Below are 55718 nucleotides of genomic sequence, written 5' to 3'. Positions count from 1 at the left end.
CGTCGTTGTACGTGGAGTCGTACGACGTGAAGAGCTGCCATGCGGCGTAGAGCCAGAGCAGCAGGGCGCAGGCCAGCAGCCCGGCTCCCCAACCCTGCAGCCGGGTGGCCCGTGCCCGGAAGTTCTGTTCGACCGCCAGGGGGTGCACGTGCGTCTCCTCGAGTTCGTCCGGGCAGAGAAAAGCCCCGGTCCCTGACGGGGGACCGGGGCTGTCGCGAGCGCTGGGCAGGCCTTGCACCTGCATTTCCCCACAGGAAGTGGGGCGTCTTTCCTTGGACGACCAACGCGAGGCCCACGGGCCGGAGTTCCGGCCGTTGGCGCAAGATCGACTGTAGCGCATGGGGCGGGCTCGGCGCACATCGCGACCGCGCCCCCCGGCGAGGGGATCGGTCACTGCACACCGTGCGGCCGGAACTGGATGCTGATGCGACCACCGGCGGCCCGGGCCGACTTGGGGATGGCATGCTCCCAAGTCCGCTGGCAGGAGCCGCCCATCACGATCAGATCGCCGTGCCCGAGCGGCCGTCGGACGATGTCGCCACCTCGGCGCGGACGGAGCAGCAGGTCGCGGGGTGCCCCCACGGAGAGGATGGCGACCATCGTGTCCTCCCGGGCGCCCCGGCCGATGCGGTCGCCGTGCCAGGCCACACTGTCGCGCCCGTCGCGGTAGTGGCACAGGCCGGCGGTCGTGAAGGCCTCGCCGAGCTCGGCGGCGTAGTGCTCGGAAAGAGCGTCGCGGGCCTCGTCGAGCACGGCGTGGGGGAGTGGCCGGCCGGCGCGGTAGAAGGCGAGCAGGCGGGGGACGTCCACGACCCGCTCGTACATCTGGCGGCGCTCGGCCTTCCACGGGACGTCCGCCGCCAGCCGTTCGAACAGGACGTCGGCGCCCCCGAGCCAGCCCGGCAGGAGGTCTATCCACGCTCCGTCACCGAGGACGGTCCGGCGTATTCCGTCCAGTGAGCCCAGGCGGACGTCGTCGCCCTGATCGAAGAGGGATCCCTGGAGCTGGTGCGTTGCCATGCGGCCAGTGTACCCATTGATTCGAACGTTCGAGCTAATTCAGCGGGAGCGTGACCCGGTGAGCAGGCGATAGATGATCAGGACGACCACGGAACCGAGGATGGCGGCGATCCAGGTCGACAGGTGGAAGAACCCGTTGATCGAGTGAACGCCGAAGATCACCTTGCCCAACCAGCCGCCGAGCAGCCCTCCCACGATGCCGATCAGCATCGTCACCAGACAGCCCCCCGGGTCCTTGCCGGGGGTGAGGGCCTTGGCGATGGCCCCTGCGATCAGACCGATCAGGATCCAGGCGATGATGCCCACGAGCATGGTCCTTTCTCTTGTGCACCTTGGTGTACGTGTCGCGGCAAGTGCTGTGCCGTCTGATACTGGGACCAATGTCCATCCGCGGACATCGCACTCGGGACCAAGGTCATCAACCATGGGACAAAGGTCATTCCTCTGCCAGCCGACCGGGTGAAGGCAGCCCGGTCGACGCCTGGTCGCCGCCCGGACGCAGCCCGGTCCACTCAGGAGATGTGAAGAGAGCGTTGCAGCCTCTCCATACCTTCGGGGTCGTGGGCATGTCAGTCAGGGGCAGGCGAGAAGAGAAGCCGCGAGGAGGACGCTGACGATGCTAGTTGTCGCTCTTTTGCTCCTGCCGGTCATGGGACTCCTGATCATCGCCATGGACCGCATCGAGGACCGTCTGAACGAGGAAGCGGGGCGGAGAACCGATCGGCGCGTACGCCACCTGCGCCTCGTCCACGGGCAAGGCCGCGCGGGACGTCATCGGGCGCCCGCCGCCGAGCGTCACGGCGACGCGGCCTGAGACCGGCCCGACGCATCACGAAGGGTGCCGCGCACGCTGCTCAGCAGCGTGCGCGGCACCCTTTTCCCGTCCATGGCCCCGCGGCGGCTAGTGCGCCGTCTTCTCGGCGAGCTTCTGGAATTCACCCAGGTCGTAGTTGGCCAGGGTGGAGTCGAGATTGGTGAGAGCGCCGAGGTGTTCGACGAAGCCCTTGGGGTCGTACTCGATCTGGAGCGTCACCCGGCTCGTGGTGTCGCCGAGCCGGTGAAACGTCACCACACCCGCGTGGTTCACCCCTTCGACGGTGCGCCAGGCGATCCGCTTCTCGGGCACCACTTCGGTGAGCTCGGCCACGAAGTTCTTCTCCGCGCCGGGCAGCTCCAACTGCCATGCGAAGCGTCGCTCGTCCATCGGCTCGACCAGCCGTACATGGCTGAGGAAGGAGGGCCAGCGGGCCACGTCGCTCCACAGCTGCCAGGCGACGGAAACCGGCGCCCGGACATCGACGGACTCGAGCAGGGACGCGGACATACGCACCTCTTTCTGAACGGAGAACGGCCACGGGAAACGCCGGGCCGGTGAGGCATGGAGCTCCGGTACCCCTCAGGGGGCGGGCCATGCGAAGGCGTCACTCGATTGCGCGGGGGTCACGCCTTCTGGGCCGATGCGGCAAGCTTCTGCAGGTCGACGGTCTCGCCGGGCGCGGGCGCCTCGGGGCTGACCGACTTGCCGTAGTCGCTGAAGGTGGCGGTGTTGGGGTCCTTGCCGCCCGTCGACGTCGAACGCAGGATGTACGGCTTGCCCTCGGTGGCCACGTACAGCGTGAGGGTCTCACCGCCGGAGGTCTTCTTCGTCAGCCGGATCGCCTCGGTTCCGTCGACGTCCGTCGTCGAACCCTTCTTCATTCCCTTGCGTTCCGACTTGTTCTTGTCCATGGAAGCCATGAGCGCGTTCTTGTCGCACAGGCTCTTCGTCGTCTGGTCGTCGGCCGGTGCCTTCACCCACTTGTCGGCAATCTTCGGCACGATCTTGTCGCCACCGGCCTGGCCCTTGAGGGCGGTCCGCCAGTACTTCTCGTCGCCCCGCAGGTAGAACGTCCCCTCGGCGTTCCGTACGTCCGCCGAGGTGCCGTCCGCCTTGATGCTGCCGTCACAGTTCTTGTTGTTGTCGACGGACAGATCGACGGTCATCGTGGAACCCGCCGACTGCTGCACGGTCCCCTTCATGTGCATCGAGTCGGCCTGCTCGGTGGCCTTGACCGCGTCGGCCGCGGTCTGGTCGGCGCTCTTGCCCGCGAAGGGTTTGTCGCCCGGTGCCGAGTCCGAGCCCGAGTCGTCGCCGCATGCCGACAGGGCCACTAACGCCGCCCCGGTGACCACGGCCGCCATCCTTCTGCTGCCCTTCACCACGTCTGCTCCTTCCCGAGGACGCACCCGCGCCCTGTGCTCTGGCCCGCGGCCGGAGGGGCCGCGGAACACCCGGTTACCCCATGGCTCGGAGAGATCACCGGAAGGTCGATCTCCACTTTCGGCGGGACGCGAGCGCCGCGCGCCCGGGGCCCGTGCGGCTTATGGTGACCGAGCGGCGTACGGAGACAGCCATGACCTCAGCCAAGAAGTCACACTTCGATCCGGAACAGCTCCTGCACCTGACCGGCATGGGCAGTTTCGACTGGGACCTGGACAGCGGTGAGCTCGGACTCGACGCCGGTGCGCTCGTGCTGCTCGACCTGCGGCCCGACGAGTTCCACGGCTCGGTGACCTCCCTGCAGGGGCGCGTGCCTCCCGAGGAGATGGTGCGGATCACCTTCGCCGTCACGGAGGCGACCACCGAGGGGGAAGACCTCTACGGCGTCTACTTCCGCGTCCGCCACCGCGACGGCTCCCTGCACCTCAGTCACGCCCGTGGACGCATCCTGCGCGACGACGCGGGCCGGGCCGTGCGCGCCGTCGGAGTCCTGCGGACGGCCGCGGACGACGGGACCCAGCTCGCCGCCACCGATCCCAGGGAGGAGCGCCGTCAGGGCATCGCCCTGATGGTCCAGGGCACCACGCAGGCCCTCTCCCGGGCCGTGACGGTCGACGACGTGGTGGCCGTGCTCTCCGGCGCGAGTGGCCTCGACCGGTTCGCCGCCGACGGCCTGGTCCTCGGTCTTGTCGAGGGGGAGAACCTGAAGATGGTCGCCCTGGTGGGCCAGACGATGCAGGCCCTCGACGAACTCAAGCTGCACAAGGTCGACGAATCGCTGCCGCTGGCCGAGGCCGTCCTGACACGGCAGCCCCGCTTCGTGGGTTCCCTGCCCGACCTCGGGCAGCGCTTCACCCGCCTCAGGCCCTACATCGAGGACATGAAGCTCGACTCGGCGGCCTTCCTGCCCCTGGTGGCGCAGGACCGAGCCATCGGCGGCCTCGCCCTCTTCTACCGCGGCCGCAAGGAATTCACCGACGCGGACCGCAACCTCTGCATCGGCCTCTCCGGCATCGTCGCCCAGTCCCTGCAGCGCGCCATGCTGTTCGACGAGGAACGGGACCTCGCCAAGAGCCTGCAGGCCACGATGCTGCCGCGCGAGGTCCCCGACGTCGCGGACTCCGAGGTCGCCGTCCGCTATCACGCCGCCTGGGGCGGGCGTGACGTCGGAGGCGACTTCTACGACGTCATCACCCTGCCCCGCGGGCGTATCGGCGTGGTCGTCGGCGACGTACAGGGACATGACACCCACGCCGCGGCCATCATGGGGCAGCTCCGCATCGCGCTGCGGGCGTTCGCGGGTGAGGGGCACGCGCCCGCGACGGTGCTCTCGCGCGCCTCCCGCTTCCTGGCCGAACTGGACACCGAGCGCTTCGCCACGTGCACCTACGCCCAGTTCGACCCCGCCACCGGCATCCTGCGCGCGGTGCGGGCCGGGCATCTGCCGCCTCTCGTGCGGCATGTCGACGGCCGCGTGGGCGTGCCACGCGTACCGGGCGGCCTTCCGCTGGGCCTCGCCACCGAGTTCGGCATGGAGGACTACCCCGAGGTGCGGCTCGACCTGGTGCCCGGCGAGACGATGGTCCTGTGCACGGACGGGCTGGTGGAGGACGCCGGCCTCGATCTCGACACCGGGATCCAGAACCTCGCCGAGGTCCTTTCCGCCGGCCCCGAGGGCGCGGAGGATCTCGCGGACCACCTCTCGCGCGCGCTGTGGAAGAGATGGGGCAGCAGTGACGACGTGGCGCTCCTGGTCCTGCGCCGGCTCCCCGACCCCGGGACGCTCCAGGAGCCGCGCATCCACCGGTACGTCCACCAGGCCGACCCGGAAGGGCTCGCCGACGCGCGTGCGGCGCTGCGGGAACACCTCGCGTCGTGGGGCCTCGGAGCGGTCGCGGACGACGTCGAGGTGGCGGCCGGTGAACTCCTCGTCAATGCCCTGGTCCACACCGACGGGGGCGCCATCCTCACCCTGGAGGTCCTCACGGGGCCGCCCCGCCGTGTCCGTCTCTGGGTGAAGGACCGCTCCAGCACCCGGCCCCACATGAGGTCTCCGGTGGAGACCGCCACCTCCGGCCGTGGCCTGCTCCTGGTGGAGGCGGTCGCCACGCGCTGGGGCATCGAGCCTCGGGGCGAGGGCAAGGCGGTCTGGTGCGAGTTCGCGGTACCGCCGGACTGAAAGCACGCAAGGGCCCGTCGGCGGCCCTCACGGGCGGCGGCCGACGGGCCGGCGTTCAGAGTGGCTCAGGCCTTGTCGATCAGGATCGATCCGGGCCGGCCAGGGTCGGTCAGGCCTTTTCCTGCATGCTGCTGCGAGCCGGGTTGGCCTGCTCGGCGGCCTTGGGGTCCTTCTCGTCTGCCTTGGCGCGGACTCCCTGCGCGATGCGCTCACCGATGGACTTGTCGATGTTGGACCAGTACTCGAAGGCCCTGGCGAGCACGGGCTCGGTCACCCCGTTGAGCAGGTGTCCCACGACGTTGTCCACGAGCCGGTCACGCGCGGCGTCGTCGAGGACCTCGCGCACCATGGTGCCCGCCTGGCCCCAGTCGTCGTCCTCGGCGTGATCGACGTATGCGGCGCGGCTGATGTCACCGTCCGCGTGCCAGCTGGGCGGGGCGTAGCGGCTGGTGTCGGCTGCCGGGCCGCCCTTGGAGTTCGGTGCGTAGACCGGGTCCTGACGCTTGTGAATGGCCATGGCCCCGTCCTTGGAGTACGTGTGGACGGGCACGATGGGAGCGTTGACCGGCAGCTGCTGGTAGTTGCCGCCGATCCGGTAGCGGTGGGAGTCGGCGTACGAGAACAGCCGCGCGAGCAGCATCCGGTCGGGGCTCGGGCCGATGCCGGGGACCAGGTTGTTCGGCTGGAACGCCGCCTGCTCGATCTCCGCGTGGTTGTCCGTGGGGTTCCGGTCGAGGGTCATCTTGCCGACCTCGATCAGCGGGTAGTCGCCGTGCGGCCACACCTTGGTCAGGTCGAACGGATTGAAGCGGTAGTCGGCCGCGTCCTCGTACGGCATGATCTGCACGTACAGCGTCCAGCTGGGGTACTCCCCGTCGCGGATGTGCTCGAAGAGATCACGGGTGTGGTAGTCCGTGTCGGCCGCGGCCATCTGGTCGGCCTCGTGCTGGGTGAAGGTCTCGATGCCCTGGTCGGTCTTGAAGTGGTACTTGACCCAGGACCGCTTGCCCTGCGCGTTGATCCACATGTACGTGTGCGAGGTGTAGCCGTTCATGTGGCGCCAGGTGCGCGGGATGCCTCGGTCACCCATCAGCCAGGTGACCTGGTGGGCCGACTCGGGGGAGAGGGTCCAGAAGTCCCACTGCATGTCGTGGTCGCGGAGGTTGTTGTCGGTCCTGCGTTTCTGGGACCGGATGAAGTGCTGGAACTTCATCGGGTCCTTCACGAAGAAGACCGGGGTGTTGTTCCCCACCATGTCGTAGTTGCCCTCGGTGGTGTAGAACTTCACCGCGAATCCGCGCGGGTCGCGCCAGGTGTCCGGGCTGCCGCGCTCTCCGGCGACGGTGGAGAACCGTGTCACCAGATCGGTCCGCGTGCCCGGCTGGAAGAGGGCGGCCTTCGTGTAGGCGCTGACGTCCTGGGTGACCTCGAAGTGGCCGAAGGCGCCGCTGCCCTTGGCGTGCGGCTGCCGCTCGGGAATCCGCTCCCGGTTGAACTGCGCCATCTGTTCGATCAGATAGGAGTCCTGCAGAAGGATCGGCCCACCGGCGCCGACGGTGAGCGAGTGCTCATCGCTTTCGACCGGCGCGCCGGCGTCATTGGTTGTCGCCTTACCTGTGACGTCGCTCATGAGGTACGAGTGCCTTTCGGTGGGTGAAGTTCTGCGCCGCGACGGCCTGGGCCCGCAGCTGCGAAGGGCTGTGTGTCGAAGGTCTGTCTCTGGCGTGGCGGATTCGGCGGCGTGCTGGCGTCGAGTCCATCTTGCGGCTTTTCTGTCGGTGTGGCCATTTGTTCGCGCCTGTGGATCTTTCACCGGACAGACTCCGAGTGCCCGTCTTGGCGCAGCCAATACGTGGCGGACGCTTCCATTTCCCGATGCGCGTCAGTGGCCGCCGGGGCTGGTGCGGTCAGCGGTGTCGGCAGGTGGGTCCGGCCGTTAGGCCGGTCGGACGACGGCGAAAGTGTCCGGATCCGCCGCCCGCCAGTCGGCGGCCCAGCTCGCGGGCGGTGCGGTGAGCAGTTCGCCGGGGGACAGCCACTCGTACAGCTCGGCGTAGGACCGGAAATCGCCGTGGTCCTCGCGGCGGCGCAGGAGATGCGGGCCGAGGCCCGCTGCGTCGCGCACGCCCATCGCGGCCATGATCTGCAGCGCGCTCTGCACGGTGGCCCGCTGGTAGCGCGTGACGCGCGCGGCCTTGTCGATGATGTCGAGGGCGCGGGCACGGCGGGGGTCCTGGGTGGTGACGCCGGTCGGACAGCGGTTGGTGTGGCAGCGCTGGGCCTGTATGCAGCCGACGGCGAACATCATCGCGCGGGCCGCGTTGGTGTAGTCGGCGCCCAGGATGAGGCACTTGACGATGTCGGAACCCGTCGCCACCTTGCCACTGGCGCCGAGGCGGATCCTGTCCCGCAGGCCCGCACCCGTCAGGGCGCTGTGCACGGTGAACAGCCCCTCCCGCAGCGGCATGCCCAGGTGGTCGGCGAACTCCAGCGGCGCCGCTCCCGTGCCGCCCTCCGCGCCGTCCACGACGATGAAGTCCGGGGTGACGCCTTCCTCGACCATGGCCTTGCACACGGCGAGGAACTGGATCCGGGAGCCGGGGCACAGCTTGAAGCCCACCGGCTTGCCGTGCGTCAGTTCCCGCATCCGGGCGAGGAATCGGACGAGTTCGCGCGGGGTCGAGAAGACGCGGTGGTACGGCGGCGAGACCACGGTCTCGCCCACGGGAACGCCCCGGACCGAGGCGATCTCGGCGTTGACCTTGCTGCCGGGCAGTACGCCGCCGATCCCCGGTTTCGCGCCCTGCGACAGCTTGAGGGACACGCAGCGCACGGAGGGGTGGGCCGCCTTCTCGGCGAACTGCCGCGGGTCGAAGTTCCCGTCACGGGTGCGGCAGCCGAAGTAGCCGGTGCCTATCTCCCAGACGAGGTCACCGCCGCGCCGCAGATGGTGGGAGGAGAGGCCGCCCTCACCCGTGTCGTGGGCGAAACCGCCGCGTGCCGCGCCCGTGTTCAGCGCCACGACGGCGTTGGAGGAGAGCGAGCCGAAGCTCATCGCCGAGACGTTGAGGAGGGCCATGTCGTACGGCTGGGTGCAGTCGGGGCCGCCGATCCGGACGCGGGGCGGCTCGTCGGGTACGGCCACCGGTGCCATGGACGGCACGAGGAACTCGTAGCCGCGGGCGTCCATGTCGCGCTCGCTGCCGAACGGTTCCTCGGCGGCGACGCCCTTGGCCCGCTCGTAGACGATGCTGCGGGTGTCGCGGTCGTAGGGCCTGCCGTCGTAGTTGCGTTCCACGAAGTACTGCTGCAGCTCCGGGCGCAGCGTTTCCAGGAGGAACCGGAGATGGCCGAGCACGGGGTAGTTGCGGAGCACGGAGTGCCGCCTCTGCACCAGGTCGTACACACCGGTCAGTGCCACACACAGGAGAGGCACCGCGGCCGACCACCACCAGGGGGATGCCAGGAGGGCGAGCAGCACACCGCCCGCTGCGCAGACCATCAGCAGGCCCACTGTCACGAAACGCGTCATGCACGCCGTGTGACCGGATCTCAGCTGGTCACACGTTCCTCCGCGCGTTCGTCCACATCTTCCTCCGCACCTTCCTCGTGATCCAAGAAGGCCGCCATGGCCGCCACGAAGCGCCCGGCGTCGTCGAGCCAGGGATAGTGCCCGGCGGCCGGCTGCACCACGGAACTCGCGTCGCGGAACAGCGCCGCGAACTCGGCCACGGCCCGCGGGGGGCTGTTCATGTCGAACTCCCCCGTGAGCAGCAGCACCGGCAGCTCACAGCCCGCGAGCCCCGCACGCGTGGCTTCCTCCTCGAAGGCGCCCTCTGCCGCGAACCAGGCGACGGCTTCCTTGTTGTCCGGCTGACTTGTGGCGCAGTGGTGCTGGGCGGCGGCGTCCCACCTGCCGTAGAAGAAGGGGCTGATGGCATCCCAGTCGGTGCCGGTCCCCTCGGTGATCGCTTCCAGCGCGGCGAAGGCCGGGGCGAACCACGGCTCGTCCTTCCGCGACAGTGCGAGCTCCCGTCGCATCGCACCCGGAACGGCGATGCCGACGGCTCGCGTGCCGGGGCCGATCAGGGCGAGCTTGCGGACGTTCTGGGGGTGGCGGGCCACGTACTGCGCGGCGACGTTCGCGCCGCCTGAGTGGCCGAGCAGGTCCATCCTGTGGAGCCCGAGGTGGCGGCGGAGGGCCTCGACATCGTTGACGAGGCGGTCACAGCGGTAGGAGGAGGGGTCTTCGGGGATCGCGGACCGTCCGGTGCCGCGGCTGTCCATGACGATGAGTCGCCGGTGGGCGGACAGGCCGCCGAGATCGCCGAGGTAGCGGGAGTCCGCGGGGCCGCCGGGGATGCACACGAGGGGGATGCCGTGCTGGTGTACGCCTTCGTTCGCGTCTTCGTCTTGGTGTACGGCGTCTCCGTGTACGGCGTCTTCGTGTACGCGGTAGGCGAGCTGGGTTCCGTCAGGTGCGGAGTAGGTGGGCATGGGCGGATCCTGGCACTCATAACCGGGTTATACAACCCGGTTATGCCGAAGCTTGTGCCGAGCTGTATAACCGAGCCATGGCAAGTGGAGAGGACACGCAAGCAGACTTCCGTGAGGGTTCCGGGGTGCTGAGCGAGGGGCAGGCAGAGCGGATGCTCGCCGGCATGAACGAGGTCATTCGCGCGGGCGAGGAGATGCGGAAGCTTCGCGCCGAGATGATCAAGCTGTTCGTCGATCTCGGCTGGACACAGGACAAGATCGCGGAGTTGGCGGACATGAGCCAGCCCGCTGTGTCCAAGCAGGTGGCGAAACGCAAGGCGGGCGACCGGCCGCCGACGATGGAGCTCCACCTCGACCAGCGGGACCCGCCGTGGCTCGAAGGGCGCCTGTGTGGTCTTGCCGAGGTGGTCTCGGAGACCCTGGGCGATGCCGCCCACTGCACACGTCAGGTGACCGCCCTCGGTCGCGGGAGGAAACGCTTCACGCCCCAGAGCGTCGACGAGCTGCGGCGGCTCCTCGAAGAGGACCTGAGGGAGCATCGGGCACAACTGCCGGGCGCCCACCGGGATACGTACGACGAGATCGCTCGCCGGCTCGACGTCCCCGCGGACGTCACCGCCACGGGATCGGCCTCCGTGCGCCGGACTCTCGCCCATGCGATCCAGCGCGATCAGCTCGGCAATTGACCCCTCCTTTCGACCCTGAATTGCACTCTGCCGAAGGTCTTTCAGCTCCATAGAGTGGTGATCACAACGACGCGGGGAGCGTCGCAGAACCGAAGGGGACACCACCATGAACAGCAAGAACGCCGACTCCACCGCCGACTTCGCCGCCGTCCTCACCCGGGCGGCCGAGGCCGAGACCAGCGCCGATCCGAGCAGCGTCATGACCCTGCTTGCCGACACGGACGGACCGGGCGGCGGGTTCACCACCTATCGCTCCACGTTCACCGAAGGGGCCGTCGGCGCGCCCGCGCACTTCCACACCAAGGCCACGGAGCTCTTCTTCGTGATCAGCGGCTCCCTCCGGGTCCTGGTGGGCGAAGAGATCACCGTCCTGCGGGCAGGTGACTTCCTCGCCGTGCCTCCGCACACCCCGCACGCCTTCGCCGCGGCCCCGGGCTGCGAGGCGGACGTCCTCTTCGTCTTCACCCCCGGCATGGCCCGCTTCGACTACCTGCGCCTGCTCGGCAGCGTGATGCGCGGCGAGACCGACCCGAAGAAGATCGCGGAATCCTCGGAGCGCTACGACAACCACTACGTGGACAGCCCCGTTTGGCGCGAGGCACTCGCCGCCAAGTGAAGGCGCACCCACCTCCGCGGGAAAAGGGTTTCGTGGCGGAAGCCAGGACCGGGCATGATCCCACCGTGCATGAGGACGGTAATCCCCGCGGCTACGGGCGATACACGCTGACGGAGACGGAGCACGACCGCGCCTGGGGCGTGTGCGCCACTGTGGACGGCCTCTTCGGGGAGCCCCGGCGCGGGACGTACGAACTGTTCGGCTGGAGCCCCGCGGGCGTCGGGGCGCAGGGCTGGGTCGGCGGCAGGGTGTGGCTGGTGCCCGAGGACCGGACACTCGATCCCTGGCTGCTCGAGGACGCGAAAAGCCTGGGGCAACCGCACGGTACGGACAGTCTCGTACTGACGGGCCTGGACGACTACGAGGGCCCGCCCGAGGGATATCGAGGCTCCGTCCGCATGCACGACGGGTCCCGATGGCTGGGTTCCTGCCGTGAGTTCGCCCTGGTTCTGCCACCCGAGCGAGCGGCGCCCCCACTCTTCCTGCGGGGGCTCGCGCAGAGCGAGCAACTGCGGGCGGCACTGACGAAGGGCACCAGGCGGGCGCTGGCCCTGGAAGAAGCAGCCCTGCACATACATGACGACCAGGGCGAGTTGCTCACCGAGCGATCACTGTGGGCCGAAGTCAGATCCTGGCGCGCCTCCTCCTGCGGTCCGGACCTGATCGACCTGGAACTCGACGCGGAGCACTTCACACCCGTTCCCGAGTACGCCCGGCCCATCTGGCAGCAGTGGTACGCCGGGCCCCCGGAGTCCCCCGGCGCCTGGACCGCCCTTGATACCCGGTGCCGCGGTGCCTGGCTCGATCTGGTCCGGGAGCGGGGCTGCCGCCGCACCCACCACGCCAGGCCGACCGGTCACGCCTACGAACTGGACGGCGGGGCCATCACCGACGAACCGAGCGTCTACCTGGCGCTCGGCGAGGCGGTGAACGGTCCCGGCGGCTACTTCGGCGGTTGCCTCGCGGCCCTCGACGACTGCCTGCGCGGCACCTTCGGCTACACGTCCCCCGCGACGCTGCTCTGGCGAAACGCCGAGACGGCCCGCGCGCACCTGTCACGTACCCTCACACCGGACGGCCGCCCCTACGACCTGTTCGCCGCGCTTCTCGATGCTTTGGCCGAGGGCGGTATGAGGGTCACGTTGGCGTGAGCGGCAGCTGCTCCTCGGCGTGGCCTCAGTCGGAGGCAGGCGCACGCGGTGGTTGGTGCGGGAGGCTGGGGGTGTGCTGATCATGGATGCCGTGTTGGAGACCTACGAGGCCAGGGATTTCACGCTGTGGCCCGTCTCTGATCCCGCCGAGGAACGGCTTCTGCGGCTGTCCGGGGAGTTGTCCTCGCGTCAGGTCGGCACGGCCATGGCGGTTCTGAGCAGTTACAACAACAGGCCTCGTACGCGGGCGGAGCGCCGCCGTCCCGAGGACGGTGTGGGGAAGCTGAAGCGGTTGCTGGCCGCCGAGTGCGTGGTCGCGCCCGGTGGGCTGCGGGTCAGGGACACCGACAGTGGGGTCACGGTGAAGCCCGGGTGCTGCTTCGGGCTGGAGAACTGGCGGGACTGGCAAGGGCTGTTGGTGGGGGATGAGCCATGGCTCGGCCACGATCCCGGGCCGCGTGCCGAGCTTGTGGGTGCGGACATCCGACTGTGGCCTGACGCGGCCCGGCAGGAGGGGCGGCACATCGAGATTCCCCGGGAGCGGTTGCGGGAACTCCTGAACTCCGTTCAAAGCGACCTCATGGGATTCCTGAAGTCCGTTGACCGGTGGGCCTCTTGCGGCTTCGCGCCCGTCGCGGGCCCCCTGATCGTGACTCTCGACGAGGGCTTCGCCGTATCCGCTCCCCTCAGCGATTCGCCATAGACTTCGAAAACAGGTGCGAGTACCGCAGGTAACGCCGAGGTTCCTCTCTCTTCCCGAATGGAAGTCCCTCGAACTTCTTGTTTCCCGTGAGTCGGCTGTGCCAAGGTGAGCTTCCTCGCGCGCTGAGGTAATGATCAGGATCGCCTTTCGTTCGGGATTCGTGCCGCTGACCCAAAAGGTCTTCAGCCGGCCGTATTCGGGCGATCTCGCGGTTTGTTGATTCGTTTTCCCGCCCCGGTGAGCCTTAGGTATGCACCAATCAGACGCCCCATTTCGGTGGGTGTGTTTTCCGTGTGCCGTCTATCGGCTCGGAAGGAAAAGGTTCTGTGCAATCCCCTCACCCCCCACGTCCGACCCACGCCCCACATTCCGGCGTGAACACCGAAGAATCAGACATGAATCTCGCCGCCCGACTGTGCGGCCGGTCGGAGGGTGAGTCCGACCAACCCATCGCACTGCTGCTCGCACGGCACTGGCAGGCGACATACGACTACGCGGCCATCTGCCTGGCCGCTTGGTCGAGTTCGGCCTCCATGGTCGCCACGGCATCCTTCCACCAGATGCTCGAACGCATGGCGAGCGAAGAGCCGGGCGGAGCCCTGCGGCCGTACCTCCTGGTGACCGTCAGGGAGACGGTCAGGGGGTGGACCGTCGACGAGCGCATATCAGCCCTCATGCCCGAACTCCGCAAACCGACCGGCGGTCGCGGCATGCGGGCGGCGACCTCCATGACACCCGAAAAACGTCGACTCGCCGCGCGCTCCTTCTGGGCCCTTCCCGCAGACGCCCAGTGTCTGCTGTGGCACACCGCGGTAGAAGCCGAGCACATATCCATACCCGCAGGTATGTCAGGCTTGAGCGCCGACCTTGCGGCCGACGCACTCGCGCAGGCGCGTGAACAATTCAGGGCAGGCATCGTTCGCGGTCACCGCGAACTCGCGCCGACCAAGGAATGCCCCCTTTACAACCGAATCCTCGATGTCACGATTCGCCGCGGCGGCACGTTGCTCCCCGATGCACAGAACCACTTGTCGGAGTGCCGCCACTGCCGGGACGTGACTGACCAACTCGTCCATGTGGACAAGGAGTTGGGGACACTACTCGCCGAAGCGGTACTCGGCTGGGGCGCACGGCGCTACCTGGAGTCGCGCCCGGGGCGCGGAGGCGGGGTGAAGCGCGGCGCGGGAGCCCCCGCGCAGGGCGGCAGGCGCGCGGGCGGCGGCGGGCGCCATCGTCCGTCGCCACACAACCCCTTGGCCGGCGGCCCGCTCGCGCAGGCGCGCGCACACTCAAGAGCGCTGCGCACCGGAGCGGCCCTGGGCTCAGCGGCCCTGCTCGCGACCGTACTCGTCATCACCCTCTCGTCGGGCGACGGCGACAACGGCGAGGCCATGCCCCCGACAGGGATGACCGGAAGCCATGACACCGGTCCGAGCGCGGGTAACGAGACGCCGCCCACCGGGGCTCCCACGCCCACTTCAGCGGGATACCCCGACAGGTCCGACCAGGGCAGGCTCCGCAATGCCGCGGCGGATCTGTGCCTCGACATCCGGGGGAAGGCGAAGCCCGGCGCCGAGACGAAGCTGGCGAAGTGCTCGGCCGCGGCGAGCCAGCAGTGGTCGTACGACAAGAACGGACTGCTGAGCACCGTCGCCCGTCCCGACCTCTGCCTCGACTCCCACCGGGACGACGGCGTGCTCGTCCTCGGCGCATGTGTCGCACCTTCGGCCGCACACGCCGACGAGGTGCGATACGACCTGACCGTGCTGGGGGAGTTGCTGCCCCGCTGGCACGAACGGTTGGCGGTCGTGCCGGCCTCCGCGCGCAAGGGTGCGGAAGCCGTGGTCAAGGTCCGCGACGGGTCTCCGGAACAGCGATGGATGCTCGACTCGTCGTCGGCGGACCCCAAATCCCGCTCGATCAAGGGCGGGGGTGAGCCGTCCGCGAAGGGCGTGGAGGGCGTGGAGGGCGTGGAGGGTGGCGAGGGCGCGGAGGAATATGAGGGTGGCGGGGGTGGTGAGAGGCGTGAGGGCGAGAAGAAAGTGAAGGGCGTCCGGGGCGCCAAGGGCGGCGGTGACGCACCGCGGAAAGGCGCGGGCGAGGGCCGAACCTGCGCGGGACGGCCCTGCGAGCCGCCCTCGCCTCGTGAGGCCCGTGAGGCCCGTGAGCCACGCGAGGCCCATAACCCCCGTGAGCAGAGGCCGGGGCCGCCGACGGATGCCAGGGAGAGGGGGCACGGGGCGAAGGGCAGGGACAGGGAGCCCTCAACTGACTCGACCCGGCGCGGCGATGACGCGAAGCGGTACGCCGAAGCGGGTTGCTGCGCCGCCGCACCTCTGCCGGTCGGGCTGAGGCTTCCTCGGGAAAATTCTGGTGAGCGCCCTCATCTCCCTGTAGGGCGAGCCGAAATGGAGGGCGGAGTACCGGCTCGGCCTCGCTAGTCAGTTGCCGTCAGTCGGTGTCCCCAGCCGCGGGTAGGGGCGCTGGGCCAGCCAGGCCGTCGGATGCTTAGGGTCGTGCCCATGACGAGGACCACACCGCCGCGGCCGCTGGATGTCGAGGCGCTGTTTCCGGAGCTCGCCGCGTACCGGGGAACCACCACCCGACTGCACCCGAGGCCGGGGAACCCCGACGTGTCGGCCAGCTCCGTGGGCGGCCCGCTGCTGTGGCCGGCGGACGAGCCGTGGCCGGAGTGCACCGAGGCCCACCGGCACAGAAGTGGCCGACGGCCCGCGGACATCCGGCGACGGCGCAAGGTCCTGGCCGACGCATGGGCACGCGCACCCTTCTCGGGCCCCACGGCAGAGGAACGGGAGCTCCTGGACGCGCTGGACCGGCGGCACCGCATTCCCGGCATCGCCGACACCGACCCGCTGCCGTTGGTCGCGCTCGCGCAGCTGTACCGGCGTGACATTCCCGACCTGCCGGCCGGACCGGACGGCTGCGACCTGCTCCAGGTGTTCTGCTGCCCCTTCGACGCGCACGGCCCGAGCCGCTACGGCATGCTGCTCCACCTGCACTGGCGCAGATCGGAGGATGTCGGCGAGGTCCTTGCCGCGCCGCCCCAGCCGCAAGTCGTCGGCTCCGACGGATATGTGCCCGAGCCCTGCGTGCTGCATCCGGAGCAGGTCGTCACGTACCCCTTCGCGGGGCTCCTGCCCGAGGACCTGTGCGACAGGATCCTCGCCCGCGAGGAAGCACTTGACGAAGAGGCACTTGACGAAGAGGCCGAGGAGGCGTGGGAACAGGACTGCGAAGCGGACGAGATGGAACACGCCGGGAAGGAGGGTGAGGTCGAGCCGGTCGCGGAGAAGGGTGAGGGCGAGCGGTCCGCTGAGAAGGGCGAGGGCGAGCGGTCTGCCGAGAGGGGTGGCGACAAGCAGGTCTACTACCAGTACGACCTGTCCATCCCACCCGGCTGGCGCGTCGGAGGCTTCGCCTCCTGGCACACCACCGACGCTTCCCCCATGGACTGCCTGACCTGCGCCACACCCATGCGCTTGCTGCTGACCATCGCCAGCTCCGAGTGGGACGGCGGCAGCGGCAGTTGGAAACCCACGGAGGAAGCAGACCTGCCTCCGCACCCGTCAGCCGCGCCCACCGAGGTCATCGTGGGCCGCGCGGGCCAGCTCAACGTCTTCGCGTGCCCCGCCGACCCCGGCCACCCGCACCGCTGGAGCATCCAGTAGGCGCGGCAGGCGTAGCGGCGTGCGTGACGCCGATGACAGACTGCACCGATGATCGACGCTCTTCCTGATGGCTTGACGGCACGACACCTTTCCGAGGAGGACCACCCACAGGTACTCGCGGTGCTGGACGCGTGGTGGGGCGGCATGAAAGGGCCGGCGGGTGCGCTGGAGCGCTCGTTGCTCCTTCCCCGGCTGTACTTCCAGCACTTCACCACCACCAGCTTCGTGGTCGAACGGGCCGGGGAGCAGGCGGAATCAGCCGACGGGGGGCAAGCCGACGGGGGACAGGTCGACGGGGGACAGGATGACGGGGGACGGGTCGCGGCCTTCCTGGTCGGCTTCCTGTCCCAGACTCAACCCGACGCCGCCTACGTGCACTTCGTCGGCGTCGACCCGCGACTGCACGGGCAGGGCGTGGGGCGAACCCTGTACCAGGGCTTCTTCGCTCTCGCCCGGTCGCACGGCCGCCGGTACGTGCACTGCGTCACCAGCCCGCAGAACACCGCCTCGCAGGCCTTCCACGCCAGGCTCGGATTCACGGTCTCGTCCGTGAAGCCGGACTACGACGGCCCTGGACTCGACCGGGTGACGTTCACGCTCGACCTTGCCGAGCACCGGGACCACCCGGAGGCCACCGTCTGACCCTCGCCCGGCCCTCTGCGCGCGACTACTCACGCGCGGGGAATGGAGCTCAGGGGCCTCGCTCACCCATTCCGCGTTCTCGTCGAGGCCCACGACGAAGTCCACGTCCGCCCAGCCGCCCCGGAACAGGACCACGAGGAGTTCGGCGTCCGCGGGACCGATGATGTGGATGCCGACGGAGTCCGGGTCCCGCACCTCTGAACGGCTTGTCCCCAGCCGCTGCGGCCAGGCCGCCGCCTCGTCCCGCCAGGTGAGCGGCCCGACGACGAGGCCCGCAGCGGTCCACTGTTGGCGGCGGGCGCCGAACTGGGCGGCTGCCTGGTCGAGATCGATGAGTCGCTTCACCAGATGATCGTCGACCATGTGGCATGACCTCGTCCACCGCCATTCGTTCCGCGGCCAGCGGCCCGCGACGGAAGGGGGTGTTGGCGGGGAGGCGCCTGGTGGTGGTTAATGGCAGGGGTGGGTCATCTGTTGCCGTGTCTGATGCGTCTCCCGTAACTGCCGTAACTGCCGTAACTGTGCCCTACCTGCCGTGTTTGCCGTATCTGCCGTGCGAGAAACGGGAGTTGAGGTGCCTGTGGGCGCTGAGTCGTTGGGTTCGCCGGAGTCGGAGGAGCCGTCGCAGTTGTCAGGCTCAAGCGAGGTGCCCCGCTCGTCCGGGGTGCCCGATGCTTCCTCGGTCAGCGCGACGCCGCGTCCCGGTCGTCCCGGTCGGCGCTTCGTCGACCGTTGCGTCGTCGTCAGCGGAGGAGCCCACGGGATCGGCGCGGCGACGGCCCGGCGGCTGGCGGCCGAAGGGGCCGGGGTGGTGATCGCCGATGTGGACGCCGAGGAGGGCGAACGCACCGCACGGGCCATCCGCGAGAGCGGCGGACGTGCTGTCTTCGAGGCGTGTGATGTGGCGGACGAGGAGTCCTGGGCGCGGGCGGTGGCGGCCGCCCGCGCCCGCTTCGGCCCCGTTTCCGGCCTGCTCAGCAACGCCTACGCGGTGCGCGGGGGAGCGGCCGACGTGATCGGACCGGCGGACTGGAACCTGCAGTTGTCGGTCATGCTGACCGGCGCGTACCTCGGCGTCCGGGCCTGTCTGGACGACCTGCGTGCCACGCATGGCGCGGTCGTCCTCGTCTCGTCCGTGCACGCGGTCATGGGCCTGCCCGGACGTCCCGCCTACGCGGCGGCGAAGGCGGGCCTGACCGGCCTCGCGCGCCAGCTCGCGGTGGAGTACGCACCCGTCGTACGGTTCAACGCCCTTCTGCCGGGCCCCATCCTGACCCGGGCCTGGGACACGATCGGCGCGGACGACCGGGCACGCAGCATCGAGCAGACCCCCGCGGGCCGCCTTGGCCGCCCGGACGAGGTCGCGGCGAGCGCCGCGTTCCTGCTGAGCGACGAGGCGTCCTTCGTCACCGGGGCCAGTCTCGTGGTGGACGGCGGATGGAGCGTGTACAAGACGTCCGCCTGATCCCGCGGCCGTTCCGCCACCCCGCTGGCCGCCATCTGCCGTGCCGCACAAGGAGGTTCACCTGATGAAGATCACCCGTATCGAGACGTTCGCGGTGCCGCCGCGGTGGCTGCTCTGTCGCGTGGAGACCGACGAGGGAGTGGTCGGGTGGGGTGAGCCGGTGGTCGAAGGGCGCGCGGCCACCGTCCGTACTGCCGTCGGCGAGCTGGCCGAACTGCTCCTCGGCAAGGACCCTTCGGGCATCGAGGACCACTGGCAGGTGATGACGAAGGGGTCGTTCTACCGAGGCGGCCCGGTCCTGTCCAGCGCGGTGGCCGGACTCGACCAGGCGCTGTGGGACATCGCGGGCAAGCGGCTCGGCGTACCCGCGCACGTCCTTCTGGGCGGCCCGGTCCGCGAGCGGGTACGGGCCTACAGATGGGTGGGCGGTGACAGCCCCGCCCACATCACCGAGCAGGTGACGGCGCAGGTCGAGGCGGGCTTCACCGCGATGAAGATGAACGCGAGCGGGCGCATGAACCGGCTGGCCACGGTCGCCGACGTCGACGAGATCGTCAGCCGCGCCGCGGCGGCCCGCGAAGTCCTCGGTCCGCGCAGGGACTTCGCGCTGGACTTCCACGGTCGCTTCCACGCCGCGAACGCCTGCCAGTTGCTGCCGCACCTGGCCCCGCTCGCGCCGATGTTCGTCGAGGAACCGCTCCTGCCCGAATACGGTCACCTGCTGCCCGGCCTGGTCGCCTCCTCACCCGTGCCGATCGCGACCGGGGAGCGCCTGTACTCGCGGCAGGACGTGCTGCCCGCCCTCCAGGCAGGCGTCGCGGTCCTGCAGCCCGATCTGTCCCACGCGGGCGGCATCTCCGAGGTCCGCCGCATCGCCTCCCTCGCCGAGACCTTCGACACCCTCATCGCCCCGCACTGCCCGCTGGGCCCCGTGGCGCTGGCCGCCAGTCTCCAGATCGCCGTCAGTGTCCCCAACTTCCTCATCCAGGAACAGTCGATCGGCATCCACTACAACAAGGGTGCCGACGTCCTCTCCTATCTCGCCGACACCGAGGTGTTCCGCTTCGATCAGGGGCACATCCCGCGCCCGACCGGGCCGGGGCTCGGCATCGAGATCGACGAGGCGGCGGTACGGGCGGCCGACGACAGCGAGGCCGACTGGCACAACCCGGTGTGGCGCCACGAGGACGGCTCGTTCGCCGAGTGGTGAGCGAGAGGGCGGGGGAGCGCCTGGGGAGCCTGAGGACAAAAGGCAAGGGCAGCAAGGGCGGCAAGGGTGCCAAGGGCGTTGGGGGGGAGTCGAGCCGGTACTTTGGACTGCGTGGACTCAGTTCTGCACGAGGGCGACCGCATGCGCGGGTGGGAAGTCGCGTTTCCACGCCGCGCGGCCCCGCTGGACGGCGTGCTGCTCGCCGGCTTCCGTGACCGGTCGGCGGCCGGTCTGGACATGCGGGTCATCCCGCAGCCCAGCGTGACGGTCGTCATCGAACTCGGGGACGACGCCCTGGCCGTCGAGAACACCACGGGAAGCCGGGCGTTGAGGAGTCTCGCCGCCGGTCTCGTGCCAGGGGAGACCCGTGTCCGAGGGGAGCGCGTGCACTGCGTGGAGTTACGCATGACTCCGGTGAGCGCCTACTCGCTGCTCGGCGTCCCGCCCGTCGATCTGGACGGCCAGGTCTTCGGCCTCGATGAGCTGTGGGGGCGTCATGAACCGCGCCTGCGGGAGCAGTTGACGGCAGCCGGAGGGTGGGACGATCGCTTCGCGCTGATGCACGAGTTCCTGGCACGCCGCCACGCGTCGGCGCGGTCGATGGATCCGGAGGTCGTCGCGAGCTGGGAGCGGATCGTCTCCCGCCGGGGCCAGGTGCGGGTCGCCGACCTGGCGGCTTCGTGCGGGTGGAGCCGCAAGCGCCTGTGGTCGAGGTTCACCGCTCAGGTCGGTCTGACGCCCAAGCGCGCCGCGATGCTCGTCCGCTTCGACCGAGCGGTCCGTGGCCTCTCGGCGGGCCGTGACGCGGTCGAGGTCGCCGCGGCGTGCGGCTACGCCGACCAGTCGCACCTGCATCGCGACGTCCTGTCCTTCGCCGGCTGCACACCGGGTGCGCTGGGGCCGCCCGCGGACACCCGGCGGAGCGGGGAACATTCGTCCAAGACGTGACGCGCCCCCGCCGGTGAGGGTGGGGTCATGCGCAGCCACGACCCCACGGGGACGAAGCCGGACACGCCCACCCTGGTGCTGATTCACGGGTACGCCGCCCCAACAGCCAAGTGGAACCCGTTGGTTCTGCTGCTGACGCGGGCAAGAGCGCGCGGCGTCGCCGACGCGGAACCGTTGCTGACGCTCACAGGGGCAGCGCGCGCTCGTTCACCACGTGCTTCATGACGAGCGTGGAGCTCAGGCGCTGCACGCCGGGCAGGGTGGCCAGCTTGTCGTCGTAGAGCCGCTGGAAGGCGGGCAGGTCCTTGCTGACGATGCGTACGAGATAGTCGGGATCCCCGAAGAGGCGCTCGGCCTGAAGGATCTCGGGGATCTCGATGAGGGCGTGTTCGAAGGCGGAGACGGTGTCGCGGTCCTCTTGGCGCATGGTGACGAAGACCAGCGCCTCGAAGCTCAGACCCACGACGCCCGCGTCCAGGATCGCGCGGTAGCCGCGGATGGCACCGCTGCGTTCGAGTTCGCGCAGCCGGCGATGGCAGGGGGAGAGGCTCAGCCGCACGCGGGCCGCCAGTTCCGTGACCGTCAGGCGCCCGTCGTCCTGGAGCTCCGCAAGAATCTTCCTGTCCACATCGTCCATGGGGAAGATTCTGCCACTGACACCTCCTGACCTGGCAATACTTGGAAACACCTTTGGGCTCTTCGGAACTAATCTCCTCCTCGGAACCTGTTCGAGAGGGAGAAGTACGTCGTGGCCGTCAGCTCCATCACCGCCTTCTGGGCGGTCTCAGTCCTGCTCATCCTCGTGCCGGGAGCGGACTGGGCCTACGCGATCAACGCCGGGCTACGGGACCGGTCCGTGGTCCCGGCCGTGGGCGGCCTGCTGCTCGGTTACCTCGCGCTGACCGCCGTAGTCGCCGCAGGGGTGGCGGCCGTGGTGGCGAGCACGCCGTCCGTCCTCACCGCCCTGACCTTGCTGGGCGCCCTCTATCTGGTGTGGCTCGGTGTGACCACGCTGGCCCGGCCCGCCGTCGCCGGGACCGCGTCGCAGGAGGGGAACGGTGCGGCGGTCGGGGCCCGGGTCCTCAAGGGGGTGGGGATCAGCGGCCTCAACCCCAAGGCGCTCCTGCTCTTCCTGGCCCTGCTGCCGCAGTTCACCGCTCCGCACGGCAGCTGGCCGCTGGCGGCCCAGATCGGCACACTCGGCCTGGTCCACACGCTCAGCTGCGCCGCGATCTACCTGAGCGTGGGCGTACTGGCCCGCACCATCTTGCGGGCGCGCCCCGCGGCCGCGCGCGCCGTCACCCGCGTCTCGGGCGCCGCCATGATCGTGATCGGCGTGCTCCTGATCGCGGAACGCCTCGCGGCCTGAGGCGCGTGCGTCACGCGGCGCCCTGCTCGGTGTCTTCGCCCCCGTCTTCGCCCCGGTCTTCGCCCCGCCACTCGTGCGCCAGGAGGGACCAGATCTCCATGTCGTGGCGAACGCCCTTGTAAAGGGACTGCTCGCGCAGTGTGCCGTCCAGACGCATGCCCATGCGCTGGGCGACTGCCCGGCTTCGGGCGTTCCCGGCGCTGTTCCACCACTCGATGCGGTGGATGCCGCGCTCGCCGAACGCGTACGAGATCAAGTGGCGGACCGAGGCGCTGATCAGACCGTGACCCTCACCCGCGGGCTCCGCCCATACGCCGATCTCGCAGGTGCCCGCCTTGGCATCGAACTGCACGAACATCACGCCGCCGATCAGGATGCCGTCCCGCCAGATCCCGTAGATCCGTCCGGCGTCGGCGGCCTGCTTGTCCGCGTACTTCTGGAGGGTGGCGCGGGCGGATTCCAGGTCGGTGGAGCGCGAGGCCCAGGGGATCCACGGGTCGGTGTTTGCGCGGGCCCGGTCGATGTGGGCCAGGAACTCGGCGTCCTGCCAGGGCTCCAGCATGCGGAGCTCGGCATTCTCGGTCAGCGATATGGCGTACATGGCTGGTCCTATGCGGTTGTCCGGGCGGGCGCGCGCGGGCGTCGGGCCGGCGCGACCAGGTACGTAACGAACGTTGGGTATGTACTCTAGCGGCCATGACGCCGCCGGCCCGTACAGATCATGATGCCCGCAGGACCGAGGTCTCCCAGGCGGTCTGGCGGGTGCTGGCCGCCCATGGCTTCGGCGGCCTCACCTTGCGTGCCGTCGCCGCGGAGATGGGGGCCACCACCGGCTTGCTCACGCACTACTTCCCCAGCAAACGCGCGCTCCTGAGACACGCCCTGGAGGTGCTCGACCGGCACTCGGCCGACCGTCCGCGACCCGCGGCGGAGAGGGCCGGGGAGGCGTCCGGCCTGGTGATGCTGCGGGCGATGCTGCTCGACATCCTCCCGCTGGACGCCGAGAGCGCCGCGAGCAACCGCATCTGGGTGGCCTCCTGGGACGTCGCGCTCGCCGACCCGGAGCTGGCCCAGGAGCACGCCGAGCGCTACCGCCGTGCACGTGAGCGGATGGCCGGGCACATCGCGCAAGCCCAGGAGTCGGGCGAACTGCCGCCCGGCGCACGGCCCGAGGACACCGCTGCCGCGGCCCAGAGCTTCGTGCTCGGATTGGTCGTCCAGGCACTGTTCGCGCCCCGGGAGTTTCCCGCGGAGCGGCAGATCGCCATGGTGGACGCGTATTTGGCGGGGGTCGGGGGTGGCGGCCAGGGGTCGGTCGGCGGGTCCGGGTGATCGGCATGGGCATGGGCATGGGGATGGGTATGCGCCCGTGCACATGGCTCATCGAGCCGGGCCGCGTGGCCGTCCCCTTCTGACGCGATGTGCCTACGCGCTGCCAGCGGTGCTCGACGCGGACCCCGACGAGGACAGGAACACGACCACGTCGGTGTCGTGACCCGGCAGGGGCTCCGGCTCGCACCAATCCAGACGGCGGTAGAACGCGAGCGTCTCGTGCGCCTGATCCCACGTCAGCAGCCAGGCTCGCCCGCCGGGTACGGCGGCGGAAGCGGTGAGTGTGGCCAGCAACTGCCGCCCCAGACCCGTACCGCGGGCACCCGCTCGTACCCCCAACTCATCGATCTCGAAGGCTCCCACCAGCAGTTCGTCCACGCGATCGGCGCCGAGCAGTCGCGTCACCTTGCCGTAGGCGCGGTCGGCGGGGAACGGCGCCTGCGTGATCCAGCCGGTGACGAAGCCGTCCACCGCACCGTCGGGCGACAGGGAGAGGGCGGCGCGGAAACCCGGGCGTCGTGCGTCGGCCTCCAGACGCTCGCGGAACGCCTCCCCAATGGCGGCGGGGTCCCTTTGGTGCCAGGGCGGGGCGGTGAAGACCTCGACGTAGGCGGCGGTGAGGCGGTCGGCGAGGTCGAGGACATCTGGGCCGAAGAGCTGCATGGTCATCGAACGTAGTGGGTGCGGCAGGATGACCTCCCATGACGTGTGGGGGAGAAGAACTCGCGGAGTGGTTGCGCCGTGCCGGGTTGGATGTCGTGGGGGACGGTCACGACGAGAACGTGCTGCCACCTCAGTCGGCGTGGCGGTGGGTCGGTTCGGGCGAGACCCGGGCCGTTGTCGCCGTAACGGGAGACCGACCGGGCGTGGGCATCGAGGTCGACGTCGACGTGCAATGGCATCGGCTCGCCGTCGACCTCGGGTTGGTGGACGAGAACGGTGTCTTCCTGATCGCTGTCGCATCGGACCACATGTGCTGCGCGCCCCGGCGCTGGACACGGGTACGGCTCAGCGCGAATTGGAGCCTGGCGGCGGTTGCGGGGCATCCGGAGAGGAGCCCGGAATTCGTCGCGCTCTCCTTGGACGGCAACGCTCTGCTCGGGGTGATCCCCGAGGAGTCCGCTCTCCGGTTCGTCGCCATCAGCGGCGTACAAGAACGGCAGGAGTCGGCTGCCGAGGCGCAGGCCCAGGAAACGCCACACGAGCGGGCGGCGGCCTGGGTCTCGCTGCTCCGGGCGCCGGAGCCTTCGGCCGAGGTGCGGCAGGCGTGGGCGCACGGCCTTGCCCGCAACGCGGCCACCCCCGACGGTCTGCTGGGCGAACTGCTGGGACTCTCGTATCACCTGCTGTTGCGTCGGCTGCCGACTCCGGTGGTGGAGGCGGCCATCGTCCATCCGGATCCGAAAGTACGGGAGTGGCTGGCCGAGGTGCATCCGGGCCTCACGGTCGACCAGCGGACCCGCCTGATCCTCGGCGAGGAGAACCCCCGGCGCCGGTGGATCCTCACCATGATCGCGGCGGACCGGGGCGACGAGTTCGGCGACGACACCTACCAGGCGCTCGCCACCGATTCCTCCGCCCAGGTACGCGAGGAGGCAGCTCGCCTCACCGGACTTCCCGCGCGCATCCTGACGGCCTTGGCCGCCGATCCCGATCCTGCCGTACGCGCCGCCGCCTGCCGTCAGGCGTGGCCCCACCTCGACGAGTCGGCCCGCCGCAAGCTCCTGCGCGACCCCGGACGCGAGGCCCGCACCACGGCGTTGCTGTGCCACCACCTGGACAACCCCCTGACCAGGTCGGGCTACGAAGCCGACGGGCTGCCGGACCGTGCGCTGGAGAGCTGTTTGCTGGAGCGTGCCCTCGTCGAACACCTGGTCCACCACGGAGACGCGGCCCGGCGGGGCTCCTTGGCATGTAATCCGCGCCTGGACCCTGACCTTGTCGCCCTCCTCGCCCAGGATTCCGACGCGGATGTGCGCGGTGCGGTGGCGCTGCGCGCCGACCTCACCGAGGAACAACGGGCGGCCATCCCCATCACCTTCGATCCGCGCGGCCATCACCACTCGCTCCGCTGGGTCAGGGCGCTCCATCACGACCCCGCCGCCATGCGCCGCCTCGCCGCCTCCACCCATCCCCTCGTGCGCAGGAGTGTCGCCCGCGCCCGCCACCTCCCGCCCGACGTCGTCGCCACCCTGGCCGCGGACGAGGACCGTGTCGTGCGCCTCTTCCTCGCCGAATCCTGTGACGACGCGCCCGCCGACATGCTCCTGGGGGTATGGCAGTGGTGGACCGGCAGTCTGAGCACTCCCGACCGCCCGCGCGGGCACCCGAACTTCCCCCGCGGCGACTTGCTGCGCCACGCCGACGACGCGAACCCCCGTATGCGTCAACTGGCCCTGGACGACTCGGAGTCGACGCCTGAGCTGATGGAGCGGTTCAGCCGCGATCCCAGCGAGGAAGTGCGCCGCCGAGCGGCCACCGATCCCCGGTTGACGGTGGCGTCGGCCATACGGCTGCTCGACGACCCGGAGGATTCCATACGGCACGCTGCCGCCAGGCACCCGGGGCTGCCCGCACGGGTGTTGGTTCGACTGCTCGGCGACAAGGACACCGCACAGGACGCGGCCACGCACCCGGCCCTTCCCGTTGACGTCATGCGGCAGATGATCGAACGTATCCGGGGCTGAGACGGCGACGCAGTAGCAGTAGAGGACGTGTCAGCGCGCTTGGGTTCGCGAGCGCTCTTGGGTTCGTGAGCGGTGGGCCGCGACTCCGGTGAGGCCGGGTTCGATCCCGGGCTGCAGGACGAGTGTGTCGTCGTAGTCGCCGCGGTGCTCATGGCGGTAGGGGAGCGGCTCGGTGACCGCCAGCGCGCGGAGCCGCTCGCGCAGTTCGGCCGCGCGGTCGCCGTAGCCGGACTCGTCGAGGCGGTCGGCGCCGTAGACGACGTACGGCGGGAGGGCGTCCATCCCCGTGTACCAGAAGGTGCCGTGCAGTACGGGGAACAGCACCTCGTCCAGTTGCCCATGGATCCCGCGCGGCCCGAAGCCCGACTCCCGCGCGCCGACCGTGGTGATGACCATGGCACGCTTGCCCGCGAGTCCGCCGTCCCCGTAACGCAGGGTCCGCCCCGCGTGGTCCTGGAGCCCGAAGGCGAACCCCTGCACGAGCACCCGGTCGAACCAGCCCTTGAGAATGGCGGGCGGTCCGAACCACCACAGGGGGAACTGGAACACCAGCGCGTCGGCCCAGGCGATCTTCTCCTGCTCGGCGGCGATGTCGTCCGTCAGCTTGGCCGCGCCGTACGCGTGTTCCTGTGCGGCGCCGACCCGCAGTCGCCCGACCGTCTCGCGGTGGAAGTCGGCGGAGTCCACCACGGGTTTCCAGTCCATCGCGTAGAGATCGGACTCGCGGACCTCATGCCCGAGATCGCGCAGTTCCTGGATCCCTTCGGCCCGCAGGGAGCCGTTGAGGGATCGCGGTTCGGGATGTGCGAATACCCAAAGAATCTTCATGCCATCGATCCTCCGCCGCGGTCGGATGGGGGACGAGTGGCCAGATGGCCAGGGAGTGCAAGGATCTGGCCACCCGCCACCCGCCACCCGCCACCCGCCACCCGCCACCCGCCACCCGCCCCCCGCCGGCCGTGAGGTCCTGGGCTGAGCTCATCGAGTTGCGCCTCACCCTCAAGTCAAGGGTGAGGGTGAGGTGAAGTCGGGCGGCTTCAGGCGGTCGCGCGCGTGCTCTCCCGCATCGTCGTGCTCTCCCGCACCATCAGTTCGTATCCCGCGGTGAGCCGCGTCTGCGGGGCCAGTGTGCCCGCGTCGATCCTGCGGAGCAGGGCGTCCACGGCCAGTTCCGCGATGCCCCGCTTGTCGGGGGCGATGGTGGTCAGGGTCGGCACGCTGTAGCGGGACTCCTCCACGTCGTCGAAGCCGACGACGGCCAGGTCGTGCGGGACCCGCAGCCCGTGCTCGTGCGCCACCCGCAGTGCGCCGGAGGCCAGCAGGTCGTTGAAGCAGAAGACCGCGTCCGGCGGGTCGTCCAGCGTGAGCAGTGCGCGCATCGCCTCGGCTCCCGAGGCGCGGGTGAACGACCTTGTGTTCGGGGCGAGCCGGGGATCATGCGGGACGCCCGCCGCGTGCAGCGCGGTCAGGTATCCGTGCATGCGCTGGACCGTCGTCGCGTGGGACGGGCTCGAGGGCTGTCCGATGACGGCGACGCGGCGCCGGCCGAGGGACAGGAGGTGCTCGGTGGCCTCGCGCGCCGCCGCCGAGTTGTCGATCAGGACGTGGTCGGCGGGGAGCTCGTACGACTGCTCGCCCAGGAGGACGAGGGGTACGCGGCGTTGGCGGGCGGCCAGGACCTGTTCGTCGAGGCGGAGGGGGCTGAGCAGGACGCCGTCGATGAGTGGATCGCTGAGCCCGGAGGCGATCCGCAGCTCCTCGTCCGCGCTACCGCCGGTGTCCTCGATGAGCACCGTGCAGCCGCGTTTCTTCGCGGCGGCGATGACCTGAGCGGCCAGTTCGGCGAAGTACGGCGCGACGAGTTCCGGCACGGCGAGGGCGATGATGCCGCTGCGTCCGGTGCGCAAATGGCGTGCGGAGGCGTTGGGTTGGTAGTCGAGGTCGGCGATGGCACGCAGGACGCGCTCACGTGTCCGGTCGGCGACTCCGGTCTCCCCCCGGACGACGTTGGACACCGTCTTGATCGATACCCCGGCGCGCTCCGCGACGTCCTTCAGGCGGGTGCCTGCCACGGTGTTCCTCCCTCCCCTGACCTCCCCCGACAGCAGCAGCGTACGTCATGGTCCAACGTTGTAACCCGTGAGAGCCGATGTACGTCGGACGCCTACGGGAACGACTTCGTGAACAGGTAATGCGTGCCCAGGTGTTGACGTCGTATTGCCAGCTGAGTACAACGTTGTAAACGCAATGGGCAGCCACGAGATGCGGTTGCCATCGCTGCGCATTCCAACGTTGCACTCGTACCAGTCTTGTCCGCCTTGCCAGTTCCTCCTGCCAGTCCGTCTTGTTCGCCGTGGAAGGACGCATGCCCATGCGGGACCGCATACCGACCCCGTCGCCGCCCGCCCCGTCCCGCCGCCGTCTGCTGCGCGGAGGGGTCGCGCTCGGTGCGACCGGCGCCGCCGCACTCACCGTCGCGGGCTGCGGCAGCACCCTCGCGCAGGGGTTCACCGGCGGAGCGCCCTCGCCGTCGCGGCTGAACTTCTGGAACCCGTTCACCGGCGGCGACGGCGAGCGGATGCTGGCGATGCAGGACGCCTATCGGGCCGCGCACCGCTCGACGGAACTGAAATCGGCGACGTTCCTGTGGGGCAACCCGTACTACACGAAGCTCACCCTCGCCACGCTCGGCGACCGGCCACCGCAGGTCGCGGTGATCCACCTGTCGAAGTTGCCGACGCTCGCCGAGGCCGGCCTGCTCACCGAACTGCGCACCGAGGATCTGGCCCGGCACGGACTGGCCGAGGACAAGTTCGACGCACGGCCGTGGCGGAAGTCGCAGTTCGGCGGTGCCCCGCACGCCGTGCCGCTGGACACGCACCCCTTCGTGCTCTTCTTCCGCACGGACATCGCCGAGAAGGCCGGACTGCTCGACGGGCGGGGGCAGTTGGTGGATGTGGACGGGCCGGACGCGTTCATCGACGCGCTGCGTGCGGCGAAGGAGGTGACCGGCGCCTGGGGCGGTTCGATCGCCTCGGTGAAGGAGGCCTCGATGCAGTTCCGTCTCTTCTGGTCCTTCTACCGGCAGGTCGGCGGCGGGGACCTCGTCGCCGACCAGGGCAAGCGCGTGGTCATCGACACCGCCGCCGCGGCCGAGGCGCTCGCCTACATCCGCAGGCTCAGCGCGGAGAAGGTGATCCCGGCGAACACCGACGGGAAGGGCGCCATCACGCTGCTGACCACCGGCAAGGCGGGGTTCCTGATGGACGGCGTCTGGCAGGTCCTGGCGGTCCAGTCGGCCAAGGTGAAGTTCGACATGCGGCCGTTGCCGCGCGTCTTCAAGGACGCGCCCTACGCCTGCGCCGCCGACTCACACGCCCTGGTGCTGCCGAAGGCTCCCACCGAGACGGCCCAGCGCCTCGACCTCTCGCTCGGGTTCGTCGCGTCGATGCTGCACTCCAGCAAGTTGTGGTCGGAGGGCGGCCACGTCCCGGCATGGCTGCCGACACAGCGTTCCCGCGCGTACAAGGAACTCGTTCCGCAATCGCACTACGCCACGGCCGCCGACGGCGCTGTCTACGACCCGGCCGCCTGGTACGGCGGTGCGGGAAGCACCCTGCAGAACGTGGTGGGCGACGCCGTGACCTCGGTGTTCACCGGCGACACCAGCCCCACCGCGGGCGCCGCGCGGCTGCGCCGCGACTTGCGGAACCTGGCGTCGCGTCCCGCCCCGGTATGACCGGGCCCGCCCCTGCCCGCCACTCGGCTCCCCCTGCTCCACCTGCCCCTGGATCCCGTACGCCTTGACCGAAAGGCCGAACCGTGGCCACGACGACCGCTCCCACCTCGACGTCCAGCAGAGGCGACCGCTGGGCAGGACCGGGGATGCTGCTGCCCTTCGCCCTCTTCTACCTGGTGTTCCTGGTGGGGCCGCTCATCTACACCGTGGTCGCCGGATTCTTCGAGACGAGCCTGCTCAAGAGCGGACTCGGTGACTTCGCGGGCCTGTCGAACTACACGGCGGTGCTCGGCGACACGGAGTTCTGGCGGACCCTGCGCAACACACTGTGGTTCACGGTCCTGACGACCGTGCCCCTTGTGCTGCTCAGCCTGGCCCTCGCGCTGCTCGCCGACCGGTTCGTGCGCGGCCGCTGGTTCTTCCGGTTCGCGTTCTTCGCGCCGTTCGTGCTGCCGTCCGCGGTCGTCTCGCTGCTCTTCATGTTCATCTACGCCGACCAACTGGGCCTGGCCCAGGAGGTGGTGAAGTGGTTCGGCGTCGACACCCCGCCGTCCTGGCTGGGCGACCCCGACTGGGCGATGATCTCCATCGCGGCGGCCACGGTGTGGTGGACGGTCGGCTTCAACTTCGTGCTCTACCTGGCCGGACTGCAGGACGTGCCGCGCGAGGTGCACGAGGCGGCCGCCATCGACGGGGCCGGGCCCTGGCAGCGCATCCGGCACGTGGTCGTGCCGATGCTGGGCCGTACGACGACGCTGGTGACGGTGTTGCAGGTCATCGCCTCGCTGAAGGTCTTCGACCAGATCTACATGATGACCAGCGGCGGCCCCGACGGCAGCACCCGCCCCTCGTTGCAGCTCATCTACGACACCGGCTTCGTCGAGGGCCGCGTGGGCTACGCCTCGACCGTGTCGCTGCTGCTGTTCCTGGTGATCCTGTTCGTCTCCCTTGTCTGGTTCGCCCTCGTACGCCGCGCCGAGAAGGAGAGCTGACCATGACCGCGATCGCCACACGTCCCGAGACCGAACGCCGCGACACCACCGCCCCGCAGCGCCGACGCCGTGACTCGGAGCGTCTCTTCAACCGGGTGGCGCTCGGCACGCTCATCGCCCTCGCGGTGCTGTGGCTGGTGCCGCTCGCGTGGGCGCTGGCCACCTCGGTGCGCCCCGCACAGGAGGTCGTCACCAACCCCACCGCGTGGTTCACCGCGCATCCGACCCTGGACGCGTACGGAGAGATATTCGACGCGGGCAAGCTGCCCTACTGGTACGCCAACAGCTTCATCACCTCGACCCTCACCACGGTCCTCACGGTGATCATGGCGTCGCTCGCGGCGTTCGCCTTGTCGCAGACCCGGTTTCGGCTGCGCCGGGCCGCGTTCGTGCTGCTGCTCGCCGGGATCATGATTCCGGGCCAGGTCCTGATGATCCCGCAGTTCCTCGCGCTCCAGTCCGCGGGGCTCCTGAACACCTACTGGGGTGTCGTGCTGCCCCAAGTGCCCAACGTGGTGGCCGTGTTCGTCTTCAAGCAGTTCTTCGACGGGATCCCGCGGGAGCTGATCGACGCGGCGCGCGCGGACGGCGCGGGCTGGCTGCGCACCTACTGGCAGATCGTGATGCCGATCTCCCGGCCGGCCGTCTCCGCGGTCACGATCTTCGTGTTCGTGGGCGTCTGGAACAACTTCCTGTGGCCGCTGCTCGTGGTGACCGACCCCGAGATGATGACACTGCCCGTCGGACTGACCTCCGTCCAGGACGTGTTCGGTGTGCCCTACGCCCAGCTCATGGCGTCCGCCGTACTCGGCGCGATCCCGCTGCTCGCCGTCTTCGCGCTGTTCCAGCGCCGCATCGTCGAGGGCATCGCAGGCACCGGCCTGAAGTGACCCCCCACCGCCCGACCCGATCACCGCACCATAGAGAGAGGCACCCGAACATGCCGCACACCGCACGGTTCGTCATCGACCCGGAGTTCAGCGTCGGAGACGTCGACCCGCGCCTGTACGGAACCTTCGTCGAGCACATGGGACGCTGCGTCTACACCGGCATCCACGACCCCGGGCACCCCACCGCCGACGCCGACGGATTCCGCGGTGACGTCGCCGATCTTGTCCGCGAACTGGGCACGGGCCTGGTGCGCTACCCCGGTGGCAACTTCGTCTCCGGCTACCACTGGGAGGACGGCGTCGGCCCGGTCGCCGACCGCCCGCGCCGCCTCGACCTGGCCTGGCGCTCCATCGAGACCAACCGCGTCGGCACCAACGAATTCCTCGGCTGGGCAAGCCAGTTGGGCCTCGACCCGATGATGGCCGTGAACCTCGGGACGCGCGGCATCGACGCCGCCCGCGCCCTGGTCGAGTACTGCAACCACCCGGGCGGCACCGCCTGGTCGGACCTGCGCGTCAAGCACGGCGTGAGTGACCCGCACGGCGTGAAACTGTGGTGCCTGGGCAACGAGATGGACGGGCCGTGGCAGACGGGCCACAAGACGGCCACCGAGTACGGGCGGCTCGCGGCCGAGGCCGGCAAGGCGATGCGCCAGGTCGACCCGTCCATCGAACTCGTCGCGTGCGGCAGCTCCAACTCGCGGATGCCGACCTTCGGCACCTGGGAGCGCGAGGTCCTCGAGCAGACCTACGACGAGGTCGACTACCTCTCCCTGCACGCCTACTACGAGGAGTTCGACGGCGACCGCGCCAGCTTCCTCGCCTCGGGCGCGCACATGGACCAGTACATCCGCGACGTCGTGTCGACGGCCGACCACGTCCGTGCGGTGCGCGGCGCCAAGAAGCACATCAAGCTCTCCTTCGACGAGTGGAACGTCTGGTACGCCGCCCGGTTCGTCGGTGAGCGCAATCTGGAGACCGCCGAGACACCCCGCCTCATCGAGGACACGTACAGCGTGACCGACGCCGCCGTGGTCGGCTCGCTGCTCATCACGCTGTTGCGCAACGCCGACCGGGTGGCCATCGCCTGCCTGGCCCAGCTGGTCAACGTCATCGCACCCATCCGCACCGAGCCCGGCGGCGCCAGCTGGCGCCAGACCATCTTCCACCCCTTCGCCCAAGCGGCCCGCTTCGCCACCGGACGTGTGCTGCGCACCGATGCCACAGGACCGCGCATCGACACACCTCAGTACGGGGACGTGTCCGCACTCGACACCGTGGTGACGCACGACGAGGAGACCGGCGCACTCACCGTCCTGGCCGTCAACCGCGACCAGGAGCAGCCCCTGCTCCTCGAGGCCGCGCTGCGCGGGGAAGCCGCCGGGTACCGCGTCGTGGAGCACCTGGTCCTGGCCGACCAGGACCCGGACGCGGTCAACACCGAGGCGCAGCCGGACCGAGTGGTGCCACGCCCCGCGTCCGGCACGCACATCACCGCCCAGGGCGCTCTGACGGCCGAGTTGCCGCCGGTCTCCTGGAACGTCATCCGGCTCGCCCCTCGACAGGGCTGACAGCGGGCCCGGTTCGCAGTACCCACCGCCCATTTCCGCAGAGTCAGGAGAGGCCCATGTCAGCGCACCACCCCGCACGACCACGTCTCCTCCGCCCCACCGCCCTGATCCCCCTGCTGCTCGCCCTCGTGGCGGCACTGTTCGTCACGCAGACCGGGACGTCGGCCGACGCCGCGACCGGCACCCTGCTGCGCGATGGCACCGGCCTGTATCCACGCGCCGTCAGACTCGCCCACAACGGCGACGCCAACGGCCGGATCCTGGCCTCCGTGGTCACGTTCGACGGGAACAACGGGCTCGGCGCCATTCACGAGAGCACGGACGGGGGCGCTTCGTTCCGTGAGGTCGGCACGGTGCGCGACCCCGAGGCCGCGGGCGGGCAGGGTCTTTGCTGCTCGACGCTGTACGAACTCCCGCGGCGCATCGGCAAACTGCCCGCGGGGACGCTGCTGTGGGCGGCGTCGGTCGGGCAGGACGAGCCGAACCGGCGGATGGCCCTGCGGGTCTTCAAGAGCGCGGACGTGGGCCGCAGTTGGAGCTACCTCTCCACCATCGCCACGGCGTCGAACGACAAGGGGCTGTGGGAGCCGGAGTTCTCCGTCGACGCCTCCGGGCAGCTCGTGGCGCACTACTCCGACGAGACCGACACCGGGCACAGTCAGAAGCTGGTGGCCGCCCGCACCGCGAACGGGGTGACCTGGACGGGCCACCACGACACCGTCGCGAGCACCCTGGCCTCGGACCGGCCCGGCATGGCGGTGGTGCGCAAGATGGGCGACGGGACCTACTTCATGTCGTTCGAGATCTGCGCGGCCGCCGGCCAGTTCCAGTGCGTCGTGCACTACCGGACCTCGTCCGACGGCTGGAACTGGGGCTCTCCCACCTACCTGGGCATCCGCCCGGAGACCGCCGACGGCAAGTACTTCAAGCACGCGCCGAACCTGGCGTGGGCGCCGGAGGCGGGCAACCCGAAGGGCAGGCTCTTCCTCGTCGGCCAGGTCATGTACAACCGCGACGGCAGCAAGGCGGCCGCAAGCGGGCGCACCGTGTGGGTCAACAGCTCCGGTGGCGCGGGGAGTTGGCGCGAGATCCCGGCGCCGGTTGCCGTCGAGTCGACGACCGTCGACTACTGCCCCAACTACAGCTCGGCCCTGTTGCCGTCGGCCGACGGCAACAGGCTCCTTGAAATAGCCACGGACTGGTCCGGCTCGGTCTGCAAGCCGTACTTCGCCACCGGATCGGTGCCCGGCGCCTGAGTACGCAGGTGCCCCGCGTGTGCGCGATGACCACGTCGCACACGTGGGGCACCGGTCAGCCGCCACGTTGTGCTGCTACGGGGTTATCGCGTTGCCGCCGAAGGTCACGACGAGGCGCCCGTCCGTCGCGAAGGACCACTTGAGCTCCCCGGAGTGCGAGGAGCAGCGCGACCCGTTCGAGCCGGACCAGAACTGGTTCGAGCTGTCGGAGTTGCCGACGATCTTGTCGTTCGTCCCGCTTCCGCTGCGGCAGGACGTGTTGTTCCGGAACACCGAAGTGCCTCCGTCGAACGAGTAGTTGCGCTCGTCGTTGTCGATGCTGACGTTGTCCGACACCGCCATCGACCCGAGGTTCCTGTTGTACGTGAACCCGTGCTTGCCGTTGTCGTGGGCGATGTTGCGCCGGATGACGTGGTTGACCTTGATGTCCTCGCCGCCGAGCTTGTAGCCGTTGCGGTCGCCGTTGCCGGCCTGGGAGCCGTCGCTGAGCGTGCCGTTGCCGTGGGCGAGCGAATCCTCGATGGTCACCGCGCCGATGGGGCCCGTGTCGGACTTGGTGTAGAGGTCCCAGCCGTCGTCGATGTTGTTGTGGGCCACGGCGTACCGGAACACGTTCCCGGGCCCGGACGTGAGCTTCGCGGCGAAGCCGTCGGCGTCCTCCCCGTCGGAGTCGGCGTTGTCGTGCGACTCCGCGCTCAGGATGAGGTTGTTGGAGGGCCACTGGCTGCTGGGGGTGGTGGAGAGCATGCGGGAGAGCTGCAGGCCGGTGTCGCGGTTGTAGCGGGTCACCGTGCGCTCGAAGATGTTGTTGCTGCCGCCGACGAAGATGCCGTTGTCACCGGCGCGCTCGACGACGATGCCCTTGACGTGCCAGTACGACCCGTTGACCGCGAGCCCGCGGTTGGCCGTGTCCTCGCTCTGCGCCGAGAAGTTCAGGACCGGCGTCTCACCCGGGTAGGCGGCCAGCTCGGTGCGGTCGCTCGCGGTGCCGTTGTTGCCCTGCGGGATGGTGACCGTCTGCGAGTGACGGTAGGTCCCGCCGCGCAGGTAGATCGTTCCGCCGGGGGTGATGCGGGAGATGGCGGAGGTGAGCGTGGTGGGGTCCGCTTGCGTGCCGCTCGCGCCGTCGGTTCCGTTCGGTGCCACGTACAGCGCGGAGGCCGAGGGCGGGGGCGTGGTGTCGTCGCCCGCGTCGACGTCCAGGTAGTCGATGTTGGGCAGCCCCGCGGAGGTCGTGGGGTTGAGCCGGACGGTGTTGGATCCTGCCCTCACCGGCACCGTGAGCGTCTTCGTCGCCCAGGTCCCCCACGTGCCGGTGTTCTCGAACGACGCGGAGGCTGCCGCGGAACCGTTCACCGTGATGTCCGCCGGTCGTGCGGCGGTGGTTCCGTTGGCGAAGCGGACCTTCAGGGTCGCGGTGCCCGCGGCGGGGGCGTTCACGGTGAACTGCACATGAGCGCCTGCCGCGTTGGTGGCGTTGCAGAAGCCGCTGCCGGAGTAGCCGGCCCAGTCGGAGTCGACGGTGCCGGTGCAGACCGCGGGGGAGTTCTCGGCCTCGTAGAGGATGGGCGCGGCCTGTGCGGCATTGCCGGACAGCGCGACGAGCGTGCCGGCAAGTAAGCCGACGCAGGCGGTGATGGATCTTGTTCGCATCGGGGGTCTCCAGGTTGATTGGCTCGTCTGACCAGATCAAGTGAGGATGCGGCTGTTCGGCATGATGAATCGGCTGGGCTGCCGACCCTTGCATCTACCGAGGGAAAGCGCTTTCGTGGAAGCTATTGCCACGCCGTGAACACGTCAATGGTCATGTACATGATTCTTAGTCATGGACTCGAACGAATGGTGTGCGCAGGGGTACGCGAGGCGAGCGCGCGGAGAGCGTGGCCGGGTCCGCGCCGCCCGACCGGTCGATGTGCGGCCACACGGGGGAGCCGGCAGCGAGCCTTCGCTGCCCGGGCCCCGGCAGCCGCTACCGAGAGATCATGACCTACGACCCACTCGACGAGATGTTCCGGCGGATCGATCTGACGCAGGCCATGGAAGAGGAGTTCGGCATCAGCCGAGACTGGCCGCTGCGCCTGCGTGCCGCGCACGCCCAGCTCGAGCAACTGCGCAGACTGCTCGGCGACACCGACTACGGGACGTTCACGGAGAGCGCCGTCGAAGCCGTCCGACGGCGCGCGGAAAGCCCCGGCCCAAGGGACCTCCACAGCCACTACCTCGGGCGGGAGCTCCACGAGCGGGAACAGATTCTGGGAGAGGACGCCGCGCACGTCGCGTGGGGGATCGCCTGCGGGCTCACCGTCCTGCTCGACGACGAGTTGTACGAGGAGGTCATCACGACCGCGGCGGCGGCGTGCCGGACGGGCGCGGTCGCCCTGGCCGACGCCGGCACCTGAGCAGCTCGGTGCCCCCGGCCGGTCGGTCGGGGGCGCTGAGCCGGTCGGTCGAGGTCGCGTGCCGGCAGCCCCTTCGGGGGATCACCACACGGTCGCCCGACGGTCAGGTGCGGCTTGGCCGGACAATGAACGTATGACCAAGCCTGCACCCGCCCCGAACGCAGAGCAGTTCCAGACGAACGCAGAGCAGTGCCAGACCGACGCAGCGCAGTTGCACACCAACGCGGAGCCGTTCCACGCGAACGCGGAGCAGTTCGCAGCCCCCGTCCGTCCCCCCGGGCCCGGCGCCTGCCACTGTCCGTGCGATGTCCACCCCGAGTTCCCCGGCACATGCGGCGGTCGCGCCGAACCAGGCTTCAGCGGCGTCCTCAACTCGCCCACCGGCGACTCCCGCCCCGTACCGATGTGCCGCAACTGCCACGACATCCGCATGGGCCTCGCACCCCAACGCGGCTCCTCCCTGGCAGCGGTCACCGACACCTGCACCTGTCACTGTCAGGCCAACCACCCCGACCGCCCCGGCATCTGTGAAGCGGCGTCGGAGAACGGGGTGTTGATCGACGGCAGGCCGGCCTGCCCCGCGTGCGAGGACGCCGGCCGCGGTTAGTTCTCGACTCCGTGCGTCGCGCGTTCGACCCGGCGGCGCTGCAGGCGGCAGACGTGGAGGGAGGGAGCACTCGGGGTGAGTGCTCCCTCCCTCCACCGTCAGTTGCCCGCGAACGGGGCGCCCTGAGGGGCGTCAGTGGCGCGGACCCTGCTTCCGGTCACGCCAGTTCTCGCCCTTCGCGCCGCGCTCGCCCTTGGCGTCGTCGAACTCGATCTGCTCCTTGCGCACCGTGTCCGAGACCTCCTGGGTCTCGGTGACCTTCTCGGTCTCCAGGCGGACCCGCTCGACCGGCACGGACTCCTTGCTGACCACCGCTCGCTCGGCGTGCAGGGTCACCTCGGTCTGCTCCTCGCCGATGTTGGCCCGCGTGCGGTCACCCTCGCGGATGGGCTCGCGTACGACGCGAACCTCCTCGTGGGAGACGGGGACGGAGGTCTTCACGTTTTCGTCGACGACCACCTTGCGCAGTCGGGCGTGCCCGACCTCCTGCTCTTCCGTCCCGACGCGAAGCCGCTCCTCCGAGCGGATCATCTCGTCGTGCTTGCTGTCGTCGCCCGCGCCGGAGCGCGTGGCGAACTCACGCGCGCCCGCGTTGCGACCCTCGCCGGCGCCCATGCCCATCCCGGCGCCCGCACCCGCACCGGCCATGCCCGCGGCACCGGCACGGCCACCGGCCGCCGGAGCGGAGCGGGGCGTGCCCGTGGGCCGGGTGAGCCCGTAGTGGGTGTAGAGGTCCTCCTCCTGGCCCGGTTCGAGGTGCTGGTCGGCGTCCACGCGCGGAGCCTCCTTGACGGCTTCCTTGGTGGCCGTCACGTGCAGCTCGTCCTGCTGGCGGCGGGCTCCGGCGAGCGGTACGAAGCTCTGCTTCATGCCGAAGAGACCGGTCTTGACGGTCACCCACTCCGGACGCCCAGTTCGGTCGTCGAGATACACCTGCTCGACGCTGCCGATCTTCTCGCCGGTACGGTCGTAGGCCGTAAGGCCCGCGAGCCCGTCGGCGCTGGTGAAGGCCTCGCCCTGAGCCATGGGTGATCACTCCCTCGCAGCGCGCGACGGGCAGAATCGGATCTCGCCACGGACGTCGCACGCGTCCCCTCCATCCCGCGCCGGACGGGTGGGTGACGCAACCAGGAGAGTCACTGAGCGTGTGCGGACGGCTCTTCCGGGGTGCTACGGCAGGCTGTTTGCGGCGATCAGGGCGATTTTTCCCACAGTTCTGGGCATTAGCCCATGCGAGTGACCGTCGGATCGGCCCGCTTGGCCGAGGAGGGCGGCTAGGGCAGGGCTGCCCGCACCAAGACCTGCTCGGTCTCGGACGGGAAGAAGCCGGTGATCCCCTGCATCAGACGGAGCGCCGTGGTCACGCGCCGGGGGAGGGGCTGCGGCAGTGCCGCCGGAGCGAGGGCCGCCACGCACGGCTGGGTGCGGGCCCGTTCCAGTTCGCGCTGCGCGTGCTGGTCCTCACCGTTACGGATGTGGACGAGAGCACGCCGGACGCTGCCCGAAGCCTGTTCCGAGACGCTCAGGAGTGCGGTGATGCCGGAGGTGGTGGGGTCGGCCGCCGGCCGGGCCACCGCCGGCGCGGCTCCGGCGAGCGTGCACTCGCGGGCGGCCAGCCGGAGGTGGGTGCTTGCCTGGTCCAGGATCTTGACGATCGCGCACAACCGTCCCGTGTCGAACGAGGCCATGGGATGACTCCTCTTCGATGCCGCGTGGGGGAACACGTACACGAGTAGTTCGTCCTTCAGGCGTATCACCGGTACGTGCCGTGCCCGAACCCCCGCGGGGGGAGCGCACGCGGCGCGCAGGGAGGAATGCACGGGGGCGCGGCGCCTCGGATTTCCGCCCGGGGGCGCACAACGCGGCCTGCCCGGACCGCTGTGGGTTCGGCTTATCCCGCGGCAGTCCGCGCGTCGGTGCTGCCCATGGGGTAGTGCTCCCGGATGAGCCGCTTCATGTCATCGCGGACGGCCACTAGTACCGTCGTGGTGCGAGTGGTGTCCCGGATCATGCGGTCCAGGGTTTCCGGCTCCAGCCCGTACGTGAGCGCGACATCCATGCTGTCGCGATACTCCTTCACCCACTCGACGCGGCCTTCTACCGCACGATCGAAGTCGTCGAGAAGTTCTGCGCAGTAGACGCTCATCAGGCTGCGCAGCGAACGCCGCGCCGCTTGGCGGCGTTTGGCCGTGCTCCAGCGCTGCATCAGGGGTGCGGGAGGCGCCAGGACGGCGTCGATGTCGCGCTGGGCGATCTCGATGTACCCCTTCCTCAGAGGGATTCCGAGGAAGGAAGCAGGTCGGCCCGCGCCGTTCCCCGCACCGCCGACCGTCTTCATGAAGCGACGGGTGAGGTGTTCCGATTCGAGTCGCGCCAGCGCTTCGCCGGTCGTTCGCGCGGCCTCGCACCAGTCGTTCAGGATCTCGTGGAGTTCCATCAGCGCTTCGTGCATGTTCGGCCACGGCGGGGTGCTGGTAGCGCGGTCGGACACGCCCCGGAGCACGCTGCCCGCCGCTTTCGCCACAACCGTCGCTTCCGGACCTACCGCCATGAGGACATTACCTGCCTGCCTTCTCCCGGAGGTCGAGGGGCGTGTCAGCATACGGCGATCCGGGAAGATCCGTGGGGGGTTTGGCGCGATTCGTTCCGAGAGCGATTGCGCCCCGCCGACGGCTCTCGGTGCTCGCGCCCGATGGACGGACGGTGCGGATGACGGGAAGTCCGCGAAGGCCGCGCATAGGTGGCAGGTCATTTCGCGCGGCGTTCGGGGGGCATGGGCGGGTAGGCCTCAGGTACTCGAAGCGGCAGCCGGGGCGCGGGCCATTTCCACCGTGAACTGTGCTCCGGCCAGCAGCGCCAAGTTGGACACCCAGAGCCACACCAGGAAGACGACCACGCCCGCCAGTGAGCCGTAGAGCTTGCCGTAGGTGCCGAACCCCGTGGCGTACAAGGTGAACAGGCCCGAGGACAGGAGCCACAGGAGGGCTGCGAGCAGACCGCCCGGCAGGCTGCGGCGCCATCCGCGCTCCGACGGGGGCGCGTTGCGGAAGAGCACGAGGACGAGCAGGACCACCAGGCAGACCAGAGCGGGCCATTTCATGACGTTCCATGCGGTCTGCCCCGCGTCGCCGACCCCGATGCGCTGCCCGACCGCCTGGGCGAGTGAGCCGCTCACCACGAGCAGGAGCGCGCTGGCGCCCAACAGCGCGAGCAGCGCGAGGGCGGTCATCAGGACCCGGTGCGCCTTGCGCCACACGGGCCGCGTGTCCTTCACGCCGTGCATCGCGTGCAGGGCCCTGCGGAAGACGGCCGCGTAACTGGAGGCGGACCACAGGGCGCTGACCCCGCCTCCGATCACCACCGTCACGGCGGCCGCATGTGCTTCGGCCATCTCGGTCAGCGCCTCGTTCAACGCGCTGCCCGACTGCGCGGGCGCCCAGTCGGTGACCTCGGTGATGAGCTCCTGCGTGGTGTCGGGGCTGACGAGGCTGATCAGGCTGACCGTGACGAGGAGCGCGGGCAGCAGGGCGAGAATCGCGTAGTACGTCAGGGCCGCGGCCCAGTCCGAGACGTCGTCGTTCCACATCGCCACCGGGGTGCGGCGCAGCGCGGCACCCCGCCGTGCCCATGCCGAGGGGGCCCCGGCCGGTCCGGCGGGGGCGGCGAGCGCGCCGGACCCGCCCGAGATGGGGGCGTGCCCCGCACCTTCGGGCGCAGCGGAACTGTCCATGGGGTTACTCCTCGTTGTCTCCTGCGGACGGCGCACTGCGCCGTCTTCCCGGTTCGACCCCTTGGACACGTGTTGCCCGGGTCCGTCACGCGGAAGCGGGCGGAGAGCAATCTTCCCCTTCCTGTCACGCGTGACTCACGGCGGGTCCCCGCGGCCGGCCGTCGGCGGAGGTGACCGTTCGGTGACATCGCGGACAGGGCTGTGACGTGCGTGGGGGCAACGGGTGCGGGGTGTCGCGGGTCGTATGTGGTGTGGGGGCAGGCAAGCTGACCCTCTCGAAACGGGGAGTTGACGATGATGCGTGTTCGCATGAACCGAGGACTGTGTGCGCTGGGTGCCGCGGTGGCCGTGGCGGGTGTGGTGGCCGGTACGAGTCCGGCGGCCGCCGCCGGTTCGCCCCGGTTTCTGGCTCCGGCCGAACTGCCGCCGCACGCGTCGTCGGCGTGGACGGCGGGGCCGGTGACGGCGGGGCAGCCCGACCCGCTGCCGATGTGTGTGGGGGAGGCCCTGCCCTCCATCTCCGTGCACCGCGCCTACCGCACGGAGTACGACACCGGCGCCCTCCAGGTGACGGTGGTCGAGCGCAACGAGCAGCGCGCCAAGGACTTCGCGGCCCTGCTGCGCAAGAACCTCCAGGGCTGCTCGGAGAAGGTGATGAAGGAGAACCCCGACGTCACCGCGACCCAGAAGTACTACGGGAAGCTGAACATCGAGGAGGGCGCCCACGTCTACGGCGTCCACACCGAGGCCACGACGGGCTCCTCCGACATCAACATGTTCTCGGTCGGCCGTGACGGCAGCACGGTGACGGTCGTCCAGTGGGGGCAGATGGGCAACTTCGCCCACGCGCAGGTGGGCGACTTCAAGACCACGACCATCAAGGCCGTCGCGAAGCTCTACTGAGCGAACGAGGGCGAATCAGCGCCACCGACAGATGCCGTCCATCAGCTCGACCGATGGGCGGCATCGTCGTGCAACAACGCTGCCGCGCAAGCCGGTTGAGGGCCGTTGGGGGTGCATGTCACGGCCGTCACCGGCGAAGTGCGGCGCGTGCCTTTCGCCCGGCTCGGGACCCCCTACTTCCAGCCAGACTAAGGTTAGGCTAACCTGCACGCCGTGAGATCAGGTGAACGCGCAGGTAGCGCAACACGTCCGCGCGGTCACGAATTGTCCGCCGAGCACATGACGGTGTCGTACGACGGCGTCGACGTCGTGCACGACGCCGCCATCCAGCTCAGGCCCGGCGAAGTGACCGCACTCGTCGGCCCGAACGGGAGCGGCAAGTCGACACTGCTGCGCAGCGTCGCCCGCCTGCAGGGCGCCCGGCTCGGCACGCTGACCCTCGACTCCGGCACGGCCGAGGCCGCCGACGGCTTCGACCTCACCGCGCGCCAGTTCGCCCGACGCGTCGCGCTCCTGACCCAAGGACGTCCCACGCCCGGCGGTCTGACCGTCCGTGACGTCGTGGAATTCGGCCGTTACCCCTACCGGGGGCGCTGGGGTCAGGCCGACGCGGGGGGCGCGGCCGTGGTGGAGCGCGTGCTCACCATGACCGGCGTCGAAGGCCTCGCCGAGCGCGCGGTCGACCAGCTCTCCGGCGGACAGCTGCAGCGGGTCTGGCTCGCCAGCTGTCTCGCCCAGGAGACCGGCGTGCTCCTCCTCGACGAACCGACCACCTACCTCGACCTGCGCTACCAGATCGAACTCCTCGACCTCATGCGTGACCTCGCGGACGACGGCGGCATCGCCGTCGGCGTCGTCCTGCACGACCTCGACCAAGCCGCAGCCGTCGCCGACCGGATCGCTCTGCTCGACGCCGGGCGCATCGTCGCCGACGGCGCCCCCGAGGACGTCCTGCGTCCCGAGCGCCTCTCCGAGACGTACGGCATCCGCATCGAGGTCGACACAGACCCCCTCACCGGCCGCCTGCGCACCCGCGCGATAGGCCGCCACCACAGCAGAAGTGAAAGGCTCCACTCCTCATGAGACGCCCCCTCATCGCCGCGGCGGCCGCCGGCGCCGTAGCCCTCGTCCTGTCCGGTTGCGGTACCTCCGAGCCCGCCAAGACCAGCTCGGACAAGAAGGCCGAACCGATCACCGTCACCGACGCCAACGGCGCCGAGGTGAAGCTCGACGGTCCGGCCAAGAAGGTCGTCGGCACCGAGTGGAACGTCGTCGAGTCCATGGTCACGCTCGGCGTGGACCCGGTCGGCGTCGCCGACGTCAAGGGCTACAAGGCATGGGACTCCGCCGTCCCGCTCAAGAACGATCCCAAGGACATCGGCACCCGCGGTGAGCCGAGCATGGACACGCTCGCCGGTCTCACCCCGGACCTCATCGTCACCACGACCGACATGTCGGCCTCCGCGGTGAAGCAGATGAAGAAGGTCGGCCCCGTCCTCCAGGTCAAGGCCGCCGACGGCTCCGACCAGGTCGGCCAGATGATGGACACGCTCGACGTCATCGCCAAGGCCACCGGCACGACCGCCGAGGCCAAGAAGGCCAAGGAGTCGTACGAGGCGAAGGTCGCCGAAGGCAAGAAGGCGCTGAAGGAGGCCAAGCTCGACGGCTCGAAGATCGCCATGGCCGACGGCTACGCCGCCTCCAACCAGGTCTCCCTGCGCGGCTACACCAGCAACTCCCTGCTCGGCGCCGTCAACGAGGACCTCGGCCTGAAGAACGCCTGGAAGATCAAGGGCGACAAGGACTACGGGCTCGCCACCACCGACGTCGAGGGCCTCACCGAGCTCGACGACGACGTGAAGTTCGTCTACATCGGCAACAAGGGCGACGACAGCTCCGACGTGTTCACCGACGAGCTCGCCGACAACTCCGTCTGGAAGTCGCTGCCGTTCGTCAAGGACGACGAGGTCCACCGCCTGCCCGACGGCATCTGGATGTTCGGCGGCCCCCAGGCGATGGAGGCGTACATCGACGCCCTCATCGACAGCCTGAAGAAGTAGGAGACCGTGGCCGTCACCGCAACGCCCTCAGCCACGCCCGAGCGCGCCGTCGGGTCGTCCCCGACGGGCGCGGTCGCGGTGACGGCCGGTCTGGTTCTTCTGGTCGCCGTTCTCGCCGTCATCGACATCACGCAAGGCACCGCATCCGTCGGCCCCGGCCAGGTGTGGAAGGCTTTCACCGGCCAGGCCGAGCAGGGCGACTCCTCCGTCGTCATCGCCTCACGCATGCCGCGCATGGTCGCCGGGATACTCATCGGCGTCGCGCTCGGCGCGGCGGGCGCCACCCTGCAGGCCGTCACCCGCAATGTGCTCGCCGCCCCGGACACCCTCGCCGTCAACACCGGCGCGTACCTCGCGGTGACCATCCTGGTCGCCAGCGGCGCCACGGCTCCGCTGCTCGCCTCATCGGGAGTGGCGTTCCTCGGCGGGCTCGCGGCGGCCGCCGTCGTTCTCGTGGTGTCGGGACGGGGGGCCGGAACCGTTCGTCTCGTCCTGGCGGGCAGCGCGCTCGCCCTCGGACTCAACGCCATCACCGAGGCGTTGCTCCTGCTCTTCCCCGAACGGACCGAGGGCCTCTACCAATGGGGCCAGGGGAGCATCAGCCAGAACGGCTTCGACGGCGTCGTCCAGATGGCGCCCGTCATCGTGGCCGCACTCGCCGGACTCCTGCTGATCGCCCGCCGCATCGATGCCCTGGCCCTCGGCGACGACGCCGCGCACGGACTCGGTGTCCCGGTCCGCGGTACGCGTGTCATGTCCGTCGTCCTCGCGTCGTTGCTCGCCGCCGCGACGGTGACGCTCGCGGGGCCGATCGCCTTCGTGGGGCTGTGCGCCCCGGCCCTCGTGCGGCCACTGGTCGGTCGTTTCCGCTCACTGGTACGCCACCGGGTCCGCATCCCCGTCGCGGGTCTCGTGGGCGCCGCCCTCGTGCTCGGTTCCGACGTGCTCCTGCGCACCGTGACGGACGCCCAGACCGCCGTCACCGTACCCACGGGCGTCATCACGAGCGTCGTCGGCGCCGTGTTCCTCGTCGTCATGGCGATGCGCACCCGCGACGGAGCCAACGCCACCGCGCCGGACCGGCTGCGCATCCCGAGCCGCACGGCCTACGTCATCACCGTGATACTCCTCGTCGCCACGCTGGTCGGCGTCACGATCGCCGCGGTGCTCGTCGGCGACAGCACGTTCCTGCTCGGCGATGTCGTCAACTGGGTCCGTGGCCAGTCGGGTCAGGCCATCACCTTCGTCCTCGACACCCGCGTGCCACGCGTGTTCGCCGCGCTCCTCGCGGGCGCCGCGCTCGCGCTGTCCGGCACTCTCGTACAGTCCGTGACCCGCAATCCGCTCGCGGAACCCGGCACCCTCGGCGTGTCCGGCGGAGCGGGCCTGGGCGCCATCATCCTCGTCACCTCGGCGCCGGGCTCCGGAGCGTGGGGCATCGCGGGCGCCGCGTTCGCCGGCGCCGTGGTCAGTTCCCTGATCGTCTTCGGGCTCGCGGCGCGGGGCGGCTTCCAGAACAGCAGACTCGTCCTCGTCGGCATGGGTGTGTCGTCGGGGTCCCTGGCGCTGATCAGCCTGGTCATCGTGCTCACCGACCGCTTCAGCGCGACCAAGGCGCTGATCTGGCTCTCGGGCTCCACCTACGGACGCACCGCCACCGACGTCCTGCCGGTCGCGGCCGTGCTCGTGGCCGCCACGGTCGTGGCGATCTCGCGCCGCAAAGAACTGGACCTCGTGTCGCTCGACGAGGACACCCCGCGGCTCCTGGGCCTCAATCTGGCCCGTGGACGCCTCGGCTTCCTCGTCCTGAGCGTGCTGCTCAGCGCCACCGCGGTGGCCGCCGCCGGCACGATCGGTTTCGTGGGACTCGTGGCGCCGCACGCGGCTCGTGCGCTGGTGGGCAGGCGCCACCTGCGGGTGGTCCCGGTGGCGATGATGCTGGGGGCGACGCTCGTCTGCCTCGCGGATCTGCTGGGCCGGGCCGTGATCGCTCCGGCACAACTGGGCGCGGGACTCATGACGGCGGCCGTCGGGACGCCGTACTTCGTGTACCTGCTGGTGCGCAGCCGCCGATGACGGACAGCGGCCCCGCCGCGACGGGGGGACGCGGCGGGACCTAGAAGGCGGGTGCCCCGGAAAACGCATGTCACGCATCCGGATTCCGAGGCGTTCGCCGACGGTCAGCCGCCCAGCTCGTTGAAGCGCACGATCTCCTCGATCGTCTTCTGGAGTGCCGGCTCGTCCGGGTCGGAGACGATCGCGTGCCCCACCTTGCCGTACGGCCCGAGGGGCGTGTGGGGCGACGAGGAGTACGCGATGTCGTCGAAGGAGAAGCGGCGTTCGAAGTCCTCCCGCGTCAGCTTCCCGCCGGCAGGTCTGCGCAGAAGCAGGTAGCCGTGCAGACGCTCCGGTGGGACGTGCTCCAGGGTCTGGGTGAGCTCCTCCCCGAGCGCGAGACTGATCTCGGCATCGAAGAGGTCCACCCCGAAGGTCAGTTGATTGATCTGCGGGGAGAGCGCGCCGGGGAGGCGGATCGCGCACTCGCCGAAGGTCAGCCCCGCCTCCTCCACGAAAGCTTCGAGGTGGAAGACACAGTCGGGTGCGCCGAGGCTTCCGAGCACGTCACCGGTGAGTGTCTCCATCCGCTCGAAGAGGCCCGCATTGCGTCTTCTGTCCAGCAAGTGCGCGGCCAGGACGCCGCCTTGCGCCGCGCTGAGCGGCGAAAGGTGATAGCGGGTCATGGACGACCATCGCAGAGAGCCGTTCTGCCAGATGCCGTCCATGTAGACCTCCGGGGCATCGACGAAGGACTCGGCGACGACCTCGACATCCGACCGGCCGGAGAACAGTTCCAGCGCTCGCGCGTACTCCTGCGCGGAGCGAACGATGTTCGTGCGCAGGGATCCGGCGCCGGTCGCCGGCTTGACGACGAAGACCTCGCCCAGATCACCGGCGAGGTCCGCGAAGGAAGTGTCGTGTGACGCGTACCGGCAGCGCGCGCGCCTCACGTGAGGCGGCAGCCGGCTCTTCTGCAGGAACTTGTCACGGAAGCAGAGCGTGGACTTCGAGTCCGCGTTCCCGGGAAGACCGAGTTCCTTGCGCAGGTAGGCCGCCCCGAAAACGCCCATCTCGTGGACGGTGAGAACACCTGCCACGTCATCGATGCGCGCGCCGAGTACGGCGCGCAGTATCTCCTGGGCGTTCTCCATGTCGGCGACGAGCGTGCATCTTCGGTCCGCGGGCGGAATCGACGGTGCCTGTGCGAGGTAGTAGGGGCTCAGGCCCCGGCGTCGCAGCGCCTGGTCGAGGTCCGGTCTGTATCCAATGACAACCATCGTCGGCATCTACGTCTCCATGCGTTATGGCCTGGATGTGCGTCACACGTCTCGCGGTCTGTCGCTGTGGTCGAGGTCAACTCGACGGCATCGTTGCACGGTTGCTCGATTCTCCCAACGGGCCACCGCGGGGATCACCGCGACGGCCAGCGTGCCCGCGGCCACCGCCAGGAGCGGATACCCACCGCCGGCCACCACCAGACCCGAGGCCATGCCGCCCGTCGCGCCCGCCAACGACATGCCCACGTCGGCCAGTCCCTGCACCGAGGCCCGGCTGTCGGGCGGCGCGGCATCCGTGATCAGGGCGGTGCCGCTGACCAGCGCGAGGTTCCAGCCGATGCCGAGCAGGACCAGGGCACCGGACAGCAACGGCACGCTGTCCGGCGGGGCGAGGCCGGCGAGCACACCCGCGCTCAGCAGGACGGCCCCGGAAATCGCCGCCACGGGCAGCCGTCCGAGCCGGTCGGAGAGCAGACCGCTGAGCGGTGAGGGCAGGAACATCGCGCCCACGTGCAGGGCGATGACGAACCCCGCGGCCTGCGTGCTGTGGCCGTGTCCGGTCATGTGCGGGGGAGTCATCGTCATCACGGCGATCATCACCAGCTGGGCGGTGATCATCACGGTGGCGCCCGTGACAACTCCGGGGGAGAAGCGCTCCCGCGCCCCTGATGTCGTTGCGGCGGCCGGTTCCACGGCGGTGTCGGCCGTGGGTGTTCTCGAGCCCGCAGCACCGTGCGCGGGTCGGCGGCCGGCCAGGTGCAAGGGGTCGGGGCGCAGCCACACCAGCAGCACAAGACCCGCCGCGGTGTAGGCCAGTGCCGCCAGCAGGAAGGGACCGGCCAGCCGCGGGATGCCGTAGGCGTGTGCGAATGCGCCGGTCGGGCCGACGAGGTTGGGTCCCGCGACCGCGCCCAGCGTCGTCGCCAGGAGTACCGTGCCGGTGGCGCGGCCCCGCCGCTCGGGCGGGGCGAGGTCGGCACCCGCGTACCGGGCAAGGAGTCCGGTGGCCGTGCCCGCTCCGTACACGAAGAGCGAGAGCAGCAACAGCGCCGCCCACTCGCCCGCGGCCGCCGCCACGACGCCGATGCTGCCGAGCGCCGCGATGGCGTGGCCGAGGGCCAGGCCGGGGCGTCGTCCCAGGCGTTGCGAGACCCGTCCGATGACCGCGGCCCCCAGGGCGGCTCCCGCGGTGAACAAGGCGACCGGTAGCCCCGCCAGGCCGGTGGAGCCGAGCAGATCCTCGGCGAGCAGCGCGCCGACGGTAATGCCGGCCGCCATGCCCGCGCCGCCCAGTGCCTGCGAAAGGACGAGTACGGCCAGCACGCGCCGCAGCACGCGGGGCGAGGCCTCTTCTCCGCTTCGCGTGACGGTGGCGGTCATGCCGCTCCCCGCACCTGCGGTTTCGCCTCCGGGGCGGTCGTCACGGTGTACCGAGGGGACGACGGCTGGACGCGGACGTCCGCTCGCCGACGTCGAGGTCGGCGATCTGCGCCAGGGACAGCTCCAGTTCCTCGTGCAGGAACCGTACGACCGTCCAGTGCGGCAGCGCGGCCTCGTCGAAGGGCCCGAACGCGGCGGTGTAGAGAGGGATCCACCGCAGGGCCTCCTCGGCGGCCGTCTCGCGTCCCGGGGCCGCCTGATAGGCGTCGTACGAGACGCTGCGATGGTGGATGAAGTGGCCGCCGGGCAGCCGCTGTTCGCACAGCTGCCGGTACTCGCGCGTCTGCAGGATGAGGTAGTGCCAGATCTCGTCGATGTCCTGCTCGACGGGGAGGAAGAGGCCGCCGAGCCGTTCGGGATGGCGCGAGATCAGGTAGAGATGGCGCAGACACTCGCGGACCTGATGGGTGACGACGGCGGCGTCCGGGGCACCGGGCTTCGCGGCGAAGTGTGCCACCACCTCGTCGTGCAGAGCGCTGCCGAGCAACTCGCGTGCGGTGGGGGCTGCTTGGGCGCCTTCTTCGGAGGAGGAGGGGGAGGAGGGTGCGGCGGCAGGTGTGTGCATGGCGTTGTCCTGTCGGCGGTGGCGCTGCGGGCGGGCGTGGGGGAGCAGGAGAGTCAGGCGGGGTCGGGCGTGGCCAGCCAGGCGTACTTGCCCGAGCGGCCGATCGGTACGTGGGTGCGGTGCTCGACGTGACAGGAGCGGCCGGTCAAGGCACTGACGGAGGCCGCCAACTCGCTCTCCTCGCCGGGGGAGAGGGGCACGTCGTCGAACGTGGTGCACCACAGTCGGCACTGGTCCGCGCCGGTCAGCTGCAGTTGGTGCAGGAAGACGCGGGGGCAGACGGCTGCGATGCGGGTGTCCAGGTCGGCCTGGGCGACGGGGCCGCCGGGTGTGGCAAGGAGTTCCTTCTCGCGGCCGCAGAAGGAGACGATCTCCTTCGGGTCCGTGCTGCCGTCGCGGGTGCGGACGCAGTCGCCGGACCGGTAGCGGACGAGCGGCATGTAGGGGTTGCGGATGCTGGTGACGATGAGGCTGTGGATGCCGCTGCCCGGCTCCACCGGGATCAACTCCACGCTCATGTCGTGCAGATAGGGCTGGTAGTGGCCCTCGGCGTCGCTGTAGAAGAGGTAGCCGAGTTCCGTGCTGCCGAAGAGGTCGACCACGGGGCAGTCGAAGTGGGCGCGCAGCTGGGCGCGGACGTTCAACGGCGTGTACTCGTACGCATGGACGATGCCGGTCGGCCGCGGAAAGCCGTCCCACAGATCCCACTCGGTCACTTTGCGGACCAGATGCGCCAGGTGGTAGCCGGAGCAGTCCAGGAGATATGACCCTTCGGGGTGCGCGGCGCTGACCTCCCGGATCTCGGCGAGCATCCGCTCGACCTCCGGACGCTCCCAATCGGCCGGGTCGAGCTGTTGGTTGAGGTAGAGGGTGCGGTCGTCGAGCCAGCGTTCGCCCGGAGTCGCTCCCGGCTTGCGGGCGTTGACGCGCGCGACGTGTTCGGTGGCCAGGACGGTGGTCAGCGACACGCGCCGGGCGCCGGTGTGCCAGGAGGCGCCGAGGTCGGGGTGCTCACTCCACAGGCGGTAGTAGGAGCGGAGCAGGAAGTACGGCGGCCGGATGATCTGCATGCGGGCGTGGTTGGTCCCGGTGGAGAGCACGAACTCGGCCTCGCCCGTCTCCAGGGCCCGGGCCAGCTCGGGAGTCATCCAGTTGTCGGGGAAGCCCCGGGCGATGTCCGGCTTCTCCAGGACGGGGAAGTCACCGCGCTCGGCGGACGCGCGGTAGAGGGGAATGTCGCGTACGCGGTCCAGGACGTCGGCGCTCGGCAGGCGGTTCACGGCGGCTCCGGTGCAGGTGGGGGTGGGGGACCGAGGGCGGGACCGCCGCCGGGAAGGGTGCGGCGGCGGCCCCGCGGCCTCAGCGGCTCAGGGGATCAGCGGCTCAGGAGATGCAGCCGCTCTTACCGGTGGCGCTGATGCAGCCGCTCTTGGGCGCAGAGCTGATGCAGCCGTCCTTGGAGCCCTGCCCGGAGCCTGTCTGGGCGGAGTTGGCGGCGACCCACTTCTGCCACACGGACTCCTCGGTCATGCGCTTGATGAGCTGCTCCATGGTGGAACCTCCATAGCTGGTTGTTATGCAGCGATAGCTGCGGAATCAATGGGTTTACATGCTTTCGCCCCATCCCCTTGAACGTAAAGAGATGGTCAAGGAAGTGTCAATGGGGGCGGACTGGATGGCGTAACCGCACGCCCGAGCCCGGCTGTTGCGGGTTGTGGGCACGCCGACGGGCCCACCGGCCCGCACCGTCTGCCGCCGGGGCGGGCGGCAGACGGCGTTCAGGGGTGGGCGTCCGGCGTCAGCGCCGGTCGATGCCCGGCGTCAGAGCCGCGTGCGGGCCCGCGCCTCGGAGCTCTCGGTCCCGGAACCGGTCCCGGATTCAGCCCCGGCGGATGCCACCGGAGACGTCTTCATGCGGACCGCCTCCGTGTCGCTGTCGTTGTGCCGCATCGCCCAGTTCTCCAGCGTCGTGCGGCAGGCGTGGTCCAGATGCCGTACGGCCGTCAGGTCCAGCTCGATGGGCTGGTCCTTGGGCAGGGCCTCCAGTGTCTCCAGGATGCGGGGCAGCCGAAGGAACGTGGCGTTGCCGGTGAGGGTGACGACCAGCCGGCCGCCGGTCAACTCCCGTACGTCCAGGTGCACATGCGAGGTGTCCCAGGCGGACTTGACCACCGCGAGCACCAGTCCGAGCACCACGCCCTCGAACATGTTGGTCACCACGATGGCGATGGCCGTGGTGGCAAGCACCAGGGCTTCGCCCCGGTGGGCGCGGGCGAGCGGGACGATCTCCTTGACGGGGATCAGCTTGAAGCCCGCGTGGACCAGGACGCCGGCCAGCGCCGCCAGCGGGATGATGCCGAGCGCGGCAGGGAACAGCACGGCGAACAGCAGCAGCCACGCGCCGTGCAGGACGCGGGAGAGCGGCGTACGTGCGCCGGCCTCGACGTTGGCGGAGCTGCGGACGATGACGGCCGTCATCGGCAGCGCGCCGAGGACGCCGCAGGTGGCGTTGCCGATGCCCTGGGCGACGAGCTCCTTGTCGTACTGCGTGCGGGGCCCGTCATGCATGCGGTCGACCGCCGCGGCGCTGAACAGCGATTCGGCCGATGCGATGAGGGTGAACGCGAGGACCGTGCCGAGCACGGCCACGCTGCCGAGGGCCGCCAGATCGCCGAGCCCGGGCGGCTGAATGGCGTCGACCAGGCCGCGTACCGTCACGTTGGCGACGTCCAGGCGCAGTCCGGCGGCCACGGCTGTGGCCAGGGCGACGGCGGCCAGCGGGGCGGGCACCACGCGTACGGCGGCGGGCAGCTTCGGCCAGAGCATGAGCACGGCGATGGTGCCGATGCCCAGGGCCGCGGCGGTCAGTGAGGCGGTGTCACCGAGCACGTCGACGAGCAGTCCGGGCAGCCCGGCTATCTTGTCGATGCCGGAGCGCGGTTGTTCGGCCCCGGCCATGGTGTAGAGCTGGCCGAGGATCAGTACGAGTCCGATGCCCGCCAGCATGCCCTGCACGACGGACACCGAGATGGCACGGAACCACCGGCCGCAGCGCAGCAGGCCGAGGATGATCTGCAGGGCGCCGGTGAGGAGCACGATGGCGCCGAGCATGCCGAGCCCGAACTCCTGCACCGCCTCGAAGACGAGCACGGTCAGTCCGGCTGCGGGCCCGCTCACCTGCAGGGCGCTGCCGGGCAGGAAGCCGACGACCAGGCCGCCGACGATGCCGGTGACCAGGCCGAGTTCGGCGGGCACTCCGGAGGCGACGGCCACGCCGACGCACAGCGGCAGGGCGACGAGGAAGACGACGAGCGAGGCGAGGAAGTCCTTGCGGAGGACGCCCGGTTCACGCAGTGGGCTGAAGGGGGAGCGGAGGGAAGAGAGGAATGAGGACATGAGGGTGGGGGGTCCTGTCGTGGGAGCGGGCCGGTGGGTGGGGCGTGGCAGCTCTCACAGCGGACCGAACGCCGGCCGGTCGTCGAACGACAGGCCGTGGGCGGTGACGGTGCCTGTGTGCACCTCGTAGTACCAGGCGTGCAGGTTCAGTGAGCCGTCGTCGAGGCGCTCACTCACGCAGGGGTAGTCGCGCAGCCTCTGCACCTGGGCGAGCACGTGGGTCTGGACGGCTTCGGCGACGTCCGCGGCGGCCTGGGAGGCCTCGCCGAGGGAGCGCAGGGCGGCGTCGGGGGCGACGGAGTGGTTCAGCCAGTCGCGTACCGCCGGTACGGCCGACAGGTCTTCGCCCCGCACCAGGGCGCCTACCGCGCCGCAGTGCGAGTGCCCGCAGACGACGATGTCGCGGACTCCGAGCACGCAGACCGCGTACTCGATGGTCGCCGCCTCGCTCAGGGGGTGGGTTTTCCCGTCGGCGTCGTTGCCGGAGGGGTAGATCGGTACGACGTTGCCCGCCGTACGGAGTTCGAAGAGTTCGCCGGGGCGCGCGCCGGTGATCAGGGACGGTACGACGCGTGAGTCGGAGCACGTGACGAACAGGACTTCGGGCGACTGCCCGGCGCCGAGGGCCTGGAAGGCCGCGGCGTTCTGAGGGGCCGCGACGTGTGTCGCGGCGAAGGAACGGGCGTTGTCGATCAGGGACTTCATGCTGGCCTGCCTCCTGCGTCGCTGCGGCGGAGCCGGGACGCGGTGTGGTCGGGTCGATGGTGACAGTGAGGCGGCGCGGACCGTTGAAGAACAGCGGGCACCGCGTCGCCCCGGTAGCAGCCTGTACGGCGGCTGTGTCTCTCACTTTGCCATCGCATTAACCTCGGATGACAGAGCAAAATTCTGCCAAAGATTGAGTAATAAACGCCCCTGAGCTGCGAACTAGTCGAAATCTCAACCGTTGGTCAAGGGTTCACGTGGAGATCATGTGGAGCACTTGAGGCGGTTCCGTTCACGGTCCATTGCAGACGCGATGTGCGAGGCCCGTACATGAACACCCGCCCCCTGCCTACGTCATGACCCCGGCCCTGCCGCCACGCGTGCCACTCTGTTGCCATGTCCGTTCACGTGCGCCCAGCCGCGGTCTTCGAGGACGTTCGCGCCGTGGTGGGGCCCAAGTCGCCCGCCGCCAACGTGTGCTGGTGCCTGAGTTATCGCATTCCGTCCAAGCTCAACAACGCGCTGCGCGGGCCGGAGCGGGGGGAGTACGTCGCCGGGTTGTGCCGTGCGGAGCCCTCGCCGGGAGTGCTGGCCTACGACGGGGACGAGCCGGTGGGCTGGGCCGCCGTGGCGCCCCGCTCCGAGACGTCCTTCGCGCGCAATCGCAAGATCCCCCACGTCGACGATCTGCCGGTCTGGTCCCTGTGGTGCATTCGGGTGCGCCCAGGCCACCGGAAGCAGGGGATCTCGCACGCCCTCATCGCCGGCGCGGTCGACTTCGCCCGCGCCCACGGCGCGCCGGCGGTCGAGGCGTACCCGCTGGACAATGGTGACGCCAGGGTCGACCTGACGATGGCGTACGCGGGAATCCGCAAGAACTTCGAGCGCGCCGGGTTCACCCACGCCGCCGACACCACCTCCGTGCTGGCCGGCCACCCCCGCGTCCTGATGCGGCTCGACCTGCGCTGACGGGACATCACCGGCTGCGGCGGGGAGCGGGGAGGCATGGGGCGCCCCGCCGAACAGCCGTGCGTGACGCGGTCACCGCGTCATGTCGGTCACCCCGTCGTATCGGTCACCCCGTCGTCGTGTCGGTGTCCCCGTCGATGATGTGCACCGCGGCTTCCTCGGCGGATGCCGCCCCGCCATCGATGCCCATGTCCTCGCCGATCATGTCCTGCTCGGCGTCGTCCTCCGCGTCCACGCTCGCCCCGTCGTCCGGGGCGAACAGGCGCCCGGCGCGGGCGTCTCCCACCTGCGCGTCCTCGATCGGCTCGCCGTCGGTGCCGGTCGTGTCACCGATGCCGTCGTCCTCCTCGGCGGGATCGGGAACCTCGAGCGCGGGGTCGGGCCGCTCCTCGGAGAGACGCTCGGCCAGGCTCTCGCCCTCCTGCTGCTCCTGAGCGGTGGTACCGGTGTGGCCCACTCCGAGGGGCCGTTCGGGAGGCGACCAGCCCTCGTCGTACGGATCCGTCCCGCGATCGCTGAGCGTGTCCTCCGCATCGAGGATGCCCTCGTCCTCGCGGACCTCCTCCGCATCGGGCTGGTACACCTCGTCGCCCATGACCTCGTCGTTTCCCACGGTGCTCGTCCTCCTCCACGCGCGACTGTCGCTGGTGTCCTGCCGTGTATCCACCCTGATCCAGAACACACGTTCCGGCACACGGAGGAGTGGC

General features: G+C 69.9%; 53 protein-coding genes (1 of these 53 running past the window's edge). 27 read left to right on the top strand and 26 right to left on the bottom strand.

Going from position 1 to position 55718, the window contains the following annotated elements; translation table 11 throughout:
- The 3 genes from ACWGIH_RS20650 to ACWGIH_RS20640 all read right to left on the bottom strand — a co-directional run.
- A protein-coding gene (locus tag ACWGIH_RS20650) for a hypothetical protein (protein WP_453450741.1) crosses the window boundary here: on the bottom strand, window positions 1-148 show its beginning. It extends 233 nt beyond the left edge of the window; 148 of the gene's 381 nt are visible here — the first part of the coding sequence; its start codon is at window positions 146-148; its stop codon lies off the left edge, out of view.
- A 242-nt stretch (window positions 149-390) separates the two neighbouring features.
- Entirely contained in the window at window positions 391-1020 is a 630-nt protein-coding gene (locus ACWGIH_RS20645) for an alpha-ketoglutarate-dependent dioxygenase AlkB (protein ID WP_453450742.1), read from the bottom strand.
- 39 nt (window positions 1021-1059) lie between these two features.
- Entirely contained in the window at window positions 1060-1326 is a 267-nt protein-coding gene (locus ACWGIH_RS20640; RefSeq protein WP_453450749.1) for a GlsB/YeaQ/YmgE family stress response membrane protein, read from the bottom strand.
- A gap of 310 nt (window positions 1327-1636) precedes the next feature.
- Between ACWGIH_RS20640 and ACWGIH_RS20635 the strand changes: the two genes are divergently transcribed.
- Window positions 1637-1834, top strand: a complete 198-nt coding sequence (locus ACWGIH_RS20635) for a hypothetical protein (protein ID WP_453450743.1) — start codon at window positions 1637-1639, stop codon at window positions 1832-1834.
- 87 nt (window positions 1835-1921) lie between these two features.
- Here ACWGIH_RS20635 and ACWGIH_RS20630 read toward each other — a convergent pair whose 3' ends face one another.
- Window positions 1922-2344 carry an SRPBCC family protein gene (locus ACWGIH_RS20630; protein ID WP_453445709.1) on the bottom strand — a complete coding sequence of 141 codons (423 nt, stop codon included), beginning with the start codon at window positions 2342-2344 and terminating at the stop codon, window positions 1922-1924.
- 116 nt (window positions 2345-2460) lie between these two features.
- The gene (locus tag ACWGIH_RS20625; protein ID WP_453445708.1) at window positions 2461-3222 is read right to left on the bottom strand and encodes a hypothetical protein; all 762 of its coding nucleotides are present in this window, start codon (window positions 3220-3222) and stop codon (window positions 2461-2463) included.
- A gap of 191 nt (window positions 3223-3413) precedes the next feature.
- On the opposite strand from ACWGIH_RS20625, the gene ACWGIH_RS20620 reads away from it, so the two are divergent.
- Complete coding sequence (locus tag ACWGIH_RS20620) at window positions 3414-5459, top strand: SpoIIE family protein phosphatase (RefSeq protein ID WP_453445707.1); 2046 nt, start codon at window positions 3414-3416, stop codon at window positions 5457-5459.
- A gap of 109 nt (window positions 5460-5568) precedes the next feature.
- Here ACWGIH_RS20620 and ACWGIH_RS20615 read toward each other — a convergent pair whose 3' ends face one another.
- The 3 genes from ACWGIH_RS20615 to ACWGIH_RS20605 all read right to left on the bottom strand — a co-directional run bounded on the left by ACWGIH_RS20615 (window position 5569) and on the right by ACWGIH_RS20605 (window position 9956).
- On the bottom strand, window positions 5569-7089 hold the full coding sequence (locus tag ACWGIH_RS20615; protein WP_453445705.1) for a catalase: 1521 nt from the start codon (window positions 7087-7089) through the stop codon (window positions 5569-5571).
- Between the two features lie 306 nt (window positions 7090-7395).
- Complete coding sequence (locus ACWGIH_RS20610; RefSeq protein ID WP_453445703.1) at window positions 7396-8991, bottom strand: FMN-binding glutamate synthase family protein; 1596 nt, start codon at window positions 8989-8991, stop codon at window positions 7396-7398.
- Between the two features lie 20 nt (window positions 8992-9011).
- Window positions 9012-9956 (bottom strand): alpha/beta fold hydrolase, encoded by a 945-nt coding sequence (locus tag ACWGIH_RS20605; RefSeq protein ID WP_453445702.1) that lies wholly within the window; start codon window positions 9954-9956, stop codon window positions 9012-9014.
- 77 nt (window positions 9957-10033) lie between these two features.
- Between ACWGIH_RS20605 and ACWGIH_RS20600 the strand changes: the two genes are divergently transcribed.
- The 10 genes from ACWGIH_RS20600 to ACWGIH_RS20555 all read left to right on the top strand — a co-directional run bounded on the left by ACWGIH_RS20600 (window position 10034) and on the right by ACWGIH_RS20555 (window position 21066).
- The gene (locus ACWGIH_RS20600; RefSeq protein ID WP_453445700.1) at window positions 10034-10642 is read left to right on the top strand and encodes a sigma-70 family RNA polymerase sigma factor; all 609 of its coding nucleotides are present in this window, start codon (window positions 10034-10036) and stop codon (window positions 10640-10642) included.
- Window positions 10643-10748: 106 nt separating this feature from the next.
- Window positions 10749-11258, top strand: a complete 510-nt coding sequence (locus ACWGIH_RS20595) for a cupin domain-containing protein (protein ID WP_453445699.1) — start codon at window positions 10749-10751, stop codon at window positions 11256-11258.
- A gap of 65 nt (window positions 11259-11323) precedes the next feature.
- Window positions 11324-12409 (top strand): barstar family protein, encoded by a 1086-nt coding sequence (locus tag ACWGIH_RS20590; RefSeq protein ID WP_453445697.1) that lies wholly within the window; start codon window positions 11324-11326, stop codon window positions 12407-12409.
- A 73-nt stretch (window positions 12410-12482) separates the two neighbouring features.
- Window positions 12483-13112: a hypothetical protein gene (locus ACWGIH_RS20585; RefSeq protein ID WP_453445696.1), complete on the top strand. Its 630-nt coding sequence runs from the start codon at window positions 12483-12485 to the stop codon at window positions 13110-13112.
- 395 nt (window positions 13113-13507) lie between these two features.
- Window positions 13508-15553 (top strand): RICIN domain-containing protein, encoded by a 2046-nt coding sequence (locus tag ACWGIH_RS20580; protein WP_453445694.1) that lies wholly within the window; start codon window positions 13508-13510, stop codon window positions 15551-15553.
- Between the two features lie 81 nt (window positions 15554-15634).
- The gene (locus ACWGIH_RS20575) at window positions 15635-16801 is read left to right on the top strand and encodes a hypothetical protein (RefSeq protein WP_453445692.1); all 1167 of its coding nucleotides are present in this window, start codon (window positions 15635-15637) and stop codon (window positions 16799-16801) included.
- 72 nt (window positions 16802-16873) lie between these two features.
- The gene (locus tag ACWGIH_RS20570; RefSeq protein ID WP_453445690.1) at window positions 16874-17443 is read left to right on the top strand and encodes an N-acetyltransferase family protein; all 570 of its coding nucleotides are present in this window, start codon (window positions 16874-16876) and stop codon (window positions 17441-17443) included.
- Between the two features lie 664 nt (window positions 17444-18107).
- Entirely contained in the window at window positions 18108-18908 is an 801-nt protein-coding gene (locus tag ACWGIH_RS20565; RefSeq protein ID WP_453445723.1) for an SDR family NAD(P)-dependent oxidoreductase, read from the top strand.
- Between the two features lie 64 nt (window positions 18909-18972).
- Window positions 18973-20118, top strand: a complete 1146-nt coding sequence (dgoD, locus tag ACWGIH_RS20560; RefSeq protein WP_453445688.1) for a galactonate dehydratase — start codon at window positions 18973-18975, stop codon at window positions 20116-20118.
- Window positions 20119-20229: 111 nt separating this feature from the next.
- Window positions 20230-21066 carry a helix-turn-helix domain-containing protein gene (locus tag ACWGIH_RS20555; RefSeq protein WP_453445687.1) on the top strand — a complete coding sequence of 279 codons (837 nt, stop codon included), beginning with the start codon at window positions 20230-20232 and terminating at the stop codon, window positions 21064-21066.
- A gap of 184 nt (window positions 21067-21250) precedes the next feature.
- Here the strand turns inward: ACWGIH_RS20555 and ACWGIH_RS20550 are convergent, their stop codons facing one another.
- A complete protein-coding gene (locus tag ACWGIH_RS20550) occupies window positions 21251-21703 on the bottom strand; it encodes an Lrp/AsnC family transcriptional regulator (protein ID WP_453445685.1) in 453 nt (150 codons plus the stop codon).
- 111 nt (window positions 21704-21814) lie between these two features.
- On the opposite strand from ACWGIH_RS20550, the gene ACWGIH_RS20545 reads away from it, so the two are divergent.
- Complete coding sequence (locus ACWGIH_RS20545; protein WP_453445683.1) at window positions 21815-22435, top strand: LysE family translocator; 621 nt, start codon at window positions 21815-21817, stop codon at window positions 22433-22435.
- Window positions 22436-22445: 10 nt separating this feature from the next.
- Here the strand turns inward: ACWGIH_RS20545 and ACWGIH_RS20540 are convergent, their stop codons facing one another.
- On the bottom strand, window positions 22446-23036 hold the full coding sequence (locus tag ACWGIH_RS20540) for a GNAT family N-acetyltransferase (protein WP_453445681.1): 591 nt from the start codon (window positions 23034-23036) through the stop codon (window positions 22446-22448).
- A gap of 95 nt (window positions 23037-23131) precedes the next feature.
- Here ACWGIH_RS20540 and ACWGIH_RS20535 point away from each other — a divergent pair, with 95 nt between their 5' ends.
- Window positions 23132-23767: a TetR/AcrR family transcriptional regulator gene (locus ACWGIH_RS20535; RefSeq protein WP_453445680.1), complete on the top strand. Its 636-nt coding sequence runs from the start codon at window positions 23132-23134 to the stop codon at window positions 23765-23767.
- Window positions 23768-23860: 93 nt separating this feature from the next.
- Here the strand turns inward: ACWGIH_RS20535 and ACWGIH_RS20530 are convergent, their stop codons facing one another.
- Window positions 23861-24436 (bottom strand): GNAT family N-acetyltransferase, encoded by a 576-nt coding sequence (locus tag ACWGIH_RS20530; protein ID WP_453445678.1) that lies wholly within the window; start codon window positions 24434-24436, stop codon window positions 23861-23863.
- Window positions 24437-24468: 32 nt separating this feature from the next.
- Between ACWGIH_RS20530 and ACWGIH_RS20525 the strand changes: the two genes are divergently transcribed.
- Complete coding sequence (locus ACWGIH_RS20525; RefSeq protein WP_453445677.1) at window positions 24469-26454, top strand: PE-PGRS family protein; 1986 nt, start codon at window positions 24469-24471, stop codon at window positions 26452-26454.
- A 30-nt stretch (window positions 26455-26484) separates the two neighbouring features.
- Here the strand turns inward: ACWGIH_RS20525 and ACWGIH_RS20520 are convergent, their stop codons facing one another.
- Together ACWGIH_RS20520 and ACWGIH_RS20515 are read right to left on the bottom strand one after the other, a co-directional pair.
- The gene (locus ACWGIH_RS20520) at window positions 26485-27282 is read right to left on the bottom strand and encodes an NAD(P)H-dependent oxidoreductase (RefSeq protein ID WP_453445675.1); all 798 of its coding nucleotides are present in this window, start codon (window positions 27280-27282) and stop codon (window positions 26485-26487) included.
- Window positions 27283-27491: 209 nt separating this feature from the next.
- The gene (locus tag ACWGIH_RS20515; protein ID WP_453445673.1) at window positions 27492-28526 is read right to left on the bottom strand and encodes a LacI family DNA-binding transcriptional regulator; all 1035 of its coding nucleotides are present in this window, start codon (window positions 28524-28526) and stop codon (window positions 27492-27494) included.
- A 299-nt stretch (window positions 28527-28825) separates the two neighbouring features.
- Between ACWGIH_RS20515 and ACWGIH_RS20510 the strand changes: the two genes are divergently transcribed.
- From ACWGIH_RS20510 to ACWGIH_RS20490, 5 genes are all read left to right on the top strand, one after another.
- The gene (locus ACWGIH_RS20510) at window positions 28826-30193 is read left to right on the top strand and encodes an extracellular solute-binding protein (protein ID WP_453445672.1); all 1368 of its coding nucleotides are present in this window, start codon (window positions 28826-28828) and stop codon (window positions 30191-30193) included.
- Window positions 30194-30276: 83 nt separating this feature from the next.
- On the top strand, window positions 30277-31185 hold the full coding sequence (locus ACWGIH_RS20505; RefSeq protein WP_453445670.1) for a carbohydrate ABC transporter permease: 909 nt from the start codon (window positions 30277-30279) through the stop codon (window positions 31183-31185).
- A 2-nt stretch (window positions 31186-31187) separates the two neighbouring features.
- Window positions 31188-32075: a carbohydrate ABC transporter permease gene (locus tag ACWGIH_RS20500; RefSeq protein ID WP_453445668.1), complete on the top strand. Its 888-nt coding sequence runs from the start codon at window positions 31188-31190 to the stop codon at window positions 32073-32075.
- A gap of 50 nt (window positions 32076-32125) precedes the next feature.
- Entirely contained in the window at window positions 32126-33646 is a 1521-nt protein-coding gene (arfA, locus tag ACWGIH_RS20495; protein ID WP_453445666.1) for an arabinosylfuranosidase ArfA, read from the top strand.
- A gap of 56 nt (window positions 33647-33702) precedes the next feature.
- A complete protein-coding gene (locus ACWGIH_RS20490; protein ID WP_453445665.1) occupies window positions 33703-34902 on the top strand; it encodes a sialidase family protein in 1200 nt (399 codons plus the stop codon).
- Window positions 34903-34977: 75 nt separating this feature from the next.
- On the opposite strand, the gene ACWGIH_RS20485 is transcribed toward ACWGIH_RS20490, so the two are convergent.
- A complete protein-coding gene (locus ACWGIH_RS20485) occupies window positions 34978-36555 on the bottom strand; it encodes a carbohydrate-binding protein (RefSeq protein ID WP_453445664.1) in 1578 nt (525 codons plus the stop codon).
- A gap of 329 nt (window positions 36556-36884) precedes the next feature.
- On the opposite strand from ACWGIH_RS20485, the gene ACWGIH_RS20480 reads away from it, so the two are divergent.
- Together ACWGIH_RS20480 and ACWGIH_RS20475 are read left to right on the top strand one after the other, a co-directional pair.
- Entirely contained in the window at window positions 36885-37301 is a 417-nt protein-coding gene (locus ACWGIH_RS20480) for a hypothetical protein (protein WP_453445663.1), read from the top strand.
- Between the two features lie 133 nt (window positions 37302-37434).
- Window positions 37435-37908, top strand: a complete 474-nt coding sequence (locus ACWGIH_RS20475; RefSeq protein WP_453445662.1) for a hypothetical protein — start codon at window positions 37435-37437, stop codon at window positions 37906-37908.
- Between the two features lie 132 nt (window positions 37909-38040).
- Here ACWGIH_RS20475 and ACWGIH_RS20470 read toward each other — a convergent pair whose 3' ends face one another.
- From ACWGIH_RS20470 to ACWGIH_RS20455, 4 genes are all read right to left on the bottom strand, one after another.
- Window positions 38041-38934 (bottom strand): DUF2382 domain-containing protein, encoded by an 894-nt coding sequence (locus ACWGIH_RS20470; protein WP_453445661.1) that lies wholly within the window; start codon window positions 38932-38934, stop codon window positions 38041-38043.
- 248 nt (window positions 38935-39182) lie between these two features.
- Window positions 39183-39596, bottom strand: a complete 414-nt coding sequence (locus tag ACWGIH_RS20465) for a hypothetical protein (RefSeq protein WP_453445660.1) — start codon at window positions 39594-39596, stop codon at window positions 39183-39185.
- A 203-nt stretch (window positions 39597-39799) separates the two neighbouring features.
- Window positions 39800-40459: a hypothetical protein gene (locus ACWGIH_RS20460; RefSeq protein ID WP_453445659.1), complete on the bottom strand. Its 660-nt coding sequence runs from the start codon at window positions 40457-40459 to the stop codon at window positions 39800-39802.
- Between the two features lie 237 nt (window positions 40460-40696).
- Window positions 40697-41638 (bottom strand): YihY/virulence factor BrkB family protein, encoded by a 942-nt coding sequence (locus tag ACWGIH_RS20455; RefSeq protein WP_453445658.1) that lies wholly within the window; start codon window positions 41636-41638, stop codon window positions 40697-40699.
- Between the two features lie 309 nt (window positions 41639-41947).
- Here ACWGIH_RS20455 and ACWGIH_RS20450 point away from each other — a divergent pair, with 309 nt between their 5' ends.
- The 4 genes from ACWGIH_RS20450 (at window position 41948) to ACWGIH_RS20435 (ending at window position 46677) form a co-directional block, all read left to right on the top strand.
- On the top strand, window positions 41948-42541 hold the full coding sequence (locus ACWGIH_RS20450) for a hypothetical protein (protein WP_453445657.1): 594 nt from the start codon (window positions 41948-41950) through the stop codon (window positions 42539-42541).
- A 279-nt stretch (window positions 42542-42820) separates the two neighbouring features.
- Window positions 42821-43624, top strand: a complete 804-nt coding sequence (locus tag ACWGIH_RS20445; protein ID WP_453445721.1) for an ABC transporter ATP-binding protein — start codon at window positions 42821-42823, stop codon at window positions 43622-43624.
- Window positions 43621-44601 carry an ABC transporter substrate-binding protein gene (locus tag ACWGIH_RS20440; RefSeq protein WP_453445656.1) on the top strand — a complete coding sequence of 327 codons (981 nt, stop codon included), beginning with the start codon at window positions 43621-43623 and terminating at the stop codon, window positions 44599-44601. Before ACWGIH_RS20445 ends, ACWGIH_RS20440 begins: the two co-directional genes overlap by 4 nt.
- 6 nt (window positions 44602-44607) lie before the next feature.
- Complete coding sequence (locus ACWGIH_RS20435) at window positions 44608-46677, top strand: iron ABC transporter permease (protein ID WP_453445655.1); 2070 nt, start codon at window positions 44608-44610, stop codon at window positions 46675-46677.
- Between the two features lie 104 nt (window positions 46678-46781).
- Here ACWGIH_RS20435 and ACWGIH_RS20430 read toward each other — a convergent pair whose 3' ends face one another.
- From ACWGIH_RS20430 to ACWGIH_RS20400, 7 genes are all read right to left on the bottom strand, one after another.
- Window positions 46782-47945: an ATP-grasp domain-containing protein gene (locus ACWGIH_RS20430; RefSeq protein ID WP_453445654.1), complete on the bottom strand. Its 1164-nt coding sequence runs from the start codon at window positions 47943-47945 to the stop codon at window positions 46782-46784.
- A gap of 33 nt (window positions 47946-47978) precedes the next feature.
- Window positions 47979-49316 (bottom strand): MFS transporter, encoded by a 1338-nt coding sequence (locus ACWGIH_RS20425; protein ID WP_453445653.1) that lies wholly within the window; start codon window positions 49314-49316, stop codon window positions 47979-47981.
- Window positions 49317-49356: 40 nt separating this feature from the next.
- Window positions 49357-49941 carry a hypothetical protein gene (locus tag ACWGIH_RS20420; protein WP_453445652.1) on the bottom strand — a complete coding sequence of 195 codons (585 nt, stop codon included), beginning with the start codon at window positions 49939-49941 and terminating at the stop codon, window positions 49357-49359.
- A gap of 53 nt (window positions 49942-49994) precedes the next feature.
- Window positions 49995-51221 carry a hypothetical protein gene (locus ACWGIH_RS20415; RefSeq protein WP_453445651.1) on the bottom strand — a complete coding sequence of 409 codons (1227 nt, stop codon included), beginning with the start codon at window positions 51219-51221 and terminating at the stop codon, window positions 49995-49997.
- 103 nt (window positions 51222-51324) lie between these two features.
- Complete coding sequence (locus tag ACWGIH_RS20410) at window positions 51325-51492, bottom strand: hypothetical protein (protein ID WP_453445650.1); 168 nt, start codon at window positions 51490-51492, stop codon at window positions 51325-51327.
- Window positions 51493-51762: 270 nt separating this feature from the next.
- The gene (locus ACWGIH_RS20405) at window positions 51763-53337 is read right to left on the bottom strand and encodes a SulP family inorganic anion transporter (RefSeq protein WP_453445649.1); all 1575 of its coding nucleotides are present in this window, start codon (window positions 53335-53337) and stop codon (window positions 51763-51765) included.
- Between the two features lie 54 nt (window positions 53338-53391).
- Window positions 53392-54042 carry a carbonic anhydrase gene (locus ACWGIH_RS20400; RefSeq protein WP_453445648.1) on the bottom strand — a complete coding sequence of 217 codons (651 nt, stop codon included), beginning with the start codon at window positions 54040-54042 and terminating at the stop codon, window positions 53392-53394.
- A gap of 396 nt (window positions 54043-54438) precedes the next feature.
- On the opposite strand from ACWGIH_RS20400, the gene ACWGIH_RS20395 reads away from it, so the two are divergent.
- Window positions 54439-55011 carry a GNAT family N-acetyltransferase gene (locus ACWGIH_RS20395; protein ID WP_453445647.1) on the top strand — a complete coding sequence of 191 codons (573 nt, stop codon included), beginning with the start codon at window positions 54439-54441 and terminating at the stop codon, window positions 55009-55011.
- A gap of 106 nt (window positions 55012-55117) precedes the next feature.
- Here the strand turns inward: ACWGIH_RS20395 and ACWGIH_RS20390 are convergent, their stop codons facing one another.
- Complete coding sequence (locus ACWGIH_RS20390) at window positions 55118-55606, bottom strand: DUF5709 domain-containing protein (RefSeq protein WP_453445720.1); 489 nt, start codon at window positions 55604-55606, stop codon at window positions 55118-55120.
- Window positions 55607-55718 lie beyond the last annotated feature (112 nt).

This window comes from Streptomyces sp. NPDC054872 (assembly GCF_053610705.1).
This window is presented reverse-complemented; position numbering and strand designations above follow the sequence as displayed.

What these genes read in the sequence shown, in the direction of transcription:
- ACWGIH_RS20550 (WP_453445685.1), bottom strand. Translation starts at nt 21,703, where the DNA reads ATGGACGATGTGGACAGGAAGATTCTTGCGGAGCTCCAGGACGACGGG.
- ACWGIH_RS20400 (WP_453445648.1), bottom strand. Translation starts at nt 54,042, where the DNA reads ATGAAGTCCCTGATCGACAACGCCCGTTCCTTCGCCGCGACACACGTC.
- ACWGIH_RS20615 (WP_453445705.1), bottom strand. Translation starts at nt 7,089, where the DNA reads ATGAGCGACGTCACAGGTAAGGCGACAACCAATGACGCCGGCGCGCCG.
- ACWGIH_RS20580 (WP_453445694.1), top strand. Translation starts at nt 13,508, where the DNA reads ATGAATCTCGCCGCCCGACTGTGCGGCCGGTCGGAGGGTGAGTCCGAC.
- ACWGIH_RS20595 (WP_453445699.1), top strand. Translation starts at nt 10,749, where the DNA reads ATGAACAGCAAGAACGCCGACTCCACCGCCGACTTCGCCGCCGTCCTC.
- ACWGIH_RS20395 (WP_453445647.1), top strand. Translation starts at nt 54,439, where the DNA reads ATGTCCGTTCACGTGCGCCCAGCCGCGGTCTTCGAGGACGTTCGCGCC.
- ACWGIH_RS20540 (WP_453445681.1), bottom strand. Translation starts at nt 23,036, where the DNA reads ATGTACGCCATATCGCTGACCGAGAATGCCGAGCTCCGCATGCTGGAG.
- ACWGIH_RS20405 (WP_453445649.1), bottom strand. Translation starts at nt 53,337, where the DNA reads ATGTCCTCATTCCTCTCTTCCCTCCGCTCCCCCTTCAGCCCACTGCGT.
- ACWGIH_RS20525 (WP_453445677.1), top strand. Translation starts at nt 24,469, where the DNA reads ATGACGTGTGGGGGAGAAGAACTCGCGGAGTGGTTGCGCCGTGCCGGG.
- ACWGIH_RS20475 (WP_453445662.1), top strand. Translation starts at nt 37,435, where the DNA reads ATGACCAAGCCTGCACCCGCCCCGAACGCAGAGCAGTTCCAGACGAAC.
- ACWGIH_RS20420 (WP_453445652.1), bottom strand. Translation starts at nt 49,941, where the DNA reads ATGCACACACCTGCCGCCGCACCCTCCTCCCCCTCCTCCTCCGAAGAA.
- ACWGIH_RS20620 (WP_453445707.1), top strand. Translation starts at nt 3,414, where the DNA reads ATGACCTCAGCCAAGAAGTCACACTTCGATCCGGAACAGCTCCTGCAC.
- dgoD (WP_453445688.1), top strand. Translation starts at nt 18,973, where the DNA reads ATGAAGATCACCCGTATCGAGACGTTCGCGGTGCCGCCGCGGTGGCTG.
- ACWGIH_RS20470 (WP_453445661.1), bottom strand. Translation starts at nt 38,934, where the DNA reads ATGGCTCAGGGCGAGGCCTTCACCAGCGCCGACGGGCTCGCGGGCCTT.
- arfA (WP_453445666.1), top strand. Translation starts at nt 32,126, where the DNA reads ATGCCGCACACCGCACGGTTCGTCATCGACCCGGAGTTCAGCGTCGGA.
- ACWGIH_RS20480 (WP_453445663.1), top strand. Translation starts at nt 36,885, where the DNA reads ATGACCTACGACCCACTCGACGAGATGTTCCGGCGGATCGATCTGACG.
- ACWGIH_RS20510 (WP_453445672.1), top strand. Translation starts at nt 28,826, where the DNA reads ATGCGGGACCGCATACCGACCCCGTCGCCGCCCGCCCCGTCCCGCCGC.
- ACWGIH_RS20500 (WP_453445668.1), top strand. Translation starts at nt 31,188, where the DNA reads ATGACCGCGATCGCCACACGTCCCGAGACCGAACGCCGCGACACCACC.
- ACWGIH_RS20430 (WP_453445654.1), bottom strand. Translation starts at nt 47,945, where the DNA reads ATGCCGACGATGGTTGTCATTGGATACAGACCGGACCTCGACCAGGCG.
- ACWGIH_RS20485 (WP_453445664.1), bottom strand. Translation starts at nt 36,555, where the DNA reads ATGCGAACAAGATCCATCACCGCCTGCGTCGGCTTACTTGCCGGCACG.
- ACWGIH_RS20460 (WP_453445659.1), bottom strand. Translation starts at nt 40,459, where the DNA reads ATGGCGGTAGGTCCGGAAGCGACGGTTGTGGCGAAAGCGGCGGGCAGC.
- ACWGIH_RS20530 (WP_453445678.1), bottom strand. Translation starts at nt 24,436, where the DNA reads ATGACCATGCAGCTCTTCGGCCCAGATGTCCTCGACCTCGCCGACCGC.
- ACWGIH_RS20575 (WP_453445692.1), top strand. Translation starts at nt 15,635, where the DNA reads ATGACGAGGACCACACCGCCGCGGCCGCTGGATGTCGAGGCGCTGTTT.
- ACWGIH_RS20425 (WP_453445653.1), bottom strand. Translation starts at nt 49,316, where the DNA reads ATGACCGCCACCGTCACGCGAAGCGGAGAAGAGGCCTCGCCCCGCGTG.
- ACWGIH_RS20645 (WP_453450742.1), bottom strand. Translation starts at nt 1,020, where the DNA reads ATGGCAACGCACCAGCTCCAGGGATCCCTCTTCGATCAGGGCGACGAC.
- ACWGIH_RS20630 (WP_453445709.1), bottom strand. Translation starts at nt 2,344, where the DNA reads ATGTCCGCGTCCCTGCTCGAGTCCGTCGATGTCCGGGCGCCGGTTTCC.
- ACWGIH_RS20390 (WP_453445720.1), bottom strand. Translation starts at nt 55,606, where the DNA reads ATGGGCGACGAGGTGTACCAGCCCGATGCGGAGGAGGTCCGCGAGGAC.
- ACWGIH_RS20445 (WP_453445721.1), top strand. Translation starts at nt 42,821, where the DNA reads ATGACGGTGTCGTACGACGGCGTCGACGTCGTGCACGACGCCGCCATC.
- ACWGIH_RS20490 (WP_453445665.1), top strand. Translation starts at nt 33,703, where the DNA reads ATGTCAGCGCACCACCCCGCACGACCACGTCTCCTCCGCCCCACCGCC.
- ACWGIH_RS20410 (WP_453445650.1), bottom strand. Translation starts at nt 51,492, where the DNA reads ATGGAGCAGCTCATCAAGCGCATGACCGAGGAGTCCGTGTGGCAGAAG.
- ACWGIH_RS20635 (WP_453450743.1), top strand. Translation starts at nt 1,637, where the DNA reads ATGCTAGTTGTCGCTCTTTTGCTCCTGCCGGTCATGGGACTCCTGATC.
- ACWGIH_RS20440 (WP_453445656.1), top strand. Translation starts at nt 43,621, where the DNA reads ATGAGACGCCCCCTCATCGCCGCGGCGGCCGCCGGCGCCGTAGCCCTC.
- ACWGIH_RS20520 (WP_453445675.1), bottom strand. Translation starts at nt 27,282, where the DNA reads ATGAAGATTCTTTGGGTATTCGCACATCCCGAACCGCGATCCCTCAAC.
- ACWGIH_RS20455 (WP_453445658.1), bottom strand. Translation starts at nt 41,638, where the DNA reads ATGGACAGTTCCGCTGCGCCCGAAGGTGCGGGGCACGCCCCCATCTCG.
- ACWGIH_RS20610 (WP_453445703.1), bottom strand. Translation starts at nt 8,991, where the DNA reads ATGACGCGTTTCGTGACAGTGGGCCTGCTGATGGTCTGCGCAGCGGGC.
- ACWGIH_RS20535 (WP_453445680.1), top strand. Translation starts at nt 23,132, where the DNA reads ATGACGCCGCCGGCCCGTACAGATCATGATGCCCGCAGGACCGAGGTC.
- ACWGIH_RS20600 (WP_453445700.1), top strand. Translation starts at nt 10,034, where the DNA reads ATGGCAAGTGGAGAGGACACGCAAGCAGACTTCCGTGAGGGTTCCGGG.
- ACWGIH_RS20450 (WP_453445657.1), top strand. Translation starts at nt 41,948, where the DNA reads ATGAACCGAGGACTGTGTGCGCTGGGTGCCGCGGTGGCCGTGGCGGGT.
- ACWGIH_RS20465 (WP_453445660.1), bottom strand. Translation starts at nt 39,596, where the DNA reads ATGGCCTCGTTCGACACGGGACGGTTGTGCGCGATCGTCAAGATCCTG.
- ACWGIH_RS20605 (WP_453445702.1), bottom strand. Translation starts at nt 9,956, where the DNA reads ATGCCCACCTACTCCGCACCTGACGGAACCCAGCTCGCCTACCGCGTA.